Raw genomic sequence first — 55,593 nt, 5'->3', positions numbered from 1 at the left:
GGCCGTCGCCGCCTACATCGCCAAGTACGCCACCAAGGCCGCCGAGTGCGTCGGGACGCTGGATCGCCGGATCCAACCGCTCGACGATCTCGACACCCTGCCGATCCGCGACCACGCCCGCCGCCTCATCGCGGCTTGTACGCGGCTAGGCAGCAACGCTGACCTGGAAGACATGCGGCTCGTCCACTGGGCCCACATGCTCGGCTTCCGCGGCCACTTCTCCACCAAAAGCCGCCACTACTCCACCACCCTCGGCGAGCTCCGAGCCGCCCGCGAAGAACACATGCGCACAGAAGAGATCAGCCTCGGGCGGCTACCTCTCTTCGACGAAGACACCATCCTCGTCGTCGCTCACTGGGAGTACGCCGGACAAGGGCTGTCCCTCGGTGACTCGATCCTCGCCGCAGCAATCCAGGGAGGTTATCGATGAACGCCCTAGACAAGCTCTGGACGGTCAAAGACGTATCCGCCTTCCTCGGCGTACCGATCGCCACGCTCTACCAGTGGCGACACCACCACACAGGTCCAAGAGGCCGCAAGATCGGCCGACACCTGCGCTACCTGCCTGAGGATGTCATGTCCTGGGTCCAGGACCAGGAGTAGCCGATGGCCTTCGTGAAAGATCTCTGGATCAAGACCGTCCGAAGGACGGACGGCAACTCGCAGAAGGTCAAAACCGCACGCCACGGCAAGGGCAAGCGCTGGCTCGCCGTCTGGATGGACCCCGATGGCAACGAGCGCTCGGCCGCGTATGACCGGAAGGCCGACGCCGAACGGAAGATCGCCGCCATGGGGGCCGACATCGCCCGTGGCGACTACATCGATCCGAACGCTGGCAAAGTCCTCTTCGCCGACTTCGCCGACCGATGGCTCGCCTCCCGCATCGTCGACCCCTCGACCAAGATCCGGTACGAGTACATCCACCGTCTTCACGTCGCACCGACCTTCGCAAAGCGCCAGGTGAAGACCATCAAGCCATCCCAGATCCAGACATGGATCAGTGATCTGAGCAGCCGCTTCGAGACCTCGACCGTACAGACGGCCTTCCTGGTCCTCCAGGGCATCCTTGACCTTGCCGTCGCGGACGAGGCCATCAAACGAAGCCCCGCCAAGTCGCCGATCGTCCAGGTGCCGAAGCGCGTGTCCGAAGAGATAACGGCCTGGTCGGACGAACGGGTCCACGCCCTGATCGACGCTCACCCTGCCCTCTTCCGCCCACTGCCGATGCTCGGGGCCGCGTGCGGACTACGGCAGGGGGAGCTGTTCGGCCTGGCCCTCGAAGACATCGACTTCGAGGAGCGTCTTCTCCGCGTACGACGACAGATCAAGAAGCTGGGAGCCGACCACGTCTTCGCGCTGCCCAAGAACGACCGTGAAAGGGTCGTGCCGCTGCCTGAGTGGGCCGCTGAAGCCATCAAACGGCACGTCTCGACTCATCCCCCGCTGACCTGCTCCCTGCCCTGGGAGAGGACAGACGGCAAGCTTCGTACACACAACCTGTTGTTCCGTTGGACGGACGACCGCTTTATCAAGGCCAGAAGCTACAGCGAAACGGTCTGGAAGCCCGCCCTGGTCCAAGCAGGTGTGATCCCTGCACCGGACAGGGACGGACGCCAGCGGAGCCGCTATGCAACCTCTCGCAAGGAAGGGCTGCACCAACTCCGGCACTACTACGCGAGCGTCATGCTGGCCGGCGGCGTCTCGGTCAAGGAGCTCGCCGAATACCTCGGCCACGCCGACCCCGGCTTCACCCTCCGCGTGTACGCCCACATGATGCCCGGCTCCCACGACCGGGCTCGCTCTGCGATCGACGACCGTCTGTTCCGTCCGCGCGGCGTCTCTCACGGAACAGCCACGGAACAGTGATCGCTAACGCGACAACCACAAGACAGCGAACCCCGCCTCAGCCGACCGGGCAGGCGGGGTTTTCGCACGTCAAGGGCTACTTGAGGAGCTGGCGGGCCATCACCATTCTCTGGATCTGGTTGGTGCCCTCGTAGATCTGGGTGATCTTGGCGTCGCGCATCATGCGTTCCACCGGGAAGTCCTTCGTGTACCCGTACCCGCCCAAGAGCTGGACCGCGTCCGTGGTGATCTCCATGGCGGCGTCCGAGGCGGCGCACTTGGCGGCGCTCGACAGGAACGTCAGGTCCTTCTGCGGCCGGCCGTGCATCGCCAGCTCGCTCTTGGCGGCCGCGCGGTACGTCAGCTGCCTGGCCGCCTCCAGCTTCATCGCCATGTCGGCGATCATGAACTGCAGCCCCTGGAAGTCGCCGATCGGGCGGCCGAACTGCTTGCGTTCCTTGACGTAGCCGATCGCGTAGTCGAGGGCGCCCTGGGCGATGCCCAGCGCCTGGGCGGCGATGGTGACGCGGGTGTGGTCGAGGGTGGCGAGGGCCGTCTTGAAGCCGGTGCCGGGCTCGCCGATCATGCGGGACGCCGGGATGCGGACGTTCTCCAGGATCACCTGGCGGGTCGGCGAGGCCTTGATGCCGAGCTTCTTCTCCTTCGGCCCGAAGGAGACGCCTTCGTCGGACTTCTCCACCACGAAGGCGGAGATGCCCCGGGCGCCGGCGGAGGGGTCCGTCACGGCCATCAGCGTGTAGTACTCGGAGACGCCGGCGTTGGTGATCCACATCTTGGTGCCGTTGAGCACGTAGTGGTCGCCGTCGAGAACCGCGCGGGTCTTCATGGCGGCGGCGTCGGAGCCCGCCTCCGGCTCGGACAGCGCGTACGAGAACATGGCCTCGCCCCTCGCCACCGGCGCCAGGTAACGCTGCTTGAGCTCCTCGGACGCCGAGAGCAGCAGCGGCACGGTGCCCAGCTTGTTCACGGCCGGGATGAGCGAGGACGACGCGCAGGCCCGCGCGACCTCCTCGATGACGATCACCGCGGCCAGCGCGTCCGCCCCGGCGCCCCCGTACTCCTCGGGAACGTGCACGGCGTGCAGGTCGGCGGCGACGAGCGCCTTGTAGACGTCCCAGGGGAACTCTTCGGACTCGTCGGCGGCCGCGGCCTGCGGCGCGATCTTCTCGTCGGCCAGGGCGCGGACCGTCTCCCTGAGCATGTCGTGCTCTTCGGCGGGCGCATAGAGAGGGAAGCTCATGCATAGATACTAGGACGTCCGAGCACTTTGTTACCAGCTAGTACGGTTTGCGAACAGACGCAGGTGGCACGAAGGAGGTAGCGAAGGCCGGTAGCATGCCTGGCGATCGAAAGGAGCTCGCTCGTGCCATATCGCCTCACGGTGATCGGGACCGGATACCTGGGCATCACGCATGCGTCCTGCATGGCGGATCTCGGATTCGAAGTCCTTGGCCTCGACATTGACGCGGACAAGATCCGCCGGCTGAACAACGGTGAGCTCCCCATCCACGAGCCCGGGCTGGAACCCGTGCTCCGCCGTGGGCTCGACTCCGGACGCCTTCGCTTCACCAGCTCCTACGAGGAGGTCGCCGCCTTCGGCGACGTGCACTTCGTCTGCGTCGGCACACCGCAGAAGAAGGGCGAGTACGCCGCGGACGTGTCGTACATGGACAGCGCCATCGAGTCGCTCGCGCCGCTTCTCGACCGCGAGTGCCTGGTCGTCGGCAAGTCCACCGTGCCGGTCGGCACCGCCGAGCGCATGGCCGACAAGCTCGCCCGCCTGTCGCCGGCCGGCGTCGGCGTCGAGCTGGCGTGGAACCCGGAGTTCCTGCGCGAGGGCTTCGCGGTGGAGGACACCCTCCACCCCGACCGCATCGTGCTCGGCGTGCGCTCGGAGCGGGCCGAGAAGGTGCTGCGCGACGTGTACGCGCCGCTCGGGGACGTCCCGTTCGTGGTGACCGACTTCGCGACGTCGGAGCTGGTCAAGACGGCGGCCAACGCCTTCCTCGCCACCAAGATCTCCTTCATCAACGCCATGGCCGAGGTCTGCGAGGCCGCGCACGCCGACGTCAAGCAGCTGTCCGAGGCGCTCTCGTACGACGACCGCATCGGCGGGCGCTTCCTCAACGCCGGGCTCGGCTTCGGCGGCGGCTGCCTGCCCAAGGACATCAGGGCCTTCATGGCACGGGCCGGCGAGCTGGGGGCCGACCAGGCGCTGACGTTCCTGCGCGAGGTCGACGCGATCAACATGCGCCGCCGCGCCCGCATGGTCGACCTGGCCAGGGAGCTGGCGGGCGGCTCGTTCCACGGGTGCACGGTCGGCGTGCTGGGCGCGGCCTTCAAGCCGAACTCGGACGACATTCGCGACTCCCCCGCCCTGGACGTCGCCGTGACGATCGGCCACCAGGGCGGACAGGTCACGGTCTACGACCCGATCGCGCTCGACAACGCTCGTAAGGCTCACCCGGAGCTGAACTACGGCGAGTCGGCCGTCGAGGCGGTCCGCGGGGCGCACGTGGTGCTGCTGCTGACGGAGTGGAAAGAGTTCCTGGAGCTCGATCCGGAGGAGCTGGGCGCGGTGGTCGCGACCCGGCGCATCGTCGACGGCCGCAACGCGCTCAACTCCGAGGTGTGGCGCTCGGCCGGCTGGCACTACCGGGCGCTCGGCCGCCCGTAACCCCGCCGCGGCACCTCTCCGAACGCCCGGGACCCCTCACCACGGGGAACCGGGCGCCCGGAAAGTCCGGTCTGCCCCTGGACGGCCCTGAGTTGCCTGCTCAGAGCTCCGCGGCCTCGGCGCGCAGCTTCTCACCCTTGGCGTACGCCTGCTCCTTGAGGCGCCCCTGGAACTCCTCCATGCGCTCGCGCAGCCCGGCGTCGGACGCCCCGAGGATGCGGACGGCCAGCAGCCCCGCGTTGCGCGCGCCCCCGACCGCCACCGTGGCCACCGGCACCCCGGCCGGCATCTGGACGATCGACAGCAGGGAGTCCATCCCGTCGAGGTACTTCAGCGGCACCGGCACCCCGATCACCGGCAGCGGCGTCACCGAGGCCAGCATGCCGGGCAGGTGCGCCGCCCCGCCGGCCCCCGCGATGATCACCCGGATGCCGCGCGAGGCCGCCTGCCGGCCGTACTCGATCATCTCGACCGGCATGCGGTGGGCCGAGACGACGTCGGCCTCGAACGGCACCCCGAACTCCGCCACGGCCTCGGCCGCGGCCTTCATCACGGGCCAGTCGGAGTCCGACCCCATGACGATGCCGATTCGCTCTGTCACGTGTACTCCCCGGTCATGAGGTAGACGGCGGCGTGGCGGGCGCGGGCGCGCACCTTGTCGAGGTCGGCGCCCAGGGCCGTGACGTGGCCGATCTTGCGGCCCGGACGCACTTCCTTGCCGTAGAAGTGCAGCTTGATGCCGGGGTCGTGGGCCAGCACGTGCTCGTAGCGCTTGAACAGGTCGGGGTCGTCGCCGCCCAGCAGGTTGGCCATGACGACGACCGGGGCGGTCATCGCGGGCGAACCGAGCGGCAGGTCGAGCACGGCCCGCAGGTGCTGCTCGAACTGGGACGTGGTGGAACCCTCGATCGTCCAGTGGCCGCTGTTGTGGGGGCGCATGGCCAGCTCGTTCACCACGAGGCCGTCGGCGGTCTGGAACAGCTCCACCGCCAGCAGCCCGGTCACGCCCAGCTCGTGGGCGATCTTCAGGCCGATGCGCTGGGCGACGGCGGCCTCCTCGGGGTCCATGCCGGGGGCGGGAGCGATCACCTCGACGCAGATGCCGTCCTGCTGCACGGTCTCCACGACCGGGTAGCTGACGCCCTGCCCGTGGGGCGAGCGGGCCACCAGCACCGCGAGCTCGCGCTCGAACGGCACGAACGCCTCGGCCATCAGCTCGACGCCGGTGGCGAACGCCTCGGCCACGTCGTCGGGGGTGCGGCAGACCCACACGCCGCGCCCGTCGTAGCCGCCGCGCACCGACTTCAGCACGACCGGCCAGCCGTGCTCGTCGGCGAACGCCGCGACGTCCGCCGCCGAGGCGACCCGGGCCCAGGCGGGGCAGGGCACGCCGACGGCGGTCAGCCGTTCGCGCATGACGGCCTTGTCCTGGGCGTGCACGAGCGCGTCGGCGCCCGGGTGCACGGCGTGGCCGTCGGCGATCAGGGCCCTGATGTGCTCGGTCGGCACGTGCTCGTGGTCGAACGTGATCGCGTCGCAGCCCTGGGCGAACGCCCGCAGGTCGGCCAGGTCGCGGTAGTCTCCGACCTGGGTGTCGACGATCACTCGTGCGGCGCTCTCCCCGGGGGCGGCGGCCAGCACCCGCAGCTCGACCCCGAGCGCGATGGCCGGCGACTGCGTCATCCGGGCGAGCTGACCGGCGCCGACGATGCCGACGACCGGCCCGATGGGACTGTAGGAACTCACGTGAGGTGAGCTTACCGGGACGGAACGACTACCTCGCCGTTGTCAACTCACGCCCTCCCGCCGCGGCACCCCGCCGCCGTCAACCGGCGCGTCCCCGGCGCAGCCCGAGCGTCCTGATCCGGTTGCCCGGGCCGACCAGGCTGGCCATCACCACCAGATCCGTGCGCCCTCCCTGGTACGTGAGCCGCAGGGCGTCGAACACCAGGACGGAACCGGCGGCCACCGGGATCGCGAGGGTGCGCGTGCCGAACAGCTCGACGTCGGCGCGGTTCGCGGTGACGTCCTTGAGCAGCCCGCGCAGCGGATCCCCCGCCGGGAAGCGCACGCCCGCCACCCCGGCCGGGTCGGTGAGGTACGTCAGATGCCGCTGCGGCACCAGCCGTGCCTGTCTGATCAACGACGACGGCGCCTCGGCGGCCTCCCGCGCCGGCTCGCCGGGCACCGGGACCGGCCCCGCGCCCAGCCGCCAGCGGCCGTCCTCCAGGAAGAACAGGTAGTACGCGGGCGACGGCTCGCGGGCCAGGGCGGCGAACCAGTCGCCCGCGTCGGGCAGCACGTAGACGGGGTCGGCTGGACGGGCTGGACGGCCGTTCCGGGTCGCCTCGCAGGCACGGCCGTCCAGCGTCCGCTCCGCCCACGTGGTCAGCTCCCGTACGGCGGCGCAGTCCCGCCGCTGCCAGGCCCCGTCGAGCTGCCGGATCAGCGAGAACGCCTGCTCGGCGGTCGCCGGGTCGACCCGTGGCGCGGCTGCCGGGGCAGGCGTGCGGTCCTCCTGGAGCACCGGGGCGCCGCCGGTCGCGCCACAGCCCGCGGCGAGCAGGGCCAGGACCAACGCGAGCAGTCGAAGCGGCACAGGTGGCTCCCGGGAGGGCGGCCGTCTGGAGCGGCAGGTCCGACATCGCGGGCGGGCCCGCGATCTGAACGGCAGCGTAATGCCGATCTTTCAGAAATGCCGCCCATAAGGCGATATTTCTAGAAGTGGTCTTTGCGGGGTATGTTCGGCCCTCTGACACCGGCCGTACGACATCGCCGGTACGCTGAGGTGGTCAGTCTCGACGAGGGAAAGGACCGAGCGCGGACGTGGAGTTTGCCAAGCGCCTCTACCAGCGGTTCGAGTCCCTGGTTCACGAACTGGCCAAATTCGGGAGCATCGGGGCCGTCGCCTTTCTGCTCGACACGGGTGTCTACAACCTCTTCCTGCTCGGCTTCGAGTGGGGCCCCCTCACCTCCAAGGTGCTCGCCACCACGCTCTCGGCGACCTTCGCCTACCTGGGCAACCGCTTCTGGACCTTCCGCCACCGCGAGCAGAGCGGCCTCGGCCGCGAGTACTTCCTGTTCTTCCTGCTCAACGGCGTCGCCCTGCTGTTCGGCCTGCTGGTGATCGGCTTCACCAAGTACACCCTCCACCTGCACGACGGCCTGAGCCTGAACATCGCCAACTTCGCCGGCGTCGGCCTCGGCACGCTGTTCCGCTACTGGTCGTACAAGAAGTGGGTGTTCCTGGAGGCCACCGAGCCGATCCCGGTGGAGCTGCCGGAGATCAGGCAGGACCGCTGACCACGCGGTTCCTGCTGTCCTCCTCGGCCGGGCGCAGGAAGATGGCGAACGTCGCCGGCCGGCGGCGCACCAGTTCCAGGCGTCCGCCGTCCGCGGCGGCCAGCGCGCGGGCGAGGGTGAGCCCCAGGCCGGTGCCTCCGCCGCCGCTGACGTTCCGTTCGAAGATCTTGGGTGCGATCTCGTCGGCGATGCCGGGGCCCTCGTCGGCGACCTCGATCACGATGTAGTTGTCGCCGCAGGTGCTGGTGACGGTGACCGTGCCGCCGCCGTGGCGCAGGGAGTTCTCCAGCAGCGAGGCGATCACCTGGCCGAAGCCGCCGGTGGTGGCCATCGCCTTCAGGCCGCGGGTGCCGTCGAGGTGCAGCGTGCGGCCCGCCTCGCGGAAGACCGGCTCCCATTCGGTGATCTGCTGGATGAGCACCTCGTCGATGGCGACGGGCTCGGCCTGGGCGTGGCGCTGGCGGCGGGCCGCCGCGAGCAGCTCGTCGATCACCGCGGTCAGGCGCTCGGCCTGCACGATGGCCGCCTCGCCCTCCTCGCGGACGACCTCCGGCTCGTTCGAGGCGGCGACGATCTCCTCCAGGCGCATGGTCAGGCCGGTCAGGGGCGTGCGGAGCTGATGGGAGGCGTCGGTGGCGAACTCGCGTTCGCGGGTGAGCAGGTCGGAGATGCGGGTGGCGCTGCGGTCGAGCACCTGGGCCACGCGGTCCAGCTCGGGGATGCCGTAGCGGTGCTTGCTAGGCCGCGCGTCGCCCGACCCCAGCCGCTCGGCGATCTTCGCCAGGTCCTGCAGGGGCAGCGTCAGCCTGCGCGACTGCACGACGGCCAGGCTGACGGCCACCGCGAGCGCCGCGACGGCCAGCGCCACGATCAGCAGCAGCCTGGCCCGGACGTCGCGCTCGACCTGATCCCGGTCACGACTTATCCGGACGTAGACCCCGGTGTTGGTCTGGGCGTCCTCGGTCATCAGGTGACCCGACGCCGGCGCGGTGCCGACGACGGTCACCCGCAGAGGGGTTCCGCGTTCCCAGATCTGGATGTACCTGCCCGGGTACTTCTGCTCCAGTTGTTGCGGGTCGAGCGGGGTCTCCTGGACCCGGGCGTACTCGACCTCGCCCACGAGACGTTTGGCTTCCGCCCCGAGCTCCTGAGCCGCCTCGTCGACGATCAGACGACTGACCACGACGCCCAGGGGGACCCCCAGCAACAGGACCGCGATGACCGCGACGACCAGTGTGGAGGAGAGCAGTCGACGGCGCATGCGCCTACTCGCGTTCGAACCGGAAGCCGACTCCCCGGACCGTCGTGATGTATCGGGGCTTGGCGGCATCGTCGCCGAGTTTGCGGCGCAGCCAGGAGATGTGCATGTCGAGGGTCTTGGTCGAACCCCACCAGTTGGTGTCCCACACCTCGCGCATGATCTGCTCCCGGGTGACGACCTTGCCGGCGTCGCGGACCAGGACCCGCAGCAGGTCGAACTCCTTGGTCGTCAGGTGCAGCTCCTTCTCCCCCATCCAGGCGCGGCGGGAGTCGGCGTCGATGCGGACCCCCTGCACGACCGGGGTCTCGGAGGTGCCGCGCCGCAGCAGCGCGCGCACCCGGGCGAGCAGCTCGGCCAGCCGGAACGGCTTGGTCACGTAGTCGTCGGCGCCGGCGTCGAGGCCGACGACGGTGTCCACCTCGTCGACGCGGGCCGTGAGTATCAGAACCGGGGTGCCGTGCCCCTCGGCACGGATCCGGCGGGCGACCTCCAGACCGTCCATCTCTGGCAGCCCGAGGTCGAGAACGATGAGGTCGATGCCGCCCGACAGGGCCCTCTCCAGGGCCTGCGGGCCGTCGGGGCTCACCTCTACCTGATAGCCCTCGCGGCGTAGCGCACGCGCGAGTGGCTCGGAGATCGAGGTGTCATCCTCGGCGAGAAGTACGCAGGTCATGAAGCGATCGTAGGACCTTAGGCGATCGTTTCCCGGGCACAGCGCGCGGTTTGACTTGTCGTTGACCTATCCATTGACCTGGGCAAACGAAGCTAAATAAGGGTTAGTCGTGATTAAATTACCGCGATTATCGAGGGGAAAACACAAAGCGCTCCAGGCTTTCCCATCACACCACGTACGCCCGCATCCGCGGGACGCGTCGCGCCCGGCGCGGCGCCCGGAGCGTGATACCCCGATCCGGGCGCCGGAATGCCTGGAACGTGCCGTTCAGAGCCAGCTCGACCGGACGGAGGCCGCCGGGCCGCCGGCCGGGGCGGTGCCGAGCTCGCCGGCGCGCACCCGGTCGAGCAGGCGGCGGACGGTGTCGACGATCTCGGGGGCGGTCTCCCGCAGGCTCGCCGCGTCGTCCGCGCCGACCTCGGCGGGATCGACGCCCGACTGCCGCAGCACGCCGTCGAGGTCGGCCAGCCGCTCCCCCAGCCACTTCAGCGGCTCGGCCGACAGCTCCTCGTCGAACACCCGCCGGTCGGGCTCCCAGCCGCTGGAGCCCGGGTGGTGGTGCGTGCGGTCGAAGCTGCCCGGCGTGCCGTCGACCGACTCCAGCAGGTCGACCCGCCAGATGAGCTGATCGACGACGATCGGACGGGCCGAGTAGATCGACCCCTTGAGCTCGCCCGGCGCGAGCCTGCGGATCTCCAGGCGCACGCCGTGCTCGGCGCCCTCCTGGTGCTCTCCCGGGTCGGGGTCGACGAAGTACAGGTCGCCGACGGCCACGCCGATGCGCTCGAAGCCGAAGAGATAGAGCATGGAGACCACTCCCTCACAGGTGTCCTGGGCTCGCCTCCCCCAGTATCCGTCAGGCCGCCGTGGGCGGCCCGTGAGCTGGGCGGCGGGAACGACGACGGCCCCGCTGCCCGGGCGGGCGGCGGGGCCGGAGAGAACGGGGGGCTCTAGTCGTCGACGGACTGGGGCTCGGCGTAGCGGGCGAGGTAGAGCTGCTCGCCCAGGCTGCGCATCAGGCCCAGCTCGGTCTCCAGGTAGTCGATGTGCTCCTCCTCGTCCTCGAGGATGTCCTCGAAGATGCGGGCGGAGGTGATGTCGCCCTTCTCCCGCATCAGCTGGATCGCCGGGCGCAGCCGTTCGACCACTGCCAGCTCGACCTCCAGGTCGGCCTTGAGCTGCTCCTCGACGGTCTGGCCGATGTGCAGCGTGCCGAGGCGCTGGTAGTTGGGCAGCCCTTCGAGGAACAGGATGCGGTCGGTCAGCCGTTCGGCGTGGCGCATCTCCTCGAAGGACTCGTCGCGCGTGTGCTTGGCCAGCTTGGTGTATCCCCAGTTCTCCTGCATCTTCGCGTGCAGGAAGTACTGGTTGATCGCCGTGAGCTCGGCGGTCAGCTGTTCGTTGAGGAGTTCGATGATCTGCTTGTCGCCCTGCATGAACGGGCCCCTCGTCACGGTGCGGCTATGCGGTCGTCAGTTCTTCAGACTGCTTCAGGATCGCACAGATCTTCCGTACACAACGGGCACAGTCCCCACCGGCCCCAGTGGTGTCGCGAATCTGTTTCGCGCTCTTCGCCCCGGAGGCGATGCAGTCGTGGACCTCGTTCTCGGTCACAGCACGACAAATGCATACATACATCCGGGGACAGGCCTCTCAAGCGAGCAGGAAGGGGACGCCTTTAGGTTAGGCACACCTAAGATAGCTCACTTCGGTAAGGCTTGCCTATGTTAGAGGCGTCACATTCACCTGACCCCGCAGGTCAGTGGCCCCTCGCCCGCCACTCCTCCAGGTGCGGCGCCTCCGCCCCGATGGACGTGGAATCCCCGTGGCCGGTGTGCACGACCGTCTCGGGCGGCAGTGACAGCAGCCGCCCGGCGATCGACTCGATGATCGTGTCGAACGACGAGTACGACCGCCCGGTCGCCCCCGGCCCGCCCTTGAACAGCGTGTCGCCGCTGAACAGCACGCCCGCGTCGGGCACGTGCAGGCAGACCGCGCCCGGCGAGTGGCCCGGCGTGTGCAGCACCTCCAGGGCCACCCCGCCCACCGTGATCTTCTCGCCGTCGGCCAACGGCGTGTAGGCCACCTCCGGCCCGTACACCTGCTCCCAGAGCACCTGGTCGGCCGGGTGCAGCAGGATCGGCGCGCCGGTCAGCTCGGCCAGCCGGGCGGCGGCGTTGACGTGGTCGTTGTGGGCGTGGGTGCACACGATGGCCTTGACCCGGCGGCCGCCGGCCCGCGCGGCGATGGCGTCCGCGTCGTGCGCGGCGTCGATGATCACGACCTCGCGCGCGTCGCCGACCAGCCAGACGTTGTTGTCGACCTCCCAGGTGCCGCCGTCGAGCGAGAACGTGCCGGAGGTGATGACGCGGTCGATCATCAGAGCACCACCACCGAGCGCAGCACCTCGCCGCGGTGCATCTTGGCGAACGCCTCCTCGACCTGGTCGAGCCCGATCGTCTCGGTGACGAACCGGTCGAGCGGCAGCCGGTTCTGCAGGAACAGGTCGATCAGCATCGGGAAGTCCCGCGAGGGCAGGCAGTCGCCGTACCAGGACGACTTCAGCGCGCCGCCGCGGCCGAACACGTCGAGCAGCGGCAGCTCCAGCCGCATCTCCGGCGTCGGCACGCCCACCAGGACCACCGTGCCGGCCAGGTCGCGGGCGTAGAACGCCTGCTCGTACGTCTCCGGCCGGCCGACCGCCTCGATCACCACGTCCGCGCCGAACCCGCCGGTCAGGTCGCGGATCGCCTCGACCGGGTCGTTCTCCCGCGAGTTGACCGTGTGCGTGGCGCCGAACCCGCGGGCCCACTCCAGCTTGCGGTCGTCGACATCGACGGCGATGATCCGGGACGCCCCGGCCAGCGAGGCCCCGAGGACCGCCGCGTCGCCGACCCCACCGCAACCGATCACGGCCACGCTGTCGCCGCGCGTCACGCCGCCGGTGTTGATCGCCGCGCCGATGCCGGCCATCACGCCGCAGCCCAGCAGGCCCGCGACCTGGGCCGGCGCCTCGGCCGACACCTTGGTGCACTGGCCGGCCGCCACCAGCGTCTTCTCCAGGAACGCGCCGATGCCGAGCGCGGGCGACAGCTCGGTGCCGTCCTTGAGCGTCATCTTCTGGGTGGCGTTGTGGGTGGCGAAGCAGTACCACGGCCGGCCGCGCAGGCAGGCGCGGCACTGACCGCACACCGCGCGCCAGTTGAGGATCACGAAGTCGCCGGGCGCCAGCCCGGTGACCCCGTCGCCGACGGCCTCGACCGTGCCCGCGGCCTCGTGGCCCAGCAGGAAGGGGAAGTCGTCGTTGATCCCGCCCTCGCGATAGTGCAGGTCGGTGTGGCAGACCCCGCAGGCCTGCACGTTCACCACCGCCTCGCCCGGCCCGGGGTCGGGGACGACCACCGTCTCCAGCGAAACTTCCTGGCCCTTACCGCGGGCGATCACGCCCTGCACTTCGTACGGCATGGCAGCCATCTTGTGTCAGGAGGATGATCTCCGCAAGACATAGGGCTGGACCACGCCGAGCCCTCTTGCCGGCCGCCTCCTGATCTTGTGCACCTCGATCCCGTCCGGCGCTCCGGCCAGGCCCTCGGCCAGCTCGGAGTCGACCAGGATCGTGCCCGGCCGGGCGATGGCCGTGAGCCGGGCGGCCAGGTTGACGGTGGTGCCGAACACGTCGCCCATCATGGGCACGACCGGCCCGTACGCCATGCCGATGCGCAGCTCCAGGCTGTCGGCGAGGTCGAGGGCGATCGCCGCGGCCTGGGCCGGGGCGGGCGCGGTGAACAGCACCTCGTCGCCGAGCGTCTTGACCAGCCGCGCGCCGTGCGCGGCCACCACGTCGGCGGCGCGCGACTCGAAGCCCTCGACCAGCGAGGCCAGCGCCCGCTCGTCCAGCTCGCGCGAACGGCGGGTGAAGGAGACCAGGTCGGCGAAGCCGACGGCGATCGACACGCGGGCCGGCCCCCGCTCGTCCTGGTCGTCGGCGACGGCCAGCAGGCGGGTGCCGGCGGCGGCGAGCTGGGCCCGCCACACGTGCACCAGCAGGTGCTCGAAGTCCGGCAGGAGGGCCTTGGCCGTGTCGAGGACGCCGTGCAGGTCGGCGTCGGTGCGCGAGTCCGGGACCATCGTGCCGATCACGATCTCGGCCTGCCACTGCGCCAGCCGGGCGGTGGTCTGGCCGAGCGCGCGGGCCATGCGGATGACGGTCTGCTCGTCGAGCAGGCCGCCGTCGATCAGGCTGCGCACCCGGCGCAGCGCGGCCACGTCGGCGTCGCTGAACGCCACGGCGTCGTCGGGGAACTGGGCGAAGCCGAGCGCCCGCCAGATGCGCTGGGCGAGCTCCTGCGACACCCCGGCCCCGGCCGCGACCTGCGCGCGGGTGTGGCGGGCCGGCATGCCGACGAGCGTGCGCTCGATCTGCTCGGCGGTCGGCCTGCCGGGCGGTTGGGTGGCGTTCACGATCAGCAGGCTACGCCACCCTCAGTGGCCGTCGATCTCTCCGTCGGACGCGTCCTCGACCAGCTTGAACAGGTCCATGCGCACGTCCTGGATGCGCGGGATGTCGCGCAGGACGATCTGGCCGCGCTCGCCCGCGGACTCGACGGTCAGCGTGCCGCAGCCGAGCATGCGCTCCAGGAACGTCTGGTCGGAGCTGACGGTGTTGACCTTGGCCATCGGGATCTCGTCGGTGGACTTGTTGAGCACGCCCATGCTGATCGTGAACCGGTGGGTGGTCAGGACGTACCCGGTGTTCTTCCACTGCAGGTAGGGCACGAACGAGAAGATCGTGAGCAGGATCACGGCGATGACGACGACGGCGATCCTGCCGTAGGAGGTGACGCTCTCCCCCCACGCGGTGGGGAAGAAGTAGAGGGCCGCACCCGCTGCCGCGGCGATGAGGATCAGCGCGAAGAACGGGCCGACAAGGCGCTTCCAGTGGGGATGGAAGGATCGGACGCGCTGCTCACCCTGCGTCAGATGGTGGTCGGGAAGGGTCATGCCGCACATGCTGCCACCAACCCGGCCGAGCGGCTACGCCCTTGCTCATCGGGCGGCCCGCACGTGCACGACGTCTCCGGCGCCCAGCGTGTAGCGCTCGCCGCCGGACTCCACCTGAAGGTGGCCGGACCCGTCGATGCCGGTGGCCCGCCCGGTCAGCACCTGCTCGCCCGGCAGTTCCACCCGGACGTCGCGGCCGACCGTGGCGCTGACGGCGAGGTAGGCGGCGCGCAGCCCGGCGGCCTCGGCGTCGCCGCCGGCCGCCTGCCACTCGCGGTAGTGGCTCTCGACCTCGCGCAGCACGGCCCGCAGCAGCGGGTCGCGGTCGACGCAGGCCGCCTCCTCGATGGCCAGCGACGTGGCCGTCTCGACCGGGGCCTCCTCCGCGCGCAGCGAGACGTTGAGCCCCATGCCGATGACGACGGCGTCGTCGACCCGCTCGGCCAGCACCCCGGCCAGCTTGCGCTCGCCCACCAGCAGGTCGTTGGGCCACTTCAGGCGCACGTCGACCTCGGCCAGCCGGCGCACGGCCGAGGCGGCGGCCACGCCGTACAGCAGCGGCAGCCACCCCTGGGTCGGAACCGGCGTCGTGGGCCTGAGCAGGACGGAGAACGTCAGCCCCGACCGCGGCGGCGCCGACCAGGCGCGGTCGAGCCGGCCCCGGCCGGCGACCTGCGACTCGGCCACCAGCACCCGGCCCTGCTCGGCCCCGGCCTGGGCGGCCAGGGCGAGGTCGGCGTTGGTCGAGCCGGTGGTCTCGACGACGGTGACGCCCGTCCACAGGCCGCCCGGACGCACGAGCGCGCGGTTGAGCGCGGCCTCCGAGAGCGGCGGACGGTCGAGGTCGGAGTAGCGCGAGGAGGCCATCCCCCTATCTTGGCCGAACCCGCGCCGAGGTCGTCGCACCGCACCGGCTGGTCTCGAAGTCCGCATGAGGGGTAAAGATGGGGGGATGAGCAGACGTCCTGACCCTCGCAACTGGGCATCGTGGCGGCCCTTCGGCCTCGGGTTGCGCAAGCCGAACAACTACCTGGAGCTGTGGAAGGCGTTCAGGTCGGTCAAGGGCAACAGGCGTTACGCCTGGCGCATACTCAACCAGGGCACCTGCGACGGCTGCGCGCTCGGCACGCACGGCATGCGCGACTGGACGATGGACGAGATCCACCTGTGCAACATCAGGTTGCGCCTGCTGCCGCTCAACACCATGCCCGCGCTCGACGTGTCGCTGCTGCGCGACGTCTCGGGGCTGGCCGGGCGCAAGAGCGCGGAGCTGCGGGAGCTTGGGCGGCTGCCGTACCCGATGTTGCGGCGGGCCGGCGAGCCCGGCTTCACCCGCGTCACGTGGGACGAGGCGCTGCGGGTGGCGGCAGAACGGCTGCGCGGCGCGCGCTTCGGCACGTACCTGACCAGCCGCGGGGTGCCCAACGAGAACTACTACGCGGCGCAGAAGGCGGTGCGGGCGCTCGGCACGAACAACGTCGACAACGCCGCCCGCATCTGCCACTCGCCCTCGACGGTCGCCCTCAAGCAGACCATCGGCGCGGCGGCCACGACCTGCTCCTACACCGACTGGATCGGCTCGGACCTGATCGTCTTCATCGGCTCGAACCCGTCGAACAACCAGCCGGTCGCGATGAAGTACCTCTACCACGCCAAGAAGGCCGGCACCCGGATCGCCATGGTCAACGCCTACCGCGAGCCGGGCATGGACAAGTACTGGGTGCCCTCCAACGCCGAGTCCGCGCTGTTCGGCACGAAGATCACCGACGAGTTCTTCGGCGTGAACGTCGGCGGCGACATCGGCTTCCTCAACGGCGTCCTCAAGCACCTCATCGAGAACGACTGGGTGGACAAGGCGTTCGTGACCGGGCGCACGTCCGGGTTCGAGGAGGCGCGCAAGGCCGTCGAGGCCCAGTCGTGGGCCGAGCTCGAAGCGCTCTCGGGGGCGACCAAGGAGCAGATGTTCCGGCTGGCCGAGCTGCTCGGCCGGGCGCGCTCGGCGGTGCTGGTCTGGTCGATGGGCATCACCCAGCACACCTACGGGGAGGACAACGTCCGGGCGATCGTCAACCTGGCGCTCGCGCGCGGCTTCCTCGGGCGCGACAAGTGCGGGCTGATGCCGATCCGGGGGCACAGCGGGGTGCAGGGCGGGGCCGAGATGGGCGCGTACGCGACCGGCTTCCCCGGCGGCCTGCCGATCACGTCCGCCAATGCCGCCAAGTTCACCGACCTGTGGGGCTTCCAGGTGCCCGACACCGCCGGGCTGACCGCGACCGACATGATCGACGCGGCCCACCGGGGCGAGCTCGACGCGCTCGTCTCCTCCGGCGGCAACTTCCTGGAGGTGCTGCCCGACCCCGCTTACTGCCGGGAGGCGCTGTCCAGGCTGGGGCTGCGGGTGCACATCGACATCGTGCTGTCCTCGCAGATGCTCGTGCCGGGCGAGGGCGACGTGCTGCTGCTGCCCGCCCAGACGCGTTACGAGATGGTCGGCGGCGTGACCGAGACCTCCACCGAACGGCGGATCATCTTCTCGCCCGAGGTCGAGGGGCCGCGCGTGGGCGAGGCGTGGCCGGAGTGGAAGATCTTCGCCGAGCTGGCCGCCCGTACCCGTCCGGAGATAGCCGACCATGTGCGGTTCACCGGCACTCCGCAGATCCGTGCGGAGATCGAGCAGGTCGTGCCGTTCTACCAGGGCATCTCCGGATTGCGGAAGTTCGGGGACAACGTCCAGTACGGCGGCCGCCACCTCTTCGCCGACGGCCGTTTCCAGACGCCCGACGGGCTGGCCGTCTTCTCCGTGGTCGAGCCGCCCGCCCTTGAGCGCCCCGACGGCACGTTCAAGGTCGCGACCAGGCGCGGCAAGCAGTTCAACAGCATGGTCCACGAGCGGCTCGACGGCTTCAACGGCGCGGCGCGCGAGGCCGTGCTGATGAGCCCGTACGACGCCGACCGGCTCGGGCTGGCCGACGGCGCGCCGGTCGAGCTGCGCGCGGGTGAGCGCTCCTACCAGGGCAAGGTGCTGCGCGCCCCGCTGATGCCGGGCAACCTGCAGATCCACTGGCCGGAGGGGAACGTCCTGCTCGACGAGGCCCGGCGCTCGCCACAGGCGCGCATTCCCGACTACAACGCGCTCGTCACCGTGCGGCCGCTGTGAAGGCGCGTCCCGGGCCCACCACCCGCGTCCGCATCCGGGAGCTGGCCGGCTCCGGCTCCCGCGACCGGCGCGACGACCTGGCCACGGAGGAGCCGCTGGAGATCCGCCTCACCGGCGGCGACGGCACCCGCAAGACGGTCGCCATCACCATGCGCACCCCGGGGCACGACTTCGAGCTGGCCGCCGGGTTCCTGAGCGGCGAGGGCCTGGCCGGGCCGGACGACATCGCGGCCATCGCGTACTGCACGGACGACGACCTGCCGCCCGAGGCCCGCTACAACACCGTCACCGTCCGCCTGCACGGCCCGGTGCCCGACCTGCCCGCGCTCGACCGGCACTTCGTCACCTCCAGCGCGTGCGGCGTCTGCGGCTCGGCCGGCCTCGACGCGCTGCACGGCCGGTGCAAGCCGATCCCCAGGGGCTCGCTCGAACTCACCCCCGAGGTCCTCTACGGCCTTCCGGGCGCGCTGCGCGCGGCCCAGGGCGTGTTCGGCAAGACCGGCGGGCTGCACGCGGCGGGCCTGTTCTCGGCGACGGGCACGCTGCTGGCGTTGCGCGAGGACGTCGGCCGGCACAACGCCGTGGACAAGCTGGTCGGCTGGGCGGCGCTGGCGGACCGGTTGCCGCTGGCCGAGCACGTGCTCATGGTCAGCGGCAGGGCCAGCTACGAGATCATGCAGAAGGCGCTGGCGGCCGGCGTCCCTGCGGTCTGCGCGGTGTCGGCGCCCTCGTCCCTGGCCGTCGATCTGGCCAGGGAGTTCGGGTTGACGCTGGTGGGGTTCCTGCGCGGCGAGCGCTGCAACGTCTACGCCGGGCAGGAGCGCGTCGTCACGTCCTAGTCAGCGGCGGACCACGCGCCGGGTCGAGGTCAGGATGATCAAGGCGGCTGGTGTCCGGGTCGGATGTGCCTTGTGAGGCTTATTCACAGGTCACCGGATAGGTGCCTTCGACGGCCGGCTTGTTGTGGTTCAGCACCTCCAGCCGGACCACGCCGGAGGTCTTCGTGTCCCGGTGCCAGTTGGCCGCCTGCACCTGGAGCAGACCGCCGGAGTTGGTCTTGTACGTGGCCGGCTCCGTGGGCTTGCCGTCGATGACCCAGCGCCAGGTGATCTCGGTGTCCGGCGCGGCGCGGAAGGCGCCATGGGCGGTCACGTACGGGGCCTCGGCGCAGTCGCCGAAGTAGTGGACCGGCCGGAACTCGCTGATCCGCACCGTGCCCGGCGACGGGTCCACCGGCACGCAGGTCACCGTGTACGGCCTCTCCCTGACCAGCTTGTTGTGGTTCAGCACTTCGATGCGGATCACACCGCTTCCGCTGGCCTTCGGGGAGATGTAGAACAGGTCGCCGATCATCTGGGCCCTGTCGGGCTTGGCCTCCTGCGTCCTGACCGGGCCGGGCTTGCCGTCCACGACGACGCGGTAGCGGACCTCGGCCTGGCGGTCGGTGGTGATCCGGGCGTCGGCCCGCATGCCGATGGAGCCGGTGCAGTCGCCCTGGTAGACGGGCGTCAGCAGGTAGGGGATGGCCAGCTTGGCCGGGTCGGGGTCGGTCGTGCAGGACAGGGCGAACGTGCGCTCGGCGGCCTGGGCCGCGGCGGGCTGGGTGGTCAGGGCCAGCTTGTGGGAGCCGGACTTCGACTGGTCGAGGCTCCAGGCGGCGGTGACGTCCTGCGACCTGGGCTGGGTGCCGGCCGGGAAGCTGACGGTCTGGTGCTGCCACTCGGTGCCGTCGAGGGTCCACCAGTAGCCGACGCTGGCGGCCGGGCCCGCCGGGAGGGTGATGCGGCCGGTGGCCTGGTAGGCGATGGGCTCGTCGCAGTAGCCCTCGTAGTCGCCGGGCGTCAGGGCGCTGATCGCCGCCTGCGGCTGCTGCGCCGGGGGCTCCGTGGTCGTGGTCGGGGTGGGCGTCGGGGAGGTCGTCGGCGTCGGGGTGGGCGTGCTGGTGGGCTTGGGGCCCGGCGTGGCGCGGCAGGTCACCTCGTACGACGCCCGCGCGGAGTCGTGCCCGCCGGCGTTGAGGATCCGTACCGACTTCCAGCCCGCGGTGGAGGTGCCCACGGACAGCGGCAGCGTGACCTGCCTGCTGCGCGGGGCGCCGGCGGCGAAGTACAGCGACTCCACCGCGCCCTCGCCCGTGGCGCTGTCGATCCACTGGTAGCCGACCTTGGCGGGGGTGCGCGAGACCTGGATGGTCGCGGTGAACGTCACGGCAGCCGGGCAGTGGCCGTCCTGGCGGGGCGGGCTCGCCTGCACGCTCGCGGCCGCCTCAAGCGGCTTGTCCGGCTGGGCGGGCAGCGGGTTGACCACGTCGTACCGCTGCGGAGCTCCGGCGCAGGCGACGCGGAAGCGGGCCTTGGCCGACAGGCCGCGCCGGCCGAGCACCTCGACGGCCTGCCAGCCGGTCGTGTCGCGGTCGAAGGTCTGGCGGTCCCTCACGACGACCTTGCGCGCGCCGTTGACGCGGAAGCTCCTGATGGCGCTCTTGCTGCGGTCACCGCGTACCCAGCGGTACCGCACGGTGCCCTTCCCCTTGGCGGCCACGGTGGCGGAGAAGGCCACGGTCGTGGGGCACTCGCCCGCCTGACCGGCGGGAACGGCCCTGACCCGGGTCACCGAGGTCGCCGGGGCGGCGGCGGCCAGGGCCGGAGGAGCGGCCAGCAGGCTGCCGAGCATCACCGCGCCCAGCAGCAAGGCTGTCCTTTTCATGAGGGGGTCCCTTTCTGGCTCGTCAAAGCCCCCATGCTGCTCAGTGATCCTTGGAAGTCACTTGGAACCGCCTTGTGACAGTTGTGGAATGAAGCGTTCCGTTCTGCTATAGTTGGAACAGAACAAGCCGTTCCGCTTCTTCGGTCGAGAGGACCCCTCATGAGCATCCGCCCGTTCCGCATCGAGATCTCCCAGGCCGACCTCGACGACCTGCGGGCCCGGCTGGCGCTGACCCGCTTCGCCGACGAGATCCCGGGCGCCGACCAGGGCGTGGGCGTCGAGCGGGTCAAGCGCCTGGTGGCCCACTGGCAGTCCGGCTTCGACTGGCGCGCCCAGGAGGCCAGGCTCAACGCCCACCCGCAGTTCACCACGGAGATCGACGGGCAGAACATCCACTTCATCCACGTACGCTCCGACAACCCCGACGCCCTGCCGCTGATCCTCACCCACGGCTGGCCCGGCACCGTCGCCGAGTACCTCGACGCGATCGAGCCGCTGTCGCGCCACTTCCACGTGGTCGTCCCGTCGCTGCCCGGCTTCGGCTTCTCCGGCCCGACCAAGGAGCTCGGCTGGAACAACCGGCGCATCGCCGGGGCCTGGGCCGAGCTGATGGCCCGCCTGGGCTACGAGCGCTACGGCGCCGTCGGCAACGACGGCGGCTCGATGATCTCCCCCGAGCTGGGCCGGATCGACGCCGAGCACGTCGTCGGCGTGCACGTCACCCAGCTGTTCTCCTTCCCCTCCGGCGACCCGGCCGAGTTCGCCGACCTGAGCGAGGAGGACCAGGCCGGGCTGGCCGTGCTCGACTGGTTCTGGAAGGAGAAGGGCGCGTTCAACGTCCTGCAGTCGCAGCAGCCGCAGACGCTCGCGCACGCCATCATCGACTCCCCCGCCGGGCTCGTCGGCTGGCTCGCCCAGCTCTTCGACGAGGACCTGGACGACGACTTCGTGCTGACCAACGCCTCGATCCACTGGTTCACCGGCACCGCCGGCTCGGCCCTGCGGCTCTACTGGGAGAACGCCCGCATGGAGCAGCCGCAGGAGCCGACGACCACCCCGACCGCGCTGGCCATGGCCGAGGGCGACTTCACGTCGATCCGCCGCTTCGCCGAGCGCGACCACCACGGCATCGTCTCGTGGAAGACCCTGCCCGCCCCCGCCCGCGGCCACTACACGGCCCACACCGCCACGGAGGCGCTCACCTCCGACATCACGGCCTTCTTCGACAGCCTGCGCTGATTCCGCGCGCTTCGGACGGCCCGGCCACCCGCCGGGCCGTCCGCGCGTGTTCAGCCCGTGTTCTGCAGGCCGGCGGCCACGCCGTTGACCGACAGCAGCAGCAGCGTGGACAGCCGCTCCCGCTCCTGCTCCGACAGGTCCTCGGTGCGCATCGCGCGCAGCGCCCGCAGCTGCAGGTGCGACAGCGCGTCGACGTACGGGTCGCGCAGCTGCACGGCCCGCGAGAGCACCTTGCGGTTCTCCAGCAGCCGCGTGTGGCCGGTCACCCGCAGCACCAGCTCGCGGGTGCGGTCGTACTCCTCCAGCACCTGGCGGGCGAAGTCGTCGCGGCCGCCGAGCGCCAGGTAGCGCTTGGCGATCGACCGGTCGGTCTTGGCCAGCGACATCTCGGCGTTGTCCAGCATCGCGTTGAACAGCGGCCATTCGGCGTAGGCCGCGCGCAGCTCGTCGAGGGAGCCGACGGCGGCCAGGCCGGTGCCCAGGCCGTACCAGCCGGGCAGGTTGACGCGGGTCTGGGCCCAGGCGAACACCCACGGGATGGCCCGCAGGTCGTCCAGCGAGCGCGGCGCCCCAAGGCCGCGGCGGGCCGGACGGGAGCCGAGCCGCAGCGAGCCGATCTCCTCCAGCGGGCTGACCAGCGCGAACCACTCGGGGAACCCGGGGGCCTCGGTGAGCGCCCGGTAGGCCTGCTCCGAGGCCGTGGCCACCTGCTGGGCCAGGCCGCGGAACCGCTCGGCGGCGGCCGCCGTACGGGCGCCGACCGTGGGCGAGGAGGCCAGCAGCACGGCGTTGGTGACCTGCTCCAGATGGCGGCGGGCGATGGCGATGTGCCCGTAACGAGCGAAGATGACCTCGCCCTGCTCGGTGACCTTGAAGCGGCCCGCGACCGAGCCGGGCGCCTGCGCCAGCACCGCCCGGTTGGCCGGGCCGCCGCCGCGGCCGAGCGCGCCGCCGCGGCCGTGGAACATGCGCAGCTTGACGTCGTGCTCATGGGCCCACACGGTCAGCTCCTCCTGCGCCTCGTAGAGGCGGAGGGTGGCGGCCGCCGGGCCCAGCTCCTTGGCCGAGTCGGAGTAGCCGAGCATGATCTCCATGCGCCGGCCGGTCGCGGCCAGGCGGTCCTGGATCTGCGGGATCTCCAGCATGCCGCTCAGCACGCGCGGCGAGTTCGCCAGGTCCTGGCCGGACTCGAACAGCGGCACCACGTCGAGCACCGGCACCCGGTCGCCCAGGGCGTGCCCGGCCAGCTCGTAGACGGCCGCGATGTCGTCGGCCGAACGGGTGAAGGAGACCACGTAGCGGGAGCAGGCCGTGACGCCGAACCGCTCCTGGATCCAGGCGATCACCCGGATCGTGGCCAGCACCTCCTCGGTGCGCTCCGACAGCTCGCCGCCGGCCCTGATCTCCTCCAGGGCCGCCGCGTGCACCTGGGAGTGCTGGCGCACCTCCAGCTCGGCCAGGTGGAAGCCGAACGTCTCGACCTGCCAGACGAGGTGCTGCAGCTCCCCGTACGCCTGCCGCGGCGCGCTGCCCGCCAGCGACTCCTGCACCAGCCGCAGGTCGGCCAGCAGCTCGGCGGGCGCGCGGTAGGCGAGGTCGAGGTCGCGGCGGCGGGTGGCGGCGATGCGGGCGGCCACGTACAGCAGCCACTGGCGGTGCGGCTCGCGCGGCGAGCGGGTGGCCAGCTCGGAGACCAGCTCGGGGTGCGCGTCGACGGCCGCGGCCAGCGCGCCCTTCAGCTCGGCCGAGCAGGGCGAGAACTGGGCGGAGGCGGTCAGCGTGCGGGCGATGCGCGTGCAGGCCGTCTCCAGGGCGGTCAGCACGTGCTCGGACTGGATCTGGATCGTGTCGCGGGTGACCTTGGCGGTGACGTTGGGGTTGCCGTCGCGGTCGCCGCCGATCCAGCTTCCGTAGCGGATGAAGGGCCTGGCCAGCGGCGGACGCGTGCCGGTGCCCGCGTCGAGCGCCGCGTCGAGCGAGCGGTAGACCTGGGGCACCATGCGGAACAGCGTCTCGTCGAAGGCGGCCATGGCGGTGCGCACCTCGTCGAGCGGGTCGAGCTTGGTGGAGCGCAGCTGGGCCGTCCGCCACAGCAGGTCGATCTCCTCCAGCAGGCGGCGCCTGCTCTCGGCGCGCTCGGACGCGCCGCGCCCGGGCGCGTTGTACTCGGTGAGCTGGCCGCTGATGCGCTGGATGGCGGTGACGACCGCGCGCCTGCGCGCCTCGGTGGGGTGCGCGGTCAGCACGGGGTGCAGCTCCAGCCCCTGCAACAGCTCGCTCACGCGCTCCTCGCCGAGCTCGTGGACGGCCTGCGCCAGCGACTCCCGCTGCACCCTCCCCTCGGCGTCGCGCTCGCGCAGCGTGCGGATCCGGTAGTGCTCCTCGGCCAGGTTCGCCAGGTGGAAGTAGCAGGTGAACGCGCGGGCGACCGCGACCGCCCGCTCGATCTCCCATCCGGCGACCATTTCGGTGATCTCGTCGGCGGAAATCTCGCCTCTGCGCGCCGCGATGACGGCTTTGCGCAACCGTTCGACGTCGGCCAGCAGGTCTTCGCCACCTTGTTCGGCGATCACCTGGCCGAGCAGCTTGCCGAGCATGCGCACGTCGTGGCGCAGCTCGTCAGGCATCTCGGTCACGGCGGCACTACGACGCTCGAGCCCCTGGTCAATCATGCTTCGAAGGGTATCGACTCACTTTCGGCGACCGCATGGCGGTCTCGCCCATTGGACTAGACCACTCCCTAGCTGGGCTTCGAGACGGCCGCCAGGAGCTCCGGGAGGCGGGGGAAGCCGATCTTGCCGGCGAGGCGTCTGCCGAGCACCTCGATCAGCAGGCCGTAGAAGGGCGCGAGCACCGACACCCACATCAGCCCGAACGCCAGCGGCAGCACGATCGGCAGCGACATCAGCGCGATCCCGAGCATCGCCCCGATCGACGACGCGAACGCCTGACCGCCCTGGCCGGGCGCGGCGCCGCTGAAGGCGTTCATCCGCTCGGGCAGCGTGTACGGGATCGTCACGCTGGTCACCGAGCCGACCCCGAGCCCGACGCCGAGGGCGCCCAGCCCGGTCAGGAACGCCGGCACGACGGCCTCCTGGCTGCCGGTGAGGAACGCCGCCGCCACCGCCACGAGCAGCAGCAGCGGCGCGGCGACCAGGATGTTGGCCAGGTGGCGGCCCGCCAGGTCACGGCGCAGGTCCTCCTCCGAGCCGAAGGCCACGGCGTTCATCCACAGGGAACGCCCGTCGATGCCGAACGCGTTGCCCGACTGCAACGAGATCATCAGCGCGCCCATGCCGGTGATCAGCACCGGCAGCACCGCCCCCGCCTGCCCGCCGGTGCTGTTGTTCAGCGAGAACGCCAGGACGACGGTCACCACGACCGAGGAGAACCAGCCCACGCGGAACCTCGGCTCCCGCCTGATGTACTTCAGCTCCTTGGTCACCACGGCCGCCAGCGGCCCGTCGGGCAGGAGCCGGTCGGCCAGGCCGCGCTCCCGGCGGACGGAGGCCGCCTGCGTCGAGGCGTCCGGCGAGACCAGGGCCCGGCCGAGCGCCTTGATCCACAGCCAGGCGACCACCACGACCAGCACCGCGACGGCGGCCAGCTCCGCCACGCCGACCAGGCCGCCGTCGGCCATGGCGTGCGCGGCCATGCCCGGGGGCGTCCAGCGCAGGACGCCGGCCAGCCGGTGGAGGATCGCGGCGGGGTCGCCGAGGCCGCGGTTCATCAGCAGGTTGGGCAGCTGGGCCAGCAGCACCACGAACAGGGCGGCCACGGCCAGCACGTCACGCCCGCGCCGGCTGCGCAGCGCCCCGGACAGCGCGGTGGTGATCAGCCGCGAGGTGACCACGCAGAGCGCGAACTGCAGCAGCACCGCGGGCACGCCGAGCAGCACGCCCCCGATGCCCGTGGGCAGCCCGACCAGCGCGCCGGCCGTGACGACCAGCATCGCCAGCGGCCACGCGCCCGTCGCGGACGCGGTGAACAGCCCGACGGCCAGCTCGCGCGTACGCAGCGGGAACAGCGACAGCCGCGCCGGGTCGAGCGTGTCGTCGAGCCCGAACGCCAGCAGCGGCACGATCATCCAGCTCACCAGGAAGAACGCGAACGCGACGATCACCAGCTCGGCGGCGACGTCGGAGGGCGCCAGCCTGAGCAGGCTCATCAGCAGGAACCCGAGCACGGCCAGGCCGGCCGCGGCGAGCAGGGTGAAGACGAAGCCGAGCTTGCGCTGCACGTCGCCGCGCAGGTTGCCGGCCATCAGGCGCAGCTTGAGCCGCGCGAACAGCGCGGCCGTCGCCATGGGCGACCCCGTGACGGCGGACGCCCCGGCGGCTCTGTCCGGGACGGCCCCGGCGGGGCTCCCCGGCACCTTCCCGGCGGCGCTCACGGCGTGTCCTGGGGCGTGGCGGCGGCCGGAGGCACGGTCGGGGGCATGGTAGGGGGTGCGGCAGGGGGCATGGCAGGGGGTGCGGTCGGGGGCATGGCAGGGGGTGCGGTCGGGGGCTGGTTGCCGGGGCGGGCGCCGAGCCAGCTCAGCCCGGCCTCGCCGTGGGCGCGGGAGCCGCCGCCGACCAGCCGCATGAACGCCTCGTTGAGGCCGGCGCCGCCGCGCACCTGCTCCAGCGGCCCCTGGGCGACGATGTGGCCGCCGCTCATCACCGACACCCAGTCGCACAGCCGCTCGACGAGGTCCATGACGTGGCTGGAGAAGATGACCGTCGAGCCGGAGGCGGTGAAACGCCGCAGCACCTCGGTCAGGGTGTTGGAGCTGACCGGGTCGACCCCCTCGAACGGCTCGTCGAGGAAGAGCACGGACGGGTTGTGCAGCAGCGCGGCGGCCAGCCCGATCTTCTTGCGCATGCCGGTGGAGTAGTCGACGACGAGCTTGTCGGCGGCCCCGGTCAGGTCCATCACGTCGAGCAGCTCGCCCGCGCGCTGCTCGACGTCGGCCTTGGGGATGCCGCGCAGCCGGCCGTTGTAGAGCAGCAGCTCGCGGCCCGACAGCCGCTCGAACAGCCGCAGCCCCTCGGGCAGCACGCCGATGCGCGCCTTGACGGCGACCGGGTCGCGCCAGACGTCGAACCCGTCGATCGCGGCCTGGCCGCCGTCGGGCCGCAGCAGGCCCGTGATCATGCTCAGCGTGGTGGTCTTGCCGGCCCCGTTGGGACCGACCAGGCCCGCGAAGCTGCCCGCCGGGACCACGAGGTCGACCCCGGCCACCGCGACCTGCGCGCCGTAGCGCTTGTACAGGCCGTGGGAGCGAACCGCATCCGTCATGGATCCACTCTAGGAGGACGGGTTAGCCTAACGCGCATGAGCGCAGCCGCCGATCCCATGCCGGAGATGCCGGACATCCACACCACCGCGGGCAAGATCGCCGACCTGGAGCGAAGACTCGACGAGGCCGTGCACGCCGGCTCGTCGTCGGCGGTGGACAAACAGCACGCCAAGGGCAAGATGACCGCGCGCGAGCGGGTGCTCGCGCTGCTCGACGAGGGCTCGTTCGTGGAGTTCGACGAGTTCGCCCGCCACCGGTCCACGATGTTCGGGCTGGAGAAGCGGCGTCCGTACGGCGACGGCGTCATCACCGGCCACGGCACGATCGACGGCCGCCAGGTCTGCGTGTTCTCCCAGGACGTCACGGTCTTCGGCGGCTCCCTCGGCGAGGTGTACGGCGAGAAGATCGTCAAGGTGATCGACCTGGCGCTCAAGACCGGCTGCCCGATCATCGGCATCAACGAGGGCGGCGGCGCGCGCATCCAGGAGGGCGTGGTCGCGCTCGGCCTCTACGCGGAGATCTTCAAGCGGAACGTGCACGCCTCCGGCGTGATCCCGCAGATCTCGCTCATCATGGGCGCCGCGGCCGGCGGCCACGTCTACTCGCCCGCCCTGACCGACTTCGTGGTGATGGTGGACCAGACGTCCCACATGTTCATCACGGGCCCTGACGTGATCAAGACGGTCACCGGCGAGGAGGTCACGTTCGAGGAGCTGGGCGGGGCCCGCGCGCACAACACGAAGTCGGGCGTGGCCCACTACCAGGCCGCCGACGAGGAGGACGCCCTCGACTACGTCAAGGCGCTGCTGTCCTACCTGCCCTCCAACAACCTGGACGAGCCACCGGCCTTCGCCGCCGCCGCCGACCTGGAGCCCGACCCCGAGCTCGACCTGGTGATCCCCGACTCCCCCAACCAGCCGTACGACATGCACCAGGTGATCGAGCACGTGCTCGACGACGGGGAGTTCCTGGAGGTCCACGCGCTGTTCGCGCCGAACATCGTGGTCGGCTACGGCCGCGTGGACGGCCAGCCGGTCGGGGTCGTCGCCAACCAACCGATGCATTTCGCCGGATGTCTGGATATCGACGCCTCCGAGAAGGCCGCCAGATTTATTCGAACTTGTGATGCCTTTAATATTCCGATCCTGACTTTTGTTGATGTACCGGGATTCCTCCCCGGCACCGATCAGGAATGGAACGGAATCATCCGCCGCGGCGCCAAGCTCCTGTACGCCTACGCCGAGGCCACGGTCCCGCTGGTCACGGTCATCACCCGCAAGGCGTACGGCGGCGCGTACGACGTCATGGGCTCCAAGCACCTCGGCGCGGACGTCAACCTCGCCTGGCCCACCGCCCAGATCGCGGTCATGGGCGCGCAGGGCGCGGTCAACATCCTCTACCGGCGCGAACTGGCGGCCTCCGACGACCCCGACGCCGAGCGCGCCCGGCTCGTCACCGAGTACGAGGACACTTTGGCCAATCCGTACATCGCGGCCGAACGCGGCTATGTGGACTCGGTGATTCGGCCGTCCGAAACCCGGCCGCAAGTTGTCCGGGCACTTCGCGCGTTGCGTAACAAGAGAGCCTCGCTGCCGCCGAAGAAGCATGGGAACATTCCTCTATGAGCGACCACCTGCGCATAGTCCGCGGCGACGCCACGCCCGAGGAGATCGCGGCCGTGGTGGCCGTGCTCGCCACGCGGCGGAGCTCGTACGCCGAACCCGAGAGACCCCGTAGACAAACATGGCGAAACCCCGCCAGAGGTATGCGTAACCCTGGCCTGCCGGGGAAGGCGGCTTGGCGGATGAGCGCACTACCCTAGATAGATCCCGGGAATCGGGTGTCAAGTTCCCCGGGAGTTGGGACTATCTAGAGAAAGTAGGCGTATATAGTCAGCCGATCAACTAACACCGCGGCCTGGAGGACGACATGGCCATCCCAGACCTCATGCCGCATCCTGTGGCAGCCAAGTACGCCGTCCTAGTGGATGTCGGTTATCTCTACGCTGCGGCAGGTGAGGTGCTGCTCGGCGCGAAGGAACGCAAGGAATATCGGGTGGCCGCCGATGAGCTCATCCAGAGTCTACAGAAACATGCAGAGGAACGTATTTCCGGCGAACTTCTGCGGATCTATTGGTATGACGCCGCCCGCGACCGTGTGCCGACCGTCGACCAGCGTGTCATCGCCCAGCTTCCGTGGGTCAAGGTGCGCCTCGGCAACCTCAACGCCCGCGGCCAGCAGAAGGGCGTCGACGCGCAGATCAGGAGCGACCTGGAAGCGCTCGCCCGGCATCACGCGGTGACCGACACGATCCTGCTGGCGGGCGATGAGGACATGGTTCCGGCGGTCGAGGCGGCGCAGGCTTACGGCGTGCGCATCCACCTGTGGGGCGTCGAGCCGCCCTACGGCACCAACCAGGCCGAGCGCCTGGTGTGGGAGTCCGACACGGTGGAAGTGATCTCCGCCGATTTCCTGAGACCGTTTTTCAGTCGCGCTCCGCAGCCGGTCGCCGTCACCCCGCCCGTCACGGCTCCCTCGCCCGCCCAGGTGTTCGCCGGGCGCGCGCCGGTCAAGCCGCACGCCAAGCCCGGCCAGGTCGCCAAGCTGGGGCCCAGCCGTCCGCGCGTGGAGGACGTCGGCGAGCACGTCGCCCAGAAGTGGATACTCACCCGCGGCCGCGACAACATCCGCGACCTGCTGCCCGGCCCGATCCTGCCGACGGTGATCGACACCGAGCTGCTGATCGAGGCGGAGAAGGAGCTCGGGCACTCGCTGCGGCCCTACCCGGAGGCCCGGGTCTGGCTGCGCGACGGGTTCTGGGCGCGCGTCTACCGGGAGTTCGACCTGGGGGTGGGGGTCTCCTCCAAGTAGAGCAGCGTCTCGGCGACCGCCGTGCGGGCGTAGAGCACGTACCGGCCGGTGCGGTGCGCGGTGCACAGGCCGGCCTTGCGCAGCGCCGTCAGGTGCTGGTTGACGCCGGGCTCCGAGAGCCCGGCGCGCTGGGCGAGGTCGCGCGTCGAGGCGGGCTGGTCCAGCTCGGCCAGCAGCCGGGCGCGCGTCCTGCCGAGCACGGCGGCCAGCGCCTCGGGCGGGTCCACCTCGCGGCGCTCCCAGAGCGTCGCGATGCCGCGCGGCGCGTAGCGCACGGTCGGCTGGTACGGCGGCGTCGTGACCGACAGGACCCGCGGCCAGGCGAACACGCACGGCACCAGCAGCAGCCCGAGCCCTCTCAGTGACCGGCGGCCGGACACGTACCGGTGCTCCAGCCGCAGCGTGCCGTCGTCCCAGGTGACGGTGTCGTCGAGGTCGGCCAGCATGCGCTGGGCGCCGCCCTCGGCCAGCAGCCGGGCGCGGTGCAGGATCTCGCCCTCCAGCAGCGACCTGATCCGCGGCCAGTACGGCGCCATCGCCGCCTCCCAGTAACCGGCCACCTCGGTGGCCAGGCGTTCGAGGCCCTGCTCCGGGTCGTCGTAGAGGGCCTGCACCCGTTTCGTCCGGGGACCGCCGATGTGGTCCAGATCCGTGCGCACCCGGGCGGCCGCGCCCCGCATCGTGGCGAGTTCCAGCTCCAGGTCCGGCATGGACGTCGAGGGCGGGGTGCAGGTGAAGCCCGCGATCGAGACGGTGGGCACCGGGACCAGGTCGGACAGCAGCCGCCAGTCCACGTCCTGGAGGCGGCGGCGCACCTGGTCGGCCCAGGGACGCAGGAGCGGGTGCGCGGCCGGGTTCTTCACCACCCGCGCGCTGGCCACGACCTCGCCGAGCGGGGAGACGGCGAAGCGGATGTTGGCGAGGTCGTGGGTGGTGAACGTCAGGTCGAGGGTCATTGAATTTGCTTGTCACTTAATCGATAGCGGCCTTGACCGACATTTCAGCATCCTGCCGACATGTCAGCAACCTTGGTGGAAGCTCCACTCTTGCGGCTTCGCGCGTTCCGCAACCTGTTCGTCGCCGGCGCGGTCAGCCAGCTCGGCAGCCAGATCACCTACGTCGCCCTCCCCCTGCTCGCCGTGACCGCCCTCGGGGCGGGCGCGGGCGAGGTCGGGCTGCTCTCGGCGCTCGCCACGCTCACGGCCCTGGTGATCGGACTGCCCGCCGGGGCGTGGGTGGACCGCGTCCGGCGGCGCCGCCTGATGATCACGATGGACGCCGCACGGGCCGTGGCGCTGCTGTCGGTGCCGGCGGCCTGGTGGGCCGGGACGTTGTCCATGGCGCAGCTCTACGTGGTGACGGTCCTCGTGGGGGCCGGGTCGCTGCTGTTCGACGTGGCGTCCATGAGCATCGTGCCGGGGCTGGTCGGGCGCGAGCGGCTGACGTCGGCCAACTCGCTGCTGGTGGGCACGGCCGCGGGCATGGACGTCGCCGGGCGCAGCCTCGCCGGGGTGCTGGCCCAGGTCGTGGGCGCGCCGCTGGCCGTGCTGCTGGACGCGCTGAGCTACCTGTGGTCGGCGGCCTGGCTGCGCGGCGTCCCCGAACCGGCGCTTGCCGGGGACGGCTCGCCGGAGGCCGCGGGGTCCCTGCGGGCCCGGATCGCGGAGGGCGTGCGGTTCATCCTCGGCAACCGGGTGCTGGTCGCGGCCCTGGTCCAGGGCACGATGGCGAACCTGGCGTTCCCGCTCTGCTCGGTCCTGCTGCCGGTGCTCATCGTCGGGCGGCTCGGCTACCCGGAGTGGGTGTTCGGGGCGTACCTGGCGGTGGGCGGGCTCGGTGTGCTCGCCGGGTCGTCGTCGGCCCATCTGCTCGGCCGGCGCTTCGGCACGGGCCGCGCGGTGTGGCTGGTCAGCCTGGCCACCGCCCCGGCCGCGCTGGTGATCCCGTTCCTCGACGCCGGGCCGTGGTTGTGGGCCGCGGCGGCGGCGTGGTTCGTGCTGACGTTCCGTACCGGGGTGAACAACGTGCTGCTGGTCAGCATGCGGCAGCGGGTCACGCCGGACCACCTGCTCGGCCGGATGACGGCCACCATGCGGCTGCTGCTGATGGGCGCGGTCGGCCTCGGCGGGCTGCTGGCCGGGCTGCTCGGCGAGGTGTGGGGGGTGCGCGCGCCGCTCTGGGCGGGTGCGGTGATCATGGCCGTGAGCTGGCTGCCGATCCACTTCTCAGCCCTTCGCCGATCAGGTCCGAATACCGCTGATCGGCCGTACTGACCTGCTGACCTGCGTTTTCATGGTGAGGTCCGATTTCCGCCGGTCGGCATCCGCGGCCCGCGCATAGTCTCGGGGGCATGTCACCCCTAGAGCTCGACTTCGACTCCTGTTACCGGGCGGTCTCCGCCAGGGACTCCCGGTTCGACGGGCGCTTCTACACCGCGGTGACGACCACGCGCATCTACTGCCGGCCGATCTGCCCGGCGCGTACCCCCTCCTCCAGGAACGTGCGCTTCTACCGGCACGCGGCCTCGGCCGAGGCGGCCGGGTTCCGGCCGTGCAAACGCTGCCGTCCCGAGCTGTCGCCCGGCGATCCCGGCTGGGACCTGCGCGGCGACCTCATCGGCCGGGCCCTGCGGCTGATCGACGACGGAGCCGCCGACGAGCGCGGCGTGGCCGGGCTGGCCCGGCGGCTGCACATCACCGAACGCCACCTGCACCGGCTGTTCGTGGCCGAGCTGGGCGTCGGGCCGCTGGCCGTGGCCCGCACCAAGCGGCTCCTGCTGGCCAAGCAGCTGCTGACGGAGACCGGGCTGCCGGTCACCGAGGTGGCGTTCGCGGCCGGGTTCGGCAGCGTGCGGCAGTTCAACGCCACGATGCGGGAGACGTACGGCTTCACGCCCAGCGAGCTGCGCGCCACGGCCGGACGTCCGGCGGCGCCGCCCGAGCCCGAGGCCGCCGGGCCGGTCACGCTGAGGCTGCGGCTGCACCGCCGCGAGCCGTACGACGTGGCGGGCGTGTTCGGGTTCCTGACCTCACGCGCCATCCCCGGCCTTGAGGTCGCGGGCCCGGAGTCGTACTCCAGGGCCGTGCCGGGCGGGACGATCACGCTCACCCCCCGGCCGGACCACATCGCGCTCGACGTGGCCCTGGCCGACACCCGGCAGCTCGCCCGCATCGTCGCCCGCTGCCGCCGCCTGCTCGACCTGGACGCCGACCCCGACGCCATCGCCGAGGCGCTCGGCCAGACCTCGCTGGCCCCGCTCGTCCAGGCCCGGCCCGGACTGCGGGTGCCGGGCACGTTCGACGGCTTCGAGCTGGCCGTACGCGCGGTGGTCGGCCAGCAGATCTCGGTCGCCGGAGCCCGTACGCTGCTCGGCCGCATCGTCGCCAGGACCGGCGGCCCGCTCTTCCCCACCGCGGCCGAGCTGCGGGAGGCCGACCTGACGGGCCTCGGCCTGACCAACCGCAGGATCGCCACCCTCGCCGACCTGGCGGGCCGGGTCGCCGACGGCGACATCGACCTCGACGGCGGCCAGGACCCGGCCGAGGCCGGCGCCGAGCTGCTGAAGGTGCCCGGCATCGGCCCCTGGACCGCCAGCTACATCGCGCTGCGCGCGCTGCGCGACCCCGACGCCTGGCCCACGGGTGACCTCGTGCTGAACAAGCGCATGGCCGCCCTGGGCATCCCCGACGACCACATCGAACGGTGGCGGCCCTGGCGGGCCTACGCCGCCCTGCACCTCTGGAGCTCTTCATGATCACCGCCCAGGTCCTGCCGACGCCGATCGGCTCGCTCTCGCTGCTCACCCGCGAGGGCGTCCTCGTCGCGGGCGGCTTCACGGCCGACCCGGCGGAGATGTTCGTCCGCCTCACCCCGGCCCTGCAGGCGGAGGGTCTCGACGTGGTGGACGACCTCGGCGCCCCCGCCGAAGCCGTCCGGGCCTACTTCGACGGCGACCTCGACGCCCTGGACGCCGTCCCGGTCTCGCAGCCCGGCTCCCCCACCCGCAAGCGCCTGCACGAAGCGCTGCGCGAGGTCCGCGCGGGGACGACGGTCTCGTACGCCGAGCTGGCCCAGGCCGCCGGCCTCCCCCGTACCGCCGCCCGCGCCGCCGGCTCCGCCTGCGCCCAGAACCTCATCGCCCCCTTCGTCCCCTGCCACCGCGTCCTGCCCAGCACGGGCGGCTACGGCGGCTACTACTACGGCGTCCCGGTAAAGGAATGGCTCCTCGCCCACGAAAGCGGACAAACCCTCAACCTACAGTAATGAGATAACAGCGTTCGGTAATGCGTTCGCATGGTTCACGGAAGGGAGAGCCGAAGGCCTCACTTTCGACCAAGCCTTGCACAGGGCCCAGATCAGGGCCTTGTGCAGGTCCAGCAGAGCCAAGGGCATGGCCGAGGCGATCGTTCGGATCCTGAGGGCAAGGGGCATCCCCGTGCCCGAGGACGCGGCCGAGCGGATACTGCAGTGCCCCGACCCTGAACTCCTCGCCCCCTGGGTCGACTGGGCCGTCACCACCGAGAACGTGGACGAGCTCACCAACTGAGCCGCGGCATAGAATGGGGCTCATGCGACGTTAGACGGCGTAGGCATCATTTGCATGCGCTTGCTAATCGTTGACACGAGCACGAGGAGGGGGTTCACATGCCTCTGGCCGACGACGCCGTGGAGGCGCGTGCCCAGGGGTGGCGCACCCTCGCCGCCCTGCACGCGAAGATCGAGGACAGGCTGGAGAAGGCGCTGCAGAAGGCGCACGGCCTGAGCGTGAGCGAGTACACGGTGCTCGACGCCCTGGCCCGACAGGACGGCTGGCACATGCGCATGCAGCAGCTCGCCCGCGCGGTCGTGCTCAGCCAGAGCGCCACGACCCGGCTGGTCACCCGGCTGGAGAAGCGTGGCCTGCTCAAGCGCTACCTGTGCGAGGACGACCGGCGCGGCATCTACTCCGAGGTCACCCCCGACGGCCGCGATCTGCTGACCGCGGCGGGCCCGACGCACGACACCGTGCTGAAGGAGGTGCTGGCGGAGGCGGCCGAGCAGCCCGAGCTGGCACCGCTGGCCGCGGTGATCGCCTAGGCCCGCCCGGCCGCGGTAGATCGCCCAGGCCCGCCGGCCCCGGTGATCGCCCTGCTCGGCTCCTTACGGCTGCACGTTGCTCTGGATCTCGCCGACCGGCACGTCCCTGGTCGCCCCCGCCTCGACCGGCGCGAACTGGAACGGCACCGCGTCACCCGTCGTCTCCACCGGCCACGACGTGGTGACGGTGAGCCGGTACGCCTCGCGCGGCTGGTCGATGGAGGCCCGCAGGTAACGCACGCCGCAGGTGAACGCGGCCCCCTTGGCGTACGGACGTCCGGCCGCCCCGCAGCCCTCCTCGTGCACCTCCGCCCGGTCCTTCGTGGTGCCCGGGTCGATCTTGATGCTCTTCAGCGTGGCCACCACGGTCACGCTCATGACGCCCGGGATCTCCGCGGTCACCGATCTGCGCCGCTCGCCCAGGCCCTCCAGCCAGACCCAGGTGGGCAGGTTGACGAAGCTCTTGGCGTCGGGGCTCAGCCTGATCGTGGGCTCGGGCACGGTCAGGGACGCCCTGGCGATCTCGGCGAGCTCCCGGATCGTGATCCCGGCGGGCGGCGTCGTGCCCGGCGGCACGAACACGAACGGGTCGAGCGCCGCGAAGCAGACCTGGCCCTTCGGGTCGGAGGCGTCGTACGCCGGGCCCCACCAGCGTCCGTCCTTGCCGACCTTGTCCTTGAACTGCTTGAGGAACTCCTGGAAGCCCTCCTCGGACGCGTCCTTGGTGTACCTGAACCAGTAGTCGCGCAGGGCCTCCTGCGACTTCAGCATCTCGGCGCCCGTCATGCCGGGCTCGTACCAGCAGGGGCGTTTGAGGACGTATCCGTCAGTGTTGCCGCCCTTGGCGCCGTTGCCGGAGATGACGATCCGAGAGTTGCGCAGCTCGATCCCTCTGGTCCGGCCGTGCTCGATGGGGCTGCCGGCCGTCTCGCCGGGGTCGTCGAGCTGGCCCAGCAGCATGAGGGCCGCGGTGGCCAGCGAGATCACGCGGTTCATCGCGCGCATCCTTCCTTGTCATAGAGGAATTCCCGGATCCGCCACACGCCGTCGTCGCCGCGGTGCGCGAGGGCCCTCTGGAGGTAGGGGGCGCGCATGATGGAGGGCTGGGGCGAGACGGCCTCGCCGCTGCTCGCGCTGACCACGCGTGCCTTCGACTCGTCCACGCAGGTGTCGATCTGCGCGCCCTTGTCCAGCACCTTCGTGACCCGCAGGCCGTACAGTCTGGCGACGCCCTGCACCCTTCTGTCCTCCTCGGTGTACCGGCGTACTCCGTCATACGCCTGGCGCACCGCCTGGAGTTCGAGATCCAGATCCTTCAGGTATCGATCGCTTCCCGAGACCATCACCTTGCGGGAGGCGAGGTACCAGTCGGTGATGACGCGCATGAGCGGGTCGCGCCGGGCGGGCCAGTCGATGTCGACCCGCAGCTTCCCGCCGCCGACCTCGACCGTCTCGACGCCGGGCGCGTCCGCGGAGGGCCGCGCCGAGCCTCCCGTCGTGGGCGCCGCCGTCGCCGAGGCGGTCCCTGACGGGCCCGGCTGCGGCGTGTACGGCCGCTCGGCCTGCCCGCACCCCGCCACCAGCAGGACGAGCGCGATCACCGTCATACGTCTCATGCGGACGACTCCCTCACCACGTGGATGCGCCACGAGGGCAGCAGTTCCTCGATCAACGCCTCGGTCTCCGGGGCCATCCCGCCGCCGTACGGGTGGGAGGCGGCCCTGCGGGTCAGGACCTCGACCACGGCCCGCATGCGGACGGCGTCCCCGGTGGCGTGGGTGGCCCGCAGCAGGTCGCGCCAGAGCCCCTCGTCGTCGGTGGCCAGCAGCAACGCCGCCCGGACGGCCGCCACCGCCGCGTCCGGCTCGTCCTGGGCCAGCCGCAGCTCGCACAGCCGGTGGGCCGCGTCGGCCACGCCGGCCGCGACGTCGTACTCCAGGTCGTCGGCCGCCAGCCAGGCGTACCGGCCGGACGGGCGGTTGGCCAGGAGCGGGCCGCGTACCAGACCGAGCGCCTTCTCCAGCAGGACGGTGCGGGCCGTCGGGTCGTGCTGGGAGCGGCGGACCAGCTCGCGGAACAGGGCCCAGTCCGTACGGACCTCGGGGCCGAGCCTGAGCCGCCCGGCCTCGTCGACGTGCAGGTGCTCGGGGCCGAGCCAGTCGGCGACGCGGGCGATGGTGGCGTCCCTGACCATGGTCTGGACCCCGCGCGGCCACAACACGCCACCGAGCACGACGGGATGCACGCCGCCGGGATGCGTGGCCAGGTAGATCAGCAGCTCGGTGGCCAGCGCCATGCGGCCCTCTTCGAGGGGCGCGAGCCCGGCGATCTCGATCGGGCCGAGCATCCTGATCTCGACGGCGGGCGGGTGCAGGCCCTCCAGCGGCTCGGCCTCGGGGTAGGCCTCGCCGTCGAGCCGTCCGGCGGTGCGGAAGAGGTCGATCAGCGCCTTGTAGTGGCGCCGCGGCAGGAGCTGGGCCTCGACCTCGAAGCCCAGCTCGGCGATGCGCGCCTTGCCGTCGTCGCCGATCTCCAGCGTCCAGGTGGCGTGCGGGACGTCGCCGGCCAGGACGTACCCGGCGGTGTCCCGGCGGGCCAGCAGCGCCAGGCGGCGGGCCTCCTCGTGCGTGGGCGCCACGGCCGACAGCAGGTAGTGGGCGTCGCGCGGGCTGCCGGAGACGCGTCCGGTGAGCACCTCCCGGCGCGGCGCGGCGGTCGCCTCCAGCTCGGGCAGCACCTCGGCCAGGCTGCCGACGGCCCTGATCCGGTCGGGGGCGATCACGGTCAGCTCCTCGCCGAACCCGACGAGCGTGATGCGCATGCGGTCGGACCAGCGGTTGGTGGCCAGCTCGACGGCGAGCGCGGCCAGCGCCGCGGTGGTCTGCGGGCCGCGGACGTTGATCAGGCCCTGCGCGGCCTCCAGGTCGATCAGCACCCGGCCGCTCGCGTCCGTGCCGATCGAGACCAGCCCCGGGTACGGCGCGCCGCCCGGCTGCTCCTCCAGCAGGCGGCCTTCGTGGGCGGGCAGGCGCCAGACCTGGCCGCCGTCCTGGGCCGTCCACGGCTCGGGCGGGTCGTCGTCCGGCGGGTGGATCCACAGGTCGAGCGTGCGCGGGGACAGATGGGCGCCGTAGACGGTGGGCGGGGTGCGGTGCTGGGCGGCCAGCTCGGCGCCGAGCAGCCGCAGCCCGATGTCGAGGATGCGCGCGCCCGGCGCGTCGCCGCCCAGCCTGAGCGCGACCTCGGCCTGGGCGGCGTCGTCGCGCGGCCGGACGATCCGGCGCCCGAACACCCTGCGCCACAACTGCTCCCGCCGCCGCCTGGCCAGCAGGGCCAGCAGCCCGGCGGCGGCCAGCGACGCTCCGGCCAGGTAGTCGATCAGGTCGAGGCTCTGGGCCTCCCTGATGGTGATCTCGGGCTGGTCCTGGTGCACGTCGGGCTTGCGGTGCCTGGCCTGGTCCTTCTCGCTCTTCTCGGCGGCCCTGCCCTCCGTCCCCTCCGTGGCCTTCTTGGCGGCGTGGTGCCGGGCGTCGGGCTGGGCGCGGGTGTGGGCCACGCCGGGGTGCTCGCGCAGCGTCTGCTCGCGGGACTGGCCGGCGGGGACGATGTGCACGTTCCTGGCGTCGTCCGGCATGTCGAGCACCCAGCCGGGCCTGATCAGGTCGGCCATGCGCAGGCGGGTGCCGTCCGGCTGCTCCTTGGCCTGGTTGAGTCGGTAAATTTCGGGATATCGGCGGCCGTCTCCCAGGCACTTCTCCGCGATCTCCCACAGGCTCTCGTGGTGCCTCCCGTGCGGGGGCTGCACGACGTACACCTTCTTGGTCTTGTGGGTCTCCAGCGTCTGCTCGACGATCGGCGCGGAGTAGGCGACCGCGGTGACCGGCGGCGCGGCGGGCGGCGCGGCCATCCGCGCGATGGGCGCGATCATGGCCCCGGCCGTGAACAGCAGCAGCACCGCGCCGACGAGCTTGTTGGCCAGCGCCTGCGTGCCGCCCGACAGCGGTACGCGGGCAGGCATCCCGACTCTTCGGACACCTGCGTACACCTCGACCAGCACGCACACGAAGAGCTGGAACCAGGCCAGCCACACCAGCAGCACCAGGACGGCCTGGATCGTGCTCGGCCCGGCCTCGGCGGTGAAGAACCGCAGATCGAGCATCTCGGACGTGACCGGCGGCCCGGCGAACCTGAGCAGCGCGTACGGCACCCCGCCCACCAACGCCACCAGCGCCACCAGCGCCGCGAGCCCGGCGAGCACGTCGCCGAAGGTCCGCCTGGCCGGGATGCGCGCAGGCGGCCGCCTGGGCTGGTGCCGCCCCGGGGGGCGCGCCGGCTCTCGCGTCGGCTCTCGCGTCGGCATCGCCGCTCCCTTCTTCCGTCCAGCGTCCTGCCTCGTGCGTTGCCCCGGCCACCGAGTGGCGGGAATCGGTCTACCTGGCTTCCGGGGCGGCCGTGGCCTCGCCGTTCATCTCCGAGCCCGGGAACCCGAGGGCCCCGAGGAAGAACGCCTCCCACCGCACCGAGACGCTGACCGTCACCTGCTGCTGCTGGACCGAGCAGGAGCCGCGGGCCACGCCGTCGCCGCCCTGGGCCGCGACGATCTCGTCGGCCCTGGCGCAGACCTGGCCCTCGTCCAGCAGGGCGACCTCGCCGCCGGTGCGCAGGCGGTCGACGTCGATCTCGTCCGCGCCCGCCCGCGCGGCCTGCTCGGCGACGTCGGCGGCGCGCAGCCGGGCGTTGATCGCCGCGCCGCCGTCGACCAGCAGCCCGGCCAGGAGGAACGCCACGACCGAGAAGAGCACGGTGAAGACCGACATGGACCCCCGCTCCCCCGCCTTCACGGCTCCCTCCTGACGAGCTGCTCAAGGGGCACCACGGCGGTGCCCGTCAGCCGCTTGGTGCCGCCGAACCCCAGGAAGCCGAGGTCGAGCTCGCAGGTCACCTCCGCCTGCACCTGGCCGCCCGCCTCCCAGGTGGATCCGTCCAGGTTCACCGTGCTGGCGCCGCACTTGTCGTCCAGCGCGGTCTTGGCGGTGCTCTCCGCCGCGGCGCCGGCGTCGTCGAAACTCCGCTGCACGGACGCGGCCCGCGCGGCGTCCCTGGCCGCGCCGTTGACCCGCCCCTGCGTCTCCACCAGCACCCCCGCCCCGACCAGGAACATGAGGAACAACAGGAAGACGGGGGCGAGCATCACCGTCTCCACGGCCATCGAGCCGCGCTCGCCCGGCTTCATCGGCAGTCATCACCGCCGTTGTCGGGACGGAAGCACTCGATCGGCCCGCCCGCGGTCGCCGTGATCGTGAAGGTGAGCGGCGGCAGCAGCGGCACGACCTGCACGGCGCTGCCCGTGACCGTGACGAAGCGCTGGTCGGGGTCGCGCTCGGAGGTGGTGGCCGCGGCGTTCTCCAGCAGCCGCGGGCCGACCGCCTTGACGATGTCGGTGGCCTTCGCCGTGGCCGCGCCCTGCCAGTCGCCCGAGTCGAACGGCGCCGACCTGGCCACCCGCGCGCCTTCCCTGGCCGCCGCCTCGGCGATCTGGCGACCGTGGAACCAGAGCGCGACCTGCACGACGAGGAGCGCGACCGCGAGGATGACCGGCATCAGCAACGCCAGCTCGATCACGGTCGCGCCCCGCTCACGAGTCTCCGCCACCACCGCCGCCGCCACCGCCGAACGTGCCCTGGATCTCGCTGGACTTCTGCTCGACCAGGGTCTTGATCAGCGTGGCCAGCCCGAGCGCGACGCCCGCGATGATGGCCGTGATGATCACCCATTCGACGGCGGAGGCGCCCCTGCTGGGCGCGGTGCGGGCGCGCTGGATCCGCACCCCCAGGTAGGCGGTGAGATAGACGATCCAGGGATGGTTCATCAGGCCCCCAACATCTTCATCGCGGCGGGAAAACTGAGAAAGATCACGAAACCGGCGCACAGGAGGAGCTGGGCCACGAGCATCGACTGCGAACGTTCGCCCGCGCGTCCCTCGATCTCGGCGAGTTCGCGCCGGCGCAGGGTGGCGGCCCTGGCGGTGAGCGAGGCGCGCACCTTGGCGCCGTCGTCGGCCACCAGGCCGAGCGCGGCCGACAGGTCGCGCAGCTCGTCGACGTTGATCTCCTCGCCGAGCTGGCCGAGCGCCTGCCACGGGGTGATGCCGACGATCCGGGCGCCGCCGAGCGCGTCGCGGATGCGGCCCATCGCCCAGTTGGGCTGCTCGCCGCTGACCGACACGGCCATCATCAGCGCCTCGGGCACGCCGCGCCCGCCCGCCAGGTTCATCGAGACCAGGTCGAGGAAGGCGCCCACGACGTGCCGGAAGTCGCGTCGCATGGCCGCGGCCTCCTTGCGGATCTGCAGGTCGGGCAGGAAGAAGAAGAGCAGCGCCACGAGCACGGCCGACCAGAACGGCACCGTGAACGACACGCCCCACCCCATGAGCGCCAGCCAGCCGAGCAGGATCGGGAAGGCCAGCAGGCCGCTCGCGGCGAGCAGCACCTTGGTGGCCAGGAACGCCTCGAACGAGCGTCCGAGCAGGGCCAGGTCGGACTTGACCGAGCGGGCCTCCCAGCCGCGGGCGCCGTAGAGGCGGGCCAGGCGGGCGCCGAGGCCGCGGCGGAACGCGCTGACCTCCTCGTCGGGCAGCAGGAGCTGGATGCGCGGGGCGTCGGCGTCCTCGCGGACGGCGTCGAGCGCCAGCAGCCGCGCCACGAGCCCGGGACGGGCCGGGAACAACGCGCGTACCAGCACGAACAGGCCGAGGCCGAGCACCGCCCCGGCCAGCACGCCCTCAACCATGGCCGCCTCCCCCCATCAGCAGCCGGGTGGGCTTGTCGAACCTGGCCAGCCGCCGCATCCACGCGAACCCGGCGCCGAACAGGCCGCCGACGACCACGAGCACGGCCTGGCCGAGGGTGGAGCCGTACTCGCTGACGTAGGCGGGGTTGAACAGGATGAGCAGCCCGGCGAAGACGAGTGCCGTGATCACCACGATCTGCACGCTGCGCCTGGTCGAGCGGCGTTCGGCCTCGACGCGGCGGCGCATGTCGAGCTCTTCGCGGGCCGAGACGGCGAGCGCGCCGAGCACGTCGCGCAGGCCGGGGCCGCGCAGCCGGGAGTTGAGGATGAGCGCGGCGATCACCAGGTCGGCCGAGGGGTCGTCGAGCTCGTCGGCGAAGCGGGACAGCGCCTCCGGCAGCGCCATCCTGGTGTGCAGGCGGTCGACCATGGCCCGCAGGTGGGGCCGGAGCGTCGGCGCGGCGGCCCTGATCGAGGACGGGATGGCCTGCTCCAGCCCGGCCGCCCCGGCGATGGTGTCGCGCAGCGACTCGGTCCAGGCGGCCAGCCCTTCCAGGCGGCGCATGGCGGCGCGTTCCTCGGCCGCGCCGCCGGACAGGCCGCGCCAGGCGAACACCAGCAGCACCGTGCCCACCGCCATGACGGGCCAGCCCGTGACCACCAGGACCAGGCCGGCGGCCACCGCGGCGACGGCGGTGCGGGTGGTCAGCATCTTGACGAGCGGCCGTCTGGGCTGGGACGGGCGGCGGCGCAGGCCGTACAGGGCGAGGAAGAACAGGAAGAGGCCGCCGCCGGCGGCCGCGCCCGCCACCATCGCGAGCGGGTCGAGGTCGAACGCCATCCTCACCAGCCTCCCGGGTTGTAGCCGTGGGCGACGAGCTCCTCCAGGCACGAGACCGGCGCGTGCGGGACGGCCGTGCCGTCGGGACCGGGCACGAACACCTCGCTCGACAACACGCGGCCGTCGCAGCCGTTGACCTCGCGGATGCTGGAGACGTAACGGCGCAGGGTGCCGCCGACGTGGTAGTCGTTGCGCTTCTCGATGAAGACGACGAAGTCGATCGCGCCCGCGATGAGCATGTGGGTGGCGTCGATGGGCAGGCGCTCGCCGGCCTGCAGGGCGTAGGTGGCGATGCGGTTGAAGACCTCCATGCTGGAGTTGGCGTGGATCGTCGACAACGAGCCGTCGTTGCCCTGGGTCATCGCGTTGAGCATGGTGACGATCTCGTCGCCCAGCACCTCGCCGACGATGACGCGGCTGGGGTTCATCCGCAGCGAGCGCCTGACCAGCTCGGCCATGGAGATCTCGCCCTGGCCCTCGGAGTTGGGCAGGCGCTGCTCGAAGGCGACGACGTTGGGGTGGAGCTCGGGGAACTGGTCGAGGCCCAGCTCAAGGGCGCGTTCGACGGTGATCAGGCGCTCGCTGGGCGGGATCTCGTTGGCCAGCGCCCGCAGCAGGGTGGTCTTGCCGGCGTTGGTGGACCCGGCGATCATGAGGTTCTTGCGGGCGGCGACGGCGGCCGTCAGGAACCTCCCGACCTCCGGGCTGATCGTGCCGTTGCCGGTCAGGTCGGACAGGAAGACCTTGCCGAGGCGGGAGCGGCGGATCGACACTGCCGGGCGCACGGTGACGTCCATGACCGCGCTCAGCCGGGAGCCGTCGGGCAGCCGCAGGTCGAGCTGGGGGTTGGCGGTGTCGAACGGCCTGCTGGACAGCCCCGAGTACGCCGCCAGGATCTGGATCAGCTCGACCAGCTCGTCGTCGGACTCGGCGACCGGGTCCTGCATGAGCTCCTGGCCGTCGGCGTAGCTGACGAACACACGGTCGCAGCCGTTGATGTCGATGTTCTCGACCTCGGGGTCGTCGAGCAGCGGCTGGAGTCGGCCCACGCCGAACAGCGCGGCGTGGATGCCGGCCGCCAGGGCCTCCTCCTCCTCGATGGTGGGCGGCGTACGGCCGAGGCCGATCTCGTTGCGCGCGTGCTCCTCCAGCACCTGCGAGATCAGCGCCCTGGCGAACTGGCGCTCGTCCTCGCCGGACATCGGCGGGACGCCGCTCGCCTGGTCGATCCGGCGCTGCTGGGCCAGCCGGTCGCCGACCTCCTGGCGGAAACGTTTGACGAGCGAGTGGTCGATCATCGGTGGCTCACCAGCCTCGCGGCGAGGTCCCGGGCCGTGCGGATGAGCAGGGACCGGTCGAGCCGGCCGCCCCACTGCCCGCGCAGCAGCTCGGCGCCCTTGGCGTCGTGGGCCAGCCCGTGGACGAACTGGACGATGGGCCCGACGATCCTGCGCACGTCTTCGATCGAGGCCCGGTAGTTGCGCGGGTCGGCGATCACGACGACGCCGTGCGCCTTGGTGATCTGGAGGCGTTCGCGCAGGTGGGCGACGTGGTCGAGGGTCGCCCTGGTGAGCAGGAGCACCTGCTCGGCCTCGGCGAGGAGGTCGGCGATCTGCGGATGGGAGCCCAGGCGGCCGCAGTCGGCGATCACGTCGGCGTCGGGGATGGCGGCCAGCGACCTGCCCAGCGGGCCCCAGAGCCAGGTGAGCCCGGCCGCCTGCTCGCCGTGGGTGAGCCCGGCCAGCACGTCGAGCCCGCCGATGATCTTCTGCGTGTGCTGGTGGATCTGGGCGGGTTCGAGGCCCCTGCGGGCGGTCGCGCCGAGCGTGAGCAGGCCCTTGCCCGGGTTGAGCACGCCGCCGTCGGCGGCGGGCAGCCGGTAGGCGAGGTCACCGCCGGCCGGGTCGCACTCGGCCAGCAGCACGGGCCGCGGCCACACCGCCGCGAGGGCGGTGGCCGCGGTGGTCACGCCGGGCGCGCCCTTGTCGGCGGCCAGAACGATCAGCGCCACGTCAGCGCGCTCCCGGGAGCTCGGCCACCGCGATCTCTCCGCTGGAGGCATAGGCGAGTATTTGCGGTGAGTCCGACGAATCGACGATCACGGTGATCTGCCCGGAATTACCGCCGGTCCGGTTCTTGTCGCCCGTGCTGAACACGAGCGCGCTCTCGGCCAGTACGCGACTTTGCCCCTGAGCCGTCCGGTTCGGCACGTACACGACCTGGACGCGGTCGCCCTGTTGAATGCCGGCGGGCATTTGGCCGGGTTTGAGGGCGAGTCCGACGGTCGCCTTTCCCGGGCCCAGTTCGTCGCTGGCCTTGCTGCCCATCTGGTTGGTCAGCAGGGTGCCCGGCAGGATCGTGACCGCGGCGAAGCTCTTGGTCACCTCCGACCGCCGGGACCAGGGGACGTAGTCGACGCCCGCGTCCGAGGCGATCTTCACCTCTTCGAGCATGCCGTCCACGAACTTCTGGCCCGCGCCGACCTGCTGGGTGATCCTGATGGCGGAGACGCGGTCGCCGCTGCGCAGCACGAGCAGCGTGGTGGCCAGCGCTCCGCCGAGTATGAGCAGGACCGCCAGCGCGGCGAGGGCCGGCTTGCGTTCGCGTGGGGGCACGGGGAGCTTGCGCGAGGCCGGGCCGGACAACCCCGCCGCCGCGTTGTCGGCGACAGGTTTTTCACTGGTCCTCATGGGTGGGGGGCTCCCATTGTGAAATGCGGAATTCACGCCCATTATGTGGGGCGCCCGGGTGGGGCGTGGGCGGAATGCGAGGACCCATGCTTGTTTCGCAGGTGGCGCGATGTCAACCCGGAATAATCGATGCCTATTCTCTCTACCAAGTTGACGAATACCGATTTATCGGCATGCTGGTCACAGTTTTATCTTCAGTCGCATTAATCACAACTTTTTCAGGCTTGATCGTGACGCTGGGCGCGCGAGTTATCCACAGAACCGCGTTCTCATGCCGGTGGCGTCAACCGGGACACCTACTCTCGCTTCTGGCGCTACCTTGGCGCCCGAGGTCGAGCGAGGAGACGGCACATGCGGATCATGCTCACCGTGCTCGGCGAGCAGGGCGACCGTGACGTCGTGATCGACGGCGACGGCGGCGCCACGGTGGCCGGGGTGACCGAGGCGCTGAGCGGGCGCACGTCCATGGCGAAGGTCGTCCACCTGCCGCGGACGCGGGCGCCCTACGGCCTGGCGCCCGAGGCCGGGGGGCGGGGCGGGGCCGAGGGGCGCATCCCCCGTCCGCGCGTCCCCGATCGGCTCGACGTCCCCGCCGACGTGCCCGGCGATTCCGGCGCGCTGCTCTGGCGTGACGGGCGTCCGCTCGATCCGCGGGCGCCGGCGGCGGCCGTCCTGCGCGACGGCGACAAGGTCACGCTCGACCCGCGCCTGGCCCGCGCCACCGTGGTCGAGGAGCCCGGCGGGGTGGCCGAGATCCGCGTGATCGGCGGCCCGGCGGCGGGGGCCGTCCACCGGCTGGGGCTGGGCGTGCACGTCATCGGGTCCGACCCGACCTGCGCGATGGCCGTCGCCGATCCCCTCCTGGCCGCCGAGGCCGTCGCCGTGCGCGTGACGCCTGACGCGATCACCGTCGAACGGGCGCACCGGCAGAGCTCCGAGCAGCCCTCCAGGCTGAAGCTGAAGGGGCGGTGGGCCGAGGAGGTGGCCGAGCTGACCGCGCGGGTCGCCGAGCGGGAGGCGGCCGAGTTCGCCGCCGAGCAGGGCGACATGCCCGAGCTCGACGGCAGGGCGCTCACCGGGCCCGCCGAGTGGCCCGACCAGGCGGTGCTGACCTGCGGGTCCTCGGTGTTCGTGCTCACCTCCATCGAGCCCAAGGACGCCCACCTCGCGCCCAGGGGCGAGGCCGGGCTCGCCTACAACCGGCCGCCCAGGCTGCGCCGTCCCGAGCCGGAGCGCAGGTTCGTCAAGCCCAAGGAGCCGACCAGGTCCGAGGGCATGCGGCTGCAGTTGCTGGCCGCGCTCCTGCCCGCCGTGCTCGGCGTGACGCTGGCGTTCGCCCTGCACGCCCCCTACTACCTGCTCGTCGCCCTGATGACGCCGATCATCATGATCGGCCAATGGGTCAGCGACCGCCGCCACGGCAGGAAGAAGCACAAGCAGGCGCTCAAGGAGTTCGGCGAACGCGTCCGGGCCTACGACGAGGAGGTCGAGCGGGCCAGGGCCGCCGACGAGGCCGCGCGCAGGTCCGACGCGCCCGACCCGGCCCAGGTCCTGCTCACGGCGACCGGGCCGCGCAGGCGTCTGTGGGAGCGCCGCATCCACGACGCCGACTCCCTGCGGCTGCGCGTCGGCCTCGCCGACCTGCCCGCCAACCTCGACCTGTCGGAGGAGCAGGGCGGTCCGATCGAGCCGCCGCTCTGCCGCGCCGTGCCCGTGGCGCTGGCCATGCGCCGGCTCGGCGTCGCGGGCGTCACCGGCCCGCGCGGGGCCGCGACCAGCCTGGCCGGCTGGCTGATCGCCCAGGCCGCCACCCTGCACAGCCCGCGCGACCTGGCCATCGTGGTCGTGTCCGCGCGCGCCGACGGCGAACGCCGCTGGGGCTGGACGCGCTGGCTGCCGCACTGCGCCCCGCGTGCGGGCGAAGACTGCGTGGCCCTGGTCGGCACCGACCCCGAGTCGGCCGCCCGCCGCGTCGCCGAGCTGGCCGCGCTCATCGACGAACGCCAGAACACCGCCATCCCCGAGTTCGGCAAGATCCCCACAGGCTGGGACGATCTGGGCGGCCCCGAGAAGCCCAGCTTCTCCTCCTACGACGTCCGTCCGCACGACGTCCTGGTGATCCTCGACGGCGCCCAGATCCTGCGCGGCCTGCCCAACATGCCCCAGGTCCTGCGGCAGGGCCCCCGGTCCGGGGTGTTCACCCTCGCCATCGACGACGACCAGCGGCTGCTGCCCGAGGAGTGCCAGACGGTGGCGGCCTGCGGCTCCGACGGACTCGTCCGCCTGCTCGGCGGCGGTCTCGACGTGATCGGGCCGGTGCTGGGCGACCTGGTCTCGGCCGCCTGGTGCGACCGGCTGGCCAGGGCCCTGTCCCCCATCCGCGACGTGAGCCGGGACGATCCGTCGGGCAACCTGCCCGGAGCCGTCCGCCTGCTCGACCTGATGGGCATGCCCGACCCGTCCGGCAAGGAGCTGGCCGGCCGGTGGCGGGCCCGTGGCACCACCGAGGCGCTGATCGGCGTCGGCCCCGACGGCCCGTTCTCGGTCGACCTCAAGCTCGACGGCCCCCACGGGCTGATCGCCGGCACCACCGGCGCGGGCAAGTCCGAGCTGCTGCAGACGCTGATCTGCTCGCTGGCGGTGGCCAACCGGCCCGACCAGCTCACGTTCGTGCTGATCGACTACAAGGGCGGCGCGGCCTTCAAGGAGTGCGTACGCCTGCCGCACACCGTCGGCATGGTCAGCGACCTCGACGGGCACCTGACCCAGCGGGCCCTCGACTCGCTGGCGGCCGAGATCCGGCGCAGGGAACGCCTGCTGCTGGCGGCGGGCGCCAAGGACATCGACGACTACGCCGGCCAGGCCCCCATGCCGCGCCTGGTGCTGATCATCGACGAGTTCGCCGCGCTGGTGGCCGAGCTGCCCGACTTCGTGGCCGGCCTGGTGGACATCGCGCGGCGGGGCCGTTCGCTGGGCATCCACCTGATCCTGGCCACCCAGCGGCCGGCCGGCGTGGTCACGGCCGACATCCAGGCCAACACCTCGCTGCGGATCGCGCTGCGGGTGACCGAGCCCGCCGAGTCCACCGACGTCATCGACCTGCCCGACGCGGCTGCGATCTCCAAGTCCACCCCCGGCCGGTGTTACGTGCGGTCGGGGGTGGGGGCGGCGATCGCCGTACAGACGGCCCGGGTGGGCGGGCGCAGCCCCGCGCGTGTTCCGTCCGCCGGGGGGCCGGCCGGGCGGGTGCGGGTGCTCGACGTCGACTGGCGCTCGCTCGGCAGGCCGCTTCCGCCGCCTCCGGAGCCGGCCGAGGAGTCGGCGGTCACCGATCTGGGCCTGGTCGCGGACGCGCTCGTCGAGGCTGGCCGGTTGGCGGGCGTCCCGGCCCAGCCGAGCCCGTGGCTCGACCCCCTGCCCACCCACCTGGTGCTCGACCTGCCCGCCGCCACGCCGGTGCCCGCCTCGTCGGAGGGCTCGCTCGGAGCCGGGCACGCCGGTCCCGCGTCGCCGTACGAGGGGGCTGGGGTGCCGGAAGGTGCGGCTGGGGTGGCGTACGAGGGGGCCGGCGGCGGGTTCGAGGAGGTGGCGCCGTTGGCGTTCGGGGTGACCGACCGTCCGTGGCGGCAGGATCGTTGCCCGCTGGCGCTCGACCTGGCCAACGGCGGCCACCTGCTGATCGCGGGCGCCCCGCGCAGCGGCCGCTCGACGGCGTTGCGGACGATCGCCGGCGCCATCGCGGCCCGGACGTCGCCCGCCGACGTGCACGTCCATGCGGTGGACTGCGGCTCGGGCGCGCTGCTGCCTGTCATGGCGATGCCCCACTGCGGCGCCGTCGTCACCCGCGACCAGATCGAACGGGTGGAGCGGCTGCTCGGCCGGCTGCGCGCCGAGGTGGGCCGCCGCCAGCAACTGCTGGCCGAGGCGGGCCACGCCTCGCTCGCCGAATACCGCCAGGCCGGTCACCGCCTGCCGTGGCTGGTGTTCATGCTCGACCGCTGGGAGGGCTTCGTCGCCGCGTTCGAGAGCTACGACTACGGCCGCCTGATCGAAGCCCTGCTCCAGCTCCTGCGCGAGGGCCCGGCGGTGGGGTTGCGCGCGGTGGTCACCAGCGACCGGTCCGGCCTGCTCGGCCAGGTCTCGACGGTCTTCGACGACCGCCTGCTGCTGCGCCTGTCCGACACGGCCGACTACGGGCTGGCCGGGTTCCCGCTCAAGGGGCTGCCCGCGTCCATGCCTCCGGGCCGTGCCCTGTCGCTGGGCGAGCACGGCATCACCGAACACCACATCGCCCTCCTCTCCGCCGACCCCGCGGGCCCCGCCCAGGTCGCCGCCCTCCAGGCCCTGGCCCGCAGCGCGAGCCCGCAGGCCGCCGGGCGTGGGGGGCGCCCCGGGGAGGGCGAACAGCCGCTGCGCGTCGACGCGCTGCCGATGCGGGTCACCGCGTCCCAGACGATGGACCTCGATCCGGCGTTCACTCCGCCGTCCCCGCTGTGGGCGCTGGTCGGGGCGGGTGGGGACGCGCTCACCCCGCTCGGCGTCGACCTGCTGGCTCACGGGCCGGGCGCGGTGATCGCGGGGCCGTCGCGGTCGGGGCGGTCGTCCGTCCTGGTGACGGCGGCGCGGTCGCTCATCGCCGCGGGCACGCCGGTCGTCGCCGTCGCCCCCAGACGAAGCCCGCTGCGCGACCTGGCGGACGCGGTGGCCGTGCTCGACGGGAACGCCGCCGACCTCGCCGAACTGGTCGCCGACCTGGGCCAGTACGTCGTGGTCGTGGACGACGCCGAACTGGTCAACCCCGACTCACCGCTGGGCACGTCCCTGGAGGAGGTGCTCCGCTCGGGCAGGGACGGCGATCACGGCCTGCTGATCGCCGGCTCCACCGGTGACCTGGCGGTCGCCTATCGCGGGTTCGTGGCCGAGACCCGCAAGTCCCGTACGGGCGTGCTGCTGTCGGTCCAGGGCCCGACCGACGGCGACCTGTTCAGCATCCGCCTGCCCCGCGGGGCCGGCGGCGGCCCTCCTGGCCGCGGCCTCCTGGTCACCACCGGCAACATCACCCCCATCCAAACAGCCCTCCCCGACACCCCCTGACCCACCGCCCAACCTCCCTCCGCGAGCCGCCCGAGCCACTCAGCCGTAGCCACCCGACCCATCCCATGTCGCCCCCCTTGAGGCACCGCACGGGTCCGGGCGGCCTGGACATGGCATCCGGGTCAGGCTCGTCGGACGGGAGGGTGTACGCGCCTGCCCACCCCCAACCAGCGTTTCCGGTTCCCAGCGCGTGGGAGCCCTTCGGTGGCCCTTGTCTGGCGTCCAGGGTCGGGCTCGTCGGACAGGGAGAGGGGGTCAGGCCCACGCCACCGCGGCCGGTCGGCCTCCCTGGGGCCGGATGCGTGCGGGCGGCGGCGTTGTGGGGTCAGGAGTCGTCGGCGGGGAGGGTGTACATGCGGACGTACAGGGGGCGGGCGTCGGGTGGGGCCTCGTCCGCGGGGTGGCTGTATTTCAGGAGCAGGGCCACGTAGGTGTCGTGGAACTCCCTGAGCTCGTCCTTGGTCATGCGGGCGAGGCCCCGGGAGCCCTTGACCCAGTCTGGGTCGGTCTGGAAGGCGGCGGGGAGGCGGTCCAGCAGGGCGCGGTCCTCCTCCAGCCCGATCCGGTGGAACTCGATCAAGACCGCCTGATCCTCCGGCCCGAGGTCGCCGGGCTCGGGGAGGCGGATGTCCCGGGGGAGTTCGGCGCGGCGCCACCAGCGTTCGCGGCCGGAGGAGCGTTCGGGGATCTCCTCGATGAAGCCGTACTTCTCCAGTTGGCGCAGGTGGTAGCTGGTGGTGCCGGTCTTGGCGCCGAGCAGCTCGCCGAGGGTGGTGGAGGTGGCTGGGCCGTGGATGTTCAGGTGGGTCAGCATGCGGCGGCGCATGGGATGGGCCAGGGCCTTGAGCCGGTCGGGATCGTGGAGCACCAGGGGCTCGTCGTCCTTCATGAGGAGCAGGCTAGTCCTTGAGGACGATATCTGCAGACATGTCTTTGCCGAGATGTCTCTGCAGACTACTGTCGGCGATATGCGGAACCTCTTCACGGCCTCTGCCGCCGTCTCCTTAAGCGCCGTCGCCGGCGTCGTGTTATGGCTCAGTACGCCCGGACTGGGTCGTGCCGCCCCCGCCGCCGACGTCACCTCGAACGCCGCAACGACGGCCGATCGCGGCCAGAAGGCTGCAATGACCGGTGAAGGACGGCGCGGCGCTGGGGCCGGGGCGGTCGAGCCCGATCGCGCGGGACCGGCAGTTCCGGGCGGCCTGGCGGTTCCCGGCGGCCTCGCCGTACCCGGCGGCCTGGCGGTTGCCGGGGACCTGGCGGCTCTCGGTGGCCAGGCGGCTGTGGGTGGCCAGGCGGCTCCCGGTGGCCTTGCGGTTCCGGGTGACCTGACGGTCCATGAGGTGACGTTCCGCGGCAGCGGCGGGCTGGAGCTGCACGGCAGCGTTATCAGCCCGTCGGCCAGCGCGATCAGCTCCTCAAACGCCGGCAGCGCGGCCCAGTCCGGAGGCACAGCACAGGTCGGCGGTACAGCCGGGGTCGGGGGTTCAGCACAGGTCGGGAGTGCGCCCCAGGTCGGAGGCACAGCGCAGGCCGGAGGCAGCACCCAGGCCGGGGGTCCAGCACAGGTCGGAGGCACAGCACAGGTCGGCAGTGCGCCCCAGGTCGGAGGCACAGCGCAGGCCGGAGGCAGCACCCAGGCCGAGGGTCCAGCACAGGTCGGAGGCACAGCACAGGTCGAGAGTGCGCCCCAAGTCGGAGGCACAGCGCAGGCCGGAGGCAGCACCCAGGCCGGGGGTCCAGCACAGGTCGGAGGCACAGCACAGGTCGGGAGTACGCCCCAAGTCGGAGGCACAGCGCAGGCCGGAGGCAGCACCCAGGCCGAGGGTCCAGCCCAAGTCGGAGGTACAGCCCGAGTCAGAGGTACAGCACAGGTCGGGGCTAAGGGGCAGCCCGGAGACATGGCCCAGGTCGGGGGCGCGTCCCAGGCCGGGCGCGCGGCGGGGCAGAGCCTGAGCGGCGAGGCGGGGCAAGGCCGGGACGGCGCGGCCGGGCAAGGCCGGGACGGCGCGGCCGGGCAAGGCCGGGACGGCGCGGCCGGGCAAGGCCGGGAGGACCTCGCCGGGGTGGGCGCGAGCGGTGGGGGTGGGCGGGCTGGGGTTGTGTTGGTGCATGGGGCGGGGACGGGGACGTCTCGGGAGAAGTTGCTGGGTGAGGCCGTCGCCTTCGCCCGGCAGGGCCTGACCGTGCTGATCTACGACAAGCGCTCGGTGAACTATTCGCTGTTCCATCGGTCGTACGCGCAACTGGCCGACGACGCGCTCGGCGCGGTCGCGACGCTGCGCAAGGAGCCCGGGGTCGATCCCGGCAAGGTCGGCATCTGGGGGCTCAGCGAGGGCGGGTGGGTGGCGCCGCTCGCCGCCTCCAAGTCCAAGGACATCGCGTTCGTGGTGGTGGTCGGGGCCAACGCGTTGCAGCCTCTGCGGCAGCAGACGTGGGCCGTGGCGGCCGGGTTGCGCAAGGCGGGGGTCGGCGGGTCGCTGGTCGAGCATGCCGAGCCGAAGCTGTATCGGGTGATCGCGGACGGGGACATGTTCCCCGAGCCCTACTACGATCCCGAGCCGGTCCTGGCCGCGGTGCGGCAGCCGGTGCTGGCGATCTGGGGCGTGCACGACCTGCTGACCCCGCCTCGCGAGACGCCGCCGATCTTCCGCGCGGCGTTGGAGAAGGGCGGCAACAGGCGGTACACGTTCCGGTTCTTCGAGAAGGCCGATCACGCGGCTCATGTGACCCCGGACGGCGGCGTCACGCGTCTGCCCGAGCTCGCTCCCGGTTACGCCGAGCTGGTGGGCGGCTGGGTCGCGAAGGCGACCTCGGGGCGGGCTCCGGTCGCGGAGGTGTCGGGGCCCGCGCCCGTCCAGGCGGAGGACTCCGTCGGGACGCCGCCCCCAGCGTGGTGGGAGTCGGCCCTCGCGCAGACGGCGGTCCTGGCGCTGTTCCTGGCCGGGTTCGCCGGATATCCGGCGGTCGCCGTGGTCCGGCGGATCCGGGGCCGCCGCGCGGCCCGGCCCACGCCGACCAAAGAAACGACAGCCGCCCAAGCCACGCCGACCAAAGAAGCGAGAGGGGTCCGCGGCACGCCGACCGCGGAAACGGCAGCGGTCCGGGCCACGTCGGCCAAAGAAGCGGCAGCGGCCCGGGCCACGTCGGCCAAAGAAACAACAGCGGCCTGGGCCACGTCGGCCAAAGAAACGGCAGGCGCCCACGCCACGCCGACCGCGGAAACGGCGGCGGGCCGGGGCACGTCGGCCAAGGGGACGGCGGCGGCTCGGGTGGTCAGCACCGGAGGGCTCGTGGCGGCGCTGGGCGGGTTCGCCTACCTGTTCTACCTGATGTCCACCGGCGGAAAGCTGGCCGCGCCCGGTCCGATGCTCCTCGGCAGGCCGCTCGTCTGGCTGGCGCTGCAGGCCGTCGCGGTGGCCACCGTCGTGGCGACGGCGCCGGCAGCGCGCACGTGGCGGCGGGAACGCGCGACCGGCGAGCGGGTACGGCTGGGCCTGCTCGTCGCGGCGGGTGTGGCCTTCGTTCCGTGGGCGTTCTATTGGGGTTTGCTACTTCCGTAGGGGTTCATGACACAAGAGCGTTCTATGCTGATCCCTGGGATACGGGAGAGGTGAGATGCAGACCCGGAAGGACCTCTACCAGGCTCATCGGCTGATGCAGCAGCGCCTGGGCATGGCGTTGCTGCAGGCTGAGCCCGATGTACCGGAGACGCCCATGCGGCGGCACAACGTGGCGATGTTCTGCGGCGTGCTCGTGGGCGTGCTCATCGCGGCGGTGTTCGGGATCTGGGGGCTGCTCAAGCCCGGCGGGGCGACGAACCTCACCGAGGCCGGCCAGCTCCTGGTCGAGGAGGAGACGGGCGCCACCTACGTCTACAGCCAGGAGCAGGGGCGGCTGCTGCCGACCGCCAACTACGTCTCGGCGCTGCTGCTGCTCGACGCGACCGACTTCAAGGTGCGCAACGTCTCCGCCGCGTCGCTGGCGACGCTGCCGCGCGGGCCGCTGGTGGGCATCGCGGGCGCGCCGGACAGCCTTCCGGCCCGCGAGAAACTGGTGAAGGGCCCGTGGTCGGCGTGCGTGACCGAGCCGGCGCAGGCCGCCGGGGCGCGGGGGCCGTACGTCACGCTGGTGGGCGGACAGGACGTCGGCGGGACGCCCGTGGGCGGCGACGCGCTGGTCGTCACGGACGGCCAGCAGGGCTGGGTGGTCTGGAACGACCGGCGCATGAAGGTCACCGAGACGGGTGTGCGCGCGCTCAACGCCCATCCCAGAAGAGTGCCCTCGACCTGGATCAACGCGATCCCTCCCGGCCCCGACTTCATGCCGCCGCCCATCACCGGCCTGGGCCGGCGCGCCGTCGCCCCCGGGGGCGGCAAGGGGGCGGTCGGTCAGGTCTACACCGTGAAGGGCATGGGCGGGGCTCCCGAGCGCTGGTACGTGCTGCTCGCCGACGGGCTCGCCCCCGTCAACCTCACCCAGGCGACGCTGCTGCTCGCCGACCCGAGGACCAAGGCCGCGTACGGCAGGCGCGCCGCCGTCCCGCTCGAGATCGACGCCGCCACCGCGAACGGCCGGACCTCCCGCCAGACCCTCACGGTCGGCGGCCTGCCGACGAGCCTGCCCAGAACGGTCACGTCCTCGGCGGCGCTGTGCGCGGTGTACGCCGACACGCAGAACGGCTCAGCGCAGGCGAAGATCACGGTCGGCGCGACGATGACCATCCCCGTGCCCACGTCCCGGAGCGACCAGGAGCACTTCGACCAGGTGCTGCTGCCCGCCGGCGGCGCGGCCCTGGGCGGCCTGCTGCCCGGGGACGGCCAGAAGGCGTTCGTGCAGACCTACTTCCTGCTCACCGACCAGGGCAGGAGGTTCCCGCTGCAGACCGGGGACCAGATCAACAAGCTGGGGTACGGCGCCGAGGACGTCACGCCGGTGCCCTACAACCTCGTCCACCTGATCCCGGAGGGCCCCGCGCTCGACCCGACGGCGGCCCCGCCACCGAACCCGAGCTCTACGTCCAGGTCCTCGTCATCGACCAACGCCACGCAGGACGGACCTGGAG

51 protein-coding genes (1 of these 51 only partly in view) are annotated in these 55,593 nt (G+C 71.8%); 18 read left to right on the top strand and 33 right to left on the bottom strand.

What is annotated here, in order from left to right:
• The 3 genes in view from ACWEJ6_RS02875 to ACWEJ6_RS02865 are tightly spaced (at most 3 nt apart) and all read left to right on the top strand, a layout consistent with a single transcriptional unit that may run on beyond the window.
• Positions 1–430, top strand: partial view of a replication initiator gene (locus ACWEJ6_RS02875; RefSeq protein ID WP_452420797.1) — the 3' end only. 878 nt of this gene lie to the left of the window's left edge; 430 of the gene's 1,308 nt are visible here — the last part of the coding sequence; its start codon lies off the left edge, out of view; its stop codon occupies positions 428–430.
• Entirely contained in the window at positions 427–603 is a 177-nt protein-coding gene (locus ACWEJ6_RS02870) for a helix-turn-helix transcriptional regulator (protein WP_452420795.1), read from the top strand. The genes ACWEJ6_RS02875 and ACWEJ6_RS02870 overlap by 4 nt, the downstream gene beginning before the upstream one ends.
• Positions 604–606: 3 nt before the next feature.
• Positions 607–1,866: a tyrosine-type recombinase/integrase gene (locus ACWEJ6_RS02865; protein WP_452420793.1), complete on the top strand. Its 1,260-nt coding sequence runs from the start codon at positions 607–609 to the stop codon at positions 1,864–1,866.
• 76 nt (positions 1,867–1,942) lie between these two features.
• On the opposite strand, the gene ACWEJ6_RS02860 is transcribed toward ACWEJ6_RS02865, so the two are convergent.
• Positions 1,943–3,106 carry an acyl-CoA dehydrogenase family protein gene (locus ACWEJ6_RS02860; RefSeq protein WP_352361802.1) on the bottom strand — a complete coding sequence of 388 codons (1,164 nt, stop codon included), beginning with the start codon at positions 3,104–3,106 and terminating at the stop codon, positions 1,943–1,945.
• Between the two features lie 123 nt (positions 3,107–3,229).
• On the opposite strand from ACWEJ6_RS02860, the gene ACWEJ6_RS02855 reads away from it, so the two are divergent.
• Positions 3,230–4,543 carry a UDP-glucose dehydrogenase family protein gene (locus ACWEJ6_RS02855; protein WP_352361804.1) on the top strand — a complete coding sequence of 438 codons (1,314 nt, stop codon included), beginning with the start codon at positions 3,230–3,232 and terminating at the stop codon, positions 4,541–4,543.
• Positions 4,544–4,643: 100 nt separating this feature from the next.
• Here the strand turns inward: ACWEJ6_RS02855 and purE are convergent, their stop codons facing one another.
• The 3 genes from purE to ACWEJ6_RS02840 all read right to left on the bottom strand — a co-directional run bounded on the left by purE (position 4,644) and on the right by ACWEJ6_RS02840 (position 7,142).
• The gene (gene purE, locus ACWEJ6_RS02850) at positions 4,644–5,120 is read right to left on the bottom strand and encodes a 5-(carboxyamino)imidazole ribonucleotide mutase (RefSeq protein ID WP_357702729.1); all 477 of its coding nucleotides are present in this window, start codon (positions 5,118–5,120) and stop codon (positions 4,644–4,646) included.
• Positions 5,121–5,140: 20 nt separating this feature from the next.
• Positions 5,141–6,289, bottom strand: coding sequence for a 5-(carboxyamino)imidazole ribonucleotide synthase (locus tag ACWEJ6_RS02845; RefSeq protein WP_387668896.1), 1,149 nt, complete (start codon positions 6,287–6,289; stop codon positions 5,141–5,143).
• Between the two features lie 79 nt (positions 6,290–6,368).
• On the bottom strand, positions 6,369–7,142 hold the full coding sequence (locus ACWEJ6_RS02840) for a hypothetical protein (protein WP_452420790.1): 774 nt from the start codon (positions 7,140–7,142) through the stop codon (positions 6,369–6,371).
• A gap of 227 nt (positions 7,143–7,369) precedes the next feature.
• Between ACWEJ6_RS02840 and ACWEJ6_RS02835 the strand changes: the two genes are divergently transcribed.
• The gene (locus ACWEJ6_RS02835) at positions 7,370–7,846 is read left to right on the top strand and encodes a GtrA family protein (protein WP_352321617.1); all 477 of its coding nucleotides are present in this window, start codon (positions 7,370–7,372) and stop codon (positions 7,844–7,846) included.
• Here the strand turns inward: ACWEJ6_RS02835 and ACWEJ6_RS02830 are convergent.
• From ACWEJ6_RS02830 to ACWEJ6_RS02785, 10 genes are all read right to left on the bottom strand, one after another.
• The gene (locus ACWEJ6_RS02830; protein ID WP_352361812.1) at positions 7,830–9,107 is read right to left on the bottom strand and encodes an ATP-binding protein; all 1,278 of its coding nucleotides are present in this window, start codon (positions 9,105–9,107) and stop codon (positions 7,830–7,832) included. The two genes, ACWEJ6_RS02835 and ACWEJ6_RS02830, sit on opposite strands and share 17 nt — an antisense overlap.
• A 4-nt stretch (positions 9,108–9,111) precedes the next feature.
• Positions 9,112–9,780: a response regulator transcription factor gene (locus ACWEJ6_RS02825; RefSeq protein ID WP_043620820.1), complete on the bottom strand. Its 669-nt coding sequence runs from the start codon at positions 9,778–9,780 to the stop codon at positions 9,112–9,114.
• 267 nt (positions 9,781–10,047) lie between these two features.
• Positions 10,048–10,587, bottom strand: a complete 540-nt coding sequence (locus ACWEJ6_RS02820) for a hypothetical protein (RefSeq protein ID WP_357994549.1) — start codon at positions 10,585–10,587, stop codon at positions 10,048–10,050.
• A 143-nt stretch (positions 10,588–10,730) separates the two neighbouring features.
• Positions 10,731–11,216 carry a bacterioferritin gene (gene bfr, locus ACWEJ6_RS02815; protein ID WP_352361818.1) on the bottom strand — a complete coding sequence of 162 codons (486 nt, stop codon included), beginning with the start codon at positions 11,214–11,216 and terminating at the stop codon, positions 10,731–10,733.
• A gap of 25 nt (positions 11,217–11,241) precedes the next feature.
• The gene (locus tag ACWEJ6_RS02810; protein WP_125632481.1) at positions 11,242–11,418 is read right to left on the bottom strand and encodes a (2Fe-2S)-binding protein; all 177 of its coding nucleotides are present in this window, start codon (positions 11,416–11,418) and stop codon (positions 11,242–11,244) included.
• A gap of 121 nt (positions 11,419–11,539) precedes the next feature.
• Positions 11,540–12,160 carry an MBL fold metallo-hydrolase gene (locus ACWEJ6_RS02805; protein ID WP_352361821.1) on the bottom strand — a complete coding sequence of 207 codons (621 nt, stop codon included), beginning with the start codon at positions 12,158–12,160 and terminating at the stop codon, positions 11,540–11,542.
• Positions 12,160–13,245, bottom strand: a complete 1,086-nt coding sequence (locus ACWEJ6_RS02800) for an S-(hydroxymethyl)mycothiol dehydrogenase (RefSeq protein WP_452420786.1) — start codon at positions 13,243–13,245, stop codon at positions 12,160–12,162. Before ACWEJ6_RS02800 ends, ACWEJ6_RS02805 begins: the two co-directional genes overlap by 1 nt.
• Positions 13,246–13,260: 15 nt before the next feature.
• Positions 13,261–14,241: an adenylate/guanylate cyclase domain-containing protein gene (locus ACWEJ6_RS02795; protein WP_387668906.1), complete on the bottom strand. Its 981-nt coding sequence runs from the start codon at positions 14,239–14,241 to the stop codon at positions 13,261–13,263.
• Positions 14,242–14,262: 21 nt separating this feature from the next.
• Positions 14,263–14,781 carry a PH domain-containing protein gene (locus ACWEJ6_RS02790; RefSeq protein ID WP_387668909.1) on the bottom strand — a complete coding sequence of 173 codons (519 nt, stop codon included), beginning with the start codon at positions 14,779–14,781 and terminating at the stop codon, positions 14,263–14,265.
• 45 nt (positions 14,782–14,826) lie between these two features.
• Positions 14,827–15,648, bottom strand: coding sequence for a biotin--[acetyl-CoA-carboxylase] ligase (locus ACWEJ6_RS02785; RefSeq protein WP_397165372.1), 822 nt, complete (start codon positions 15,646–15,648; stop codon positions 14,827–14,829).
• An 85-nt stretch (positions 15,649–15,733) separates the two neighbouring features.
• Here ACWEJ6_RS02785 and ACWEJ6_RS02780 point away from each other — a divergent pair, with 85 nt between their 5' ends.
• Positions 15,734–17,938 (top strand): FdhF/YdeP family oxidoreductase, encoded by a 2,205-nt coding sequence (locus tag ACWEJ6_RS02780; protein WP_364325904.1) that lies wholly within the window; start codon positions 15,734–15,736, stop codon positions 17,936–17,938.
• Positions 17,935–18,777 (top strand): formate dehydrogenase accessory sulfurtransferase FdhD, encoded by an 843-nt coding sequence (gene fdhD / locus ACWEJ6_RS02775; RefSeq protein WP_452420782.1) that lies wholly within the window; start codon positions 17,935–17,937, stop codon positions 18,775–18,777. Before ACWEJ6_RS02780 ends, fdhD begins: the two co-directional genes overlap by 4 nt.
• A gap of 79 nt (positions 18,778–18,856) precedes the next feature.
• On the opposite strand, the gene ACWEJ6_RS02770 is transcribed toward fdhD, so the two are convergent.
• Positions 18,857–20,644 carry a hypothetical protein gene (locus tag ACWEJ6_RS02770; RefSeq protein ID WP_452420780.1) on the bottom strand — a complete coding sequence of 596 codons (1,788 nt, stop codon included), beginning with the start codon at positions 20,642–20,644 and terminating at the stop codon, positions 18,857–18,859.
• A 159-nt stretch (positions 20,645–20,803) separates the two neighbouring features.
• On the opposite strand from ACWEJ6_RS02770, the gene ACWEJ6_RS02765 reads away from it, so the two are divergent.
• Entirely contained in the window at positions 20,804–21,883 is a 1,080-nt protein-coding gene (locus ACWEJ6_RS02765) for an epoxide hydrolase family protein (protein WP_452420779.1), read from the top strand.
• Between the two features lie 50 nt (positions 21,884–21,933).
• Here the strand turns inward: ACWEJ6_RS02765 and ACWEJ6_RS02760 are convergent, their stop codons facing one another.
• The 3 genes from ACWEJ6_RS02760 to ACWEJ6_RS02750 all read right to left on the bottom strand — a co-directional run bounded on the left by ACWEJ6_RS02760 (position 21,934) and on the right by ACWEJ6_RS02750 (position 27,166).
• Positions 21,934–24,510: a phosphoenolpyruvate carboxylase gene (locus ACWEJ6_RS02760; protein ID WP_452421299.1), complete on the bottom strand. Its 2,577-nt coding sequence runs from the start codon at positions 24,508–24,510 to the stop codon at positions 21,934–21,936.
• A gap of 113 nt (positions 24,511–24,623) precedes the next feature.
• Entirely contained in the window at positions 24,624–26,276 is a 1,653-nt protein-coding gene (locus tag ACWEJ6_RS02755) for a hypothetical protein (RefSeq protein ID WP_452420777.1), read from the bottom strand.
• Positions 26,273–27,166 (bottom strand): ABC transporter ATP-binding protein, encoded by an 894-nt coding sequence (locus tag ACWEJ6_RS02750; protein ID WP_452420775.1) that lies wholly within the window; start codon positions 27,164–27,166, stop codon positions 26,273–26,275. Before ACWEJ6_RS02750 ends, ACWEJ6_RS02755 begins: the two co-directional genes overlap by 4 nt.
• Positions 27,167–27,202: 36 nt before the next feature.
• On the opposite strand from ACWEJ6_RS02750, the gene ACWEJ6_RS02745 reads away from it, so the two are divergent.
• The 3 genes from ACWEJ6_RS02745 (at position 27,203) to ACWEJ6_RS02735 (ending at position 30,038) form a co-directional block, all read left to right on the top strand.
• On the top strand, positions 27,203–28,792 hold the full coding sequence (locus ACWEJ6_RS02745) for an acyl-CoA carboxylase subunit beta (RefSeq protein WP_364325929.1): 1,590 nt from the start codon (positions 27,203–27,205) through the stop codon (positions 28,790–28,792).
• Positions 28,789–28,989, top strand: coding sequence for an acyl-CoA carboxylase subunit epsilon (locus tag ACWEJ6_RS02740; RefSeq protein WP_352361841.1), 201 nt, complete (start codon positions 28,789–28,791; stop codon positions 28,987–28,989). The genes ACWEJ6_RS02745 and ACWEJ6_RS02740 overlap by 4 nt, the downstream gene beginning before the upstream one ends.
• Before the next feature lie 107 nt (positions 28,990–29,096).
• Positions 29,097–30,038 carry an NYN domain-containing protein gene (locus tag ACWEJ6_RS02735; RefSeq protein WP_352361843.1) on the top strand — a complete coding sequence of 314 codons (942 nt, stop codon included), beginning with the start codon at positions 29,097–29,099 and terminating at the stop codon, positions 30,036–30,038.
• Here the strand turns inward: ACWEJ6_RS02735 and ACWEJ6_RS02730 are convergent.
• Positions 29,996–30,994, bottom strand: coding sequence for a DUF5937 family protein (locus ACWEJ6_RS02730; protein WP_452420772.1), 999 nt, complete (start codon positions 30,992–30,994; stop codon positions 29,996–29,998). The genes ACWEJ6_RS02735 and ACWEJ6_RS02730 overlap by 43 nt on opposite strands.
• 90 nt (positions 30,995–31,084) lie before the next feature.
• On the opposite strand from ACWEJ6_RS02730, the gene ACWEJ6_RS02725 reads away from it, so the two are divergent.
• The 4 genes from ACWEJ6_RS02725 to ACWEJ6_RS02710 all read left to right on the top strand — a co-directional run bounded on the left by ACWEJ6_RS02725 (position 31,085) and on the right by ACWEJ6_RS02710 (position 35,114).
• On the top strand, positions 31,085–32,311 hold the full coding sequence (locus ACWEJ6_RS02725) for an MFS transporter (RefSeq protein ID WP_452420770.1): 1,227 nt from the start codon (positions 31,085–31,087) through the stop codon (positions 32,309–32,311).
• A gap of 77 nt (positions 32,312–32,388) precedes the next feature.
• Complete coding sequence (locus tag ACWEJ6_RS02720) at positions 32,389–33,792, top strand: AlkA N-terminal domain-containing protein (RefSeq protein WP_452420768.1); 1,404 nt, start codon at positions 32,389–32,391, stop codon at positions 33,790–33,792.
• Positions 33,789–34,301: a methylated-DNA--[protein]-cysteine S-methyltransferase gene (locus tag ACWEJ6_RS02715; protein WP_352325829.1), complete on the top strand. Its 513-nt coding sequence runs from the start codon at positions 33,789–33,791 to the stop codon at positions 34,299–34,301. The genes ACWEJ6_RS02720 and ACWEJ6_RS02715 overlap by 4 nt, the downstream gene beginning before the upstream one ends.
• Before the next feature lie 381 nt (positions 34,302–34,682).
• Positions 34,683–35,114 carry a MarR family winged helix-turn-helix transcriptional regulator gene (locus ACWEJ6_RS02710; protein WP_352361855.1) on the top strand — a complete coding sequence of 144 codons (432 nt, stop codon included), beginning with the start codon at positions 34,683–34,685 and terminating at the stop codon, positions 35,112–35,114.
• Positions 35,115–35,177: 63 nt separating this feature from the next.
• Here ACWEJ6_RS02710 and ACWEJ6_RS02705 read toward each other — a convergent pair whose 3' ends face one another.
• The 12 genes from ACWEJ6_RS02705 to ACWEJ6_RS02650 form a co-directional block, all read right to left on the bottom strand.
• Positions 35,178–36,110 (bottom strand): hypothetical protein, encoded by a 933-nt coding sequence (locus tag ACWEJ6_RS02705; protein WP_452420765.1) that lies wholly within the window; start codon positions 36,108–36,110, stop codon positions 35,178–35,180.
• Entirely contained in the window at positions 36,107–36,730 is a 624-nt protein-coding gene (locus tag ACWEJ6_RS02700) for a hypothetical protein (RefSeq protein ID WP_452420763.1), read from the bottom strand. The genes ACWEJ6_RS02705 and ACWEJ6_RS02700 overlap by 4 nt, the downstream gene beginning before the upstream one ends.
• On the bottom strand, positions 36,727–39,474 hold the full coding sequence (locus ACWEJ6_RS02695) for a BTAD domain-containing putative transcriptional regulator (protein WP_452420761.1): 2,748 nt from the start codon (positions 39,472–39,474) through the stop codon (positions 36,727–36,729). The genes ACWEJ6_RS02700 and ACWEJ6_RS02695 overlap by 4 nt, the downstream gene beginning before the upstream one ends.
• A gap of 70 nt (positions 39,475–39,544) precedes the next feature.
• Positions 39,545–39,955 (bottom strand): TadE/TadG family type IV pilus assembly protein, encoded by a 411-nt coding sequence (locus tag ACWEJ6_RS02690; RefSeq protein ID WP_452420759.1) that lies wholly within the window; start codon positions 39,953–39,955, stop codon positions 39,545–39,547.
• Positions 39,952–40,347: a TadE family protein gene (locus tag ACWEJ6_RS02685; protein ID WP_387668947.1), complete on the bottom strand. Its 396-nt coding sequence runs from the start codon at positions 40,345–40,347 to the stop codon at positions 39,952–39,954. The genes ACWEJ6_RS02690 and ACWEJ6_RS02685 overlap by 4 nt, the downstream gene beginning before the upstream one ends.
• A complete protein-coding gene (locus tag ACWEJ6_RS02680) occupies positions 40,344–40,766 on the bottom strand; it encodes a TadE family protein (protein ID WP_357969999.1) in 423 nt (140 codons plus the stop codon). Before ACWEJ6_RS02680 ends, ACWEJ6_RS02685 begins: the two co-directional genes overlap by 4 nt.
• Complete coding sequence (locus tag ACWEJ6_RS02675) at positions 40,750–40,983, bottom strand: hypothetical protein (protein ID WP_357969997.1); 234 nt, start codon at positions 40,981–40,983, stop codon at positions 40,750–40,752. Before ACWEJ6_RS02675 ends, ACWEJ6_RS02680 begins: the two co-directional genes overlap by 17 nt.
• Positions 40,983–41,903, bottom strand: a complete 921-nt coding sequence (locus tag ACWEJ6_RS02670; RefSeq protein WP_358282519.1) for a type II secretion system F family protein — start codon at positions 41,901–41,903, stop codon at positions 40,983–40,985. The genes ACWEJ6_RS02675 and ACWEJ6_RS02670 overlap by 1 nt, the downstream gene beginning before the upstream one ends.
• Positions 41,896–42,744: a type II secretion system F family protein gene (locus ACWEJ6_RS02665; protein ID WP_352325815.1), complete on the bottom strand. Its 849-nt coding sequence runs from the start codon at positions 42,742–42,744 to the stop codon at positions 41,896–41,898. Before ACWEJ6_RS02665 ends, ACWEJ6_RS02670 begins: the two co-directional genes overlap by 8 nt.
• A 2-nt stretch (positions 42,745–42,746) precedes the next feature.
• A complete protein-coding gene (locus tag ACWEJ6_RS02660) occupies positions 42,747–44,042 on the bottom strand; it encodes a CpaF family protein (RefSeq protein WP_397165348.1) in 1,296 nt (431 codons plus the stop codon).
• Positions 44,039–44,755 (bottom strand): hypothetical protein, encoded by a 717-nt coding sequence (locus ACWEJ6_RS02655; protein WP_357969990.1) that lies wholly within the window; start codon positions 44,753–44,755, stop codon positions 44,039–44,041. Before ACWEJ6_RS02655 ends, ACWEJ6_RS02660 begins: the two co-directional genes overlap by 4 nt.
• A gap of 1 nt (position 44,756) precedes the next feature.
• On the bottom strand, positions 44,757–45,434 hold the full coding sequence (locus tag ACWEJ6_RS02650; protein WP_452420755.1) for a hypothetical protein: 678 nt from the start codon (positions 45,432–45,434) through the stop codon (positions 44,757–44,759).
• A gap of 351 nt (positions 45,435–45,785) precedes the next feature.
• Here ACWEJ6_RS02650 and ACWEJ6_RS02645 point away from each other — a divergent pair, with 351 nt between their 5' ends.
• Positions 45,786–50,528 carry an FtsK/SpoIIIE domain-containing protein gene (locus ACWEJ6_RS02645; RefSeq protein WP_452420753.1) on the top strand — a complete coding sequence of 1,581 codons (4,743 nt, stop codon included), beginning with the start codon at positions 45,786–45,788 and terminating at the stop codon, positions 50,526–50,528.
• A gap of 325 nt (positions 50,529–50,853) precedes the next feature.
• On the opposite strand, the gene ACWEJ6_RS02640 is transcribed toward ACWEJ6_RS02645, so the two are convergent.
• On the bottom strand, positions 50,854–51,417 hold the full coding sequence (locus ACWEJ6_RS02640; protein ID WP_452420751.1) for an ArsR/SmtB family transcription factor: 564 nt from the start codon (positions 51,415–51,417) through the stop codon (positions 50,854–50,856).
• A 139-nt stretch (positions 51,418–51,556) separates the two neighbouring features.
• Positions 51,557–51,868: a hypothetical protein gene (locus ACWEJ6_RS02635; RefSeq protein ID WP_452420749.1), complete on the bottom strand. Its 312-nt coding sequence runs from the start codon at positions 51,866–51,868 to the stop codon at positions 51,557–51,559.
• Positions 51,869–52,429: 561 nt separating this feature from the next.
• On the opposite strand from ACWEJ6_RS02635, the gene ACWEJ6_RS02630 reads away from it, so the two are divergent.
• A complete protein-coding gene (locus ACWEJ6_RS02630) occupies positions 52,430–54,091 on the top strand; it encodes an alpha/beta hydrolase family protein (RefSeq protein ID WP_452420747.1) in 1,662 nt (553 codons plus the stop codon).
• Between the two features lie 55 nt (positions 54,092–54,146).
• The coding region (gene eccB / locus ACWEJ6_RS02625) for a type VII secretion protein EccB (protein ID WP_452420745.1) at positions 54,147–55,593 on the top strand (1,447 nt) is incomplete at its 3' end.

Source organism: Nonomuraea sp. NPDC004702 (genome assembly GCF_053601695.1).
Note: the sequence above shows the minus strand (reverse complement) of the source record. Positions and strands in the feature narration are given on the sequence as shown.

What these genes read in the sequence shown, in the direction of transcription:
- ACWEJ6_RS02745 (WP_364325929.1), top strand. Translation starts at nt 27,203, where the DNA reads ATGAGCGCAGCCGCCGATCCCATGCCGGAGATGCCGGACATCCACACC.
- ACWEJ6_RS02715 (WP_352325829.1), top strand. Translation starts at nt 33,789, where the DNA reads ATGATCACCGCCCAGGTCCTGCCGACGCCGATCGGCTCGCTCTCGCTG.
- ACWEJ6_RS02645 (WP_452420753.1), top strand. Translation starts at nt 45,786, where the DNA reads ATGCGGATCATGCTCACCGTGCTCGGCGAGCAGGGCGACCGTGACGTC.
- ACWEJ6_RS02630 (WP_452420747.1), top strand. Translation starts at nt 52,430, where the DNA reads ATGGCCCAGGTCGGGGGCGCGTCCCAGGCCGGGCGCGCGGCGGGGCAG.
- ACWEJ6_RS02635 (WP_452420749.1), bottom strand. Translation starts at nt 51,868, where the DNA reads ATGGACCGTCAGGTCACCCGGAACCGCAAGGCCACCGGGAGCCGCCTG.
- ACWEJ6_RS02650 (WP_452420755.1), bottom strand. Translation starts at nt 45,434, where the DNA reads ATGAGGACCAGTGAAAAACCTGTCGCCGACAACGCGGCGGCGGGGTTG.
- ACWEJ6_RS02870 (WP_452420795.1), top strand. Translation starts at nt 427, where the DNA reads ATGAACGCCCTAGACAAGCTCTGGACGGTCAAAGACGTATCCGCCTTC.
- ACWEJ6_RS02695 (WP_452420761.1), bottom strand. Translation starts at nt 39,474, where the DNA reads ATGCCGACGCGAGAGCCGACGCGAGAGCCGGCGCGCCCCCCGGGGCGG.
- ACWEJ6_RS02785 (WP_397165372.1), bottom strand. Translation starts at nt 15,648, where the DNA reads ATGGCCTCCTCGCGCTACTCCGACCTCGACCGTCCGCCGCTCTCGGAG.
- purE (WP_357702729.1), bottom strand. Translation starts at nt 5,120, where the DNA reads ATGGGGTCGGACTCCGACTGGCCCGTGATGAAGGCCGCGGCCGAGGCC.
- bfr (WP_352361818.1), bottom strand. Translation starts at nt 11,216, where the DNA reads ATGCAGGGCGACAAGCAGATCATCGAACTCCTCAACGAACAGCTGACC.
- ACWEJ6_RS02750 (WP_452420775.1), bottom strand. Translation starts at nt 27,166, where the DNA reads ATGACGGATGCGGTTCGCTCCCACGGCCTGTACAAGCGCTACGGCGCG.
- ACWEJ6_RS02665 (WP_352325815.1), bottom strand. Translation starts at nt 42,744, where the DNA reads ATGGCGTTCGACCTCGACCCGCTCGCGATGGTGGCGGGCGCGGCCGCC.
- ACWEJ6_RS02660 (WP_397165348.1), bottom strand. Translation starts at nt 44,042, where the DNA reads ATGATCGACCACTCGCTCGTCAAACGTTTCCGCCAGGAGGTCGGCGAC.
- ACWEJ6_RS02670 (WP_358282519.1), bottom strand. Translation starts at nt 41,903, where the DNA reads ATGGTTGAGGGCGTGCTGGCCGGGGCGGTGCTCGGCCTCGGCCTGTTC.
- ACWEJ6_RS02830 (WP_352361812.1), bottom strand. Translation starts at nt 9,107, where the DNA reads ATGCGCCGTCGACTGCTCTCCTCCACACTGGTCGTCGCGGTCATCGCG.
- ACWEJ6_RS02705 (WP_452420765.1), bottom strand. Translation starts at nt 36,110, where the DNA reads ATGAACCGCGTGATCTCGCTGGCCACCGCGGCCCTCATGCTGCTGGGC.
- ACWEJ6_RS02735 (WP_352361843.1), top strand. Translation starts at nt 29,097, where the DNA reads ATGGCCATCCCAGACCTCATGCCGCATCCTGTGGCAGCCAAGTACGCC.
- ACWEJ6_RS02675 (WP_357969997.1), bottom strand. Translation starts at nt 40,983, where the DNA reads ATGAACCATCCCTGGATCGTCTATCTCACCGCCTACCTGGGGGTGCGG.
- ACWEJ6_RS02790 (WP_387668909.1), bottom strand. Translation starts at nt 14,781, where the DNA reads ATGACCCTTCCCGACCACCATCTGACGCAGGGTGAGCAGCGCGTCCGA.
- ACWEJ6_RS02820 (WP_357994549.1), bottom strand. Translation starts at nt 10,587, where the DNA reads ATGCTCTATCTCTTCGGCTTCGAGCGCATCGGCGTGGCCGTCGGCGAC.
- ACWEJ6_RS02730 (WP_452420772.1), bottom strand. Translation starts at nt 30,994, where the DNA reads ATGACCCTCGACCTGACGTTCACCACCCACGACCTCGCCAACATCCGC.
- ACWEJ6_RS02720 (WP_452420768.1), top strand. Translation starts at nt 32,389, where the DNA reads ATGTCACCCCTAGAGCTCGACTTCGACTCCTGTTACCGGGCGGTCTCC.
- ACWEJ6_RS02825 (WP_043620820.1), bottom strand. Translation starts at nt 9,780, where the DNA reads ATGACCTGCGTACTTCTCGCCGAGGATGACACCTCGATCTCCGAGCCA.
- ACWEJ6_RS02860 (WP_352361802.1), bottom strand. Translation starts at nt 3,106, where the DNA reads ATGAGCTTCCCTCTCTATGCGCCCGCCGAAGAGCACGACATGCTCAGG.
- ACWEJ6_RS02805 (WP_352361821.1), bottom strand. Translation starts at nt 12,160, where the DNA reads ATGATCGACCGCGTCATCACCTCCGGCACGTTCTCGCTCGACGGCGGC.
- ACWEJ6_RS02740 (WP_352361841.1), top strand. Translation starts at nt 28,789, where the DNA reads ATGAGCGACCACCTGCGCATAGTCCGCGGCGACGCCACGCCCGAGGAG.
- ACWEJ6_RS02700 (WP_452420763.1), bottom strand. Translation starts at nt 36,730, where the DNA reads ATGAGACGTATGACGGTGATCGCGCTCGTCCTGCTGGTGGCGGGGTGC.
- ACWEJ6_RS02865 (WP_452420793.1), top strand. Translation starts at nt 607, where the DNA reads ATGGCCTTCGTGAAAGATCTCTGGATCAAGACCGTCCGAAGGACGGAC.
- ACWEJ6_RS02810 (WP_125632481.1), bottom strand. Translation starts at nt 11,418, where the DNA reads ATGTATGTATGCATTTGTCGTGCTGTGACCGAGAACGAGGTCCACGAC.
- ACWEJ6_RS02710 (WP_352361855.1), top strand. Translation starts at nt 34,683, where the DNA reads ATGCCTCTGGCCGACGACGCCGTGGAGGCGCGTGCCCAGGGGTGGCGC.
- ACWEJ6_RS02685 (WP_387668947.1), bottom strand. Translation starts at nt 40,347, where the DNA reads ATGAAGCCGGGCGAGCGCGGCTCGATGGCCGTGGAGACGGTGATGCTC.
- ACWEJ6_RS02800 (WP_452420786.1), bottom strand. Translation starts at nt 13,245, where the DNA reads ATGCCGTACGAAGTGCAGGGCGTGATCGCCCGCGGTAAGGGCCAGGAA.
- ACWEJ6_RS02760 (WP_452421299.1), bottom strand. Translation starts at nt 24,510, where the DNA reads ATGCCTGACGAGCTGCGCCACGACGTGCGCATGCTCGGCAAGCTGCTC.
- ACWEJ6_RS02780 (WP_364325904.1), top strand. Translation starts at nt 15,734, where the DNA reads ATGAGCAGACGTCCTGACCCTCGCAACTGGGCATCGTGGCGGCCCTTC.
- ACWEJ6_RS02640 (WP_452420751.1), bottom strand. Translation starts at nt 51,417, where the DNA reads ATGAAGGACGACGAGCCCCTGGTGCTCCACGATCCCGACCGGCTCAAG.
- ACWEJ6_RS02765 (WP_452420779.1), top strand. Translation starts at nt 20,804, where the DNA reads ATGAGCATCCGCCCGTTCCGCATCGAGATCTCCCAGGCCGACCTCGAC.
- ACWEJ6_RS02770 (WP_452420780.1), bottom strand. Translation starts at nt 20,644, where the DNA reads ATGAAAAGGACAGCCTTGCTGCTGGGCGCGGTGATGCTCGGCAGCCTG.